Annotated in this window: 48 protein-coding genes and 1 riboswitch (1 of these 49 running past the window's edge); of the genes, 26 read left to right on the top strand and 22 right to left on the bottom strand. The window is 67.6% G+C overall.

Going from position 1 to position 57,671, the window contains the following annotated elements; all coding sequences use genetic code 11:
• On the bottom strand, nucleotides 1-491 hold the 5' portion of the coding sequence (locus tag M8859_RS16730) for a S1 family peptidase (protein ID WP_159923526.1). The gene continues 184 nt to the left of window position 1, outside the view; 491 of the gene's 675 nt are visible here — the first part of the coding sequence; the start codon lies at nucleotides 489-491; the stop codon falls past the left edge of the window.
• A 526-nt stretch (nucleotides 492-1,017) separates the two neighbouring features.
• On the opposite strand from M8859_RS16730, the gene M8859_RS16725 reads away from it, so the two are divergent.
• The 9 genes from M8859_RS16725 to M8859_RS16685 all read left to right on the top strand — a co-directional run bounded on the left by M8859_RS16725 (nucleotide 1,018) and on the right by M8859_RS16685 (nucleotide 10,575).
• Nucleotides 1,018-1,872: an MlaE family ABC transporter permease gene (locus M8859_RS16725; protein WP_159923524.1), complete on the top strand. Its 855-nt coding sequence runs from the start codon at nucleotides 1,018-1,020 to the stop codon at nucleotides 1,870-1,872.
• 4 nt (nucleotides 1,873-1,876) lie between these two features.
• Nucleotides 1,877-2,740, top strand: coding sequence for an ABC transporter permease (locus tag M8859_RS16720; RefSeq protein WP_159923522.1), 864 nt, complete (start codon nucleotides 1,877-1,879; stop codon nucleotides 2,738-2,740).
• Nucleotides 2,741-2,747: 7 nt separating this feature from the next.
• On the top strand, nucleotides 2,748-4,238 hold the full coding sequence (locus M8859_RS16715; protein WP_195069891.1) for an MlaD family protein: 1,491 nt from the start codon (nucleotides 2,748-2,750) through the stop codon (nucleotides 4,236-4,238).
• Nucleotides 4,235-5,278, top strand: a complete 1,044-nt coding sequence (locus M8859_RS16710) for an MCE family protein (protein WP_159923518.1) — start codon at nucleotides 4,235-4,237, stop codon at nucleotides 5,276-5,278. The genes M8859_RS16715 and M8859_RS16710 overlap by 4 nt, the downstream gene beginning before the upstream one ends.
• The gene (locus tag M8859_RS16705; protein WP_195069967.1) at nucleotides 5,278-6,276 is read left to right on the top strand and encodes an MCE family protein; all 999 of its coding nucleotides are present in this window, start codon (nucleotides 5,278-5,280) and stop codon (nucleotides 6,274-6,276) included. Before M8859_RS16710 ends, M8859_RS16705 begins: the two co-directional genes overlap by 1 nt.
• An 8-nt stretch (nucleotides 6,277-6,284) precedes the next feature.
• A complete protein-coding gene (locus M8859_RS16700; RefSeq protein ID WP_223519649.1) occupies nucleotides 6,285-7,382 on the top strand; it encodes an MCE family protein in 1,098 nt (365 codons plus the stop codon).
• A gap of 8 nt (nucleotides 7,383-7,390) precedes the next feature.
• On the top strand, nucleotides 7,391-8,482 hold the full coding sequence (locus M8859_RS16695; protein ID WP_159923514.1) for an MCE family protein: 1,092 nt from the start codon (nucleotides 7,391-7,393) through the stop codon (nucleotides 8,480-8,482).
• The gene (locus tag M8859_RS16690) at nucleotides 8,479-9,657 is read left to right on the top strand and encodes an MlaD family protein (protein ID WP_249644497.1); all 1,179 of its coding nucleotides are present in this window, start codon (nucleotides 8,479-8,481) and stop codon (nucleotides 9,655-9,657) included. The genes M8859_RS16695 and M8859_RS16690 overlap by 4 nt, the downstream gene beginning before the upstream one ends.
• A 132-nt stretch (nucleotides 9,658-9,789) precedes the next feature.
• Nucleotides 9,790-10,575, top strand: coding sequence for a hypothetical protein (locus M8859_RS16685; RefSeq protein ID WP_159923510.1), 786 nt, complete (start codon nucleotides 9,790-9,792; stop codon nucleotides 10,573-10,575).
• Between the two features lie 74 nt (nucleotides 10,576-10,649).
• Here the strand turns inward: M8859_RS16685 and M8859_RS16680 are convergent, their stop codons facing one another.
• The 6 genes from M8859_RS16680 to M8859_RS16655 all read right to left on the bottom strand — a co-directional run bounded on the left by M8859_RS16680 (nucleotide 10,650) and on the right by M8859_RS16655 (nucleotide 16,348).
• Entirely contained in the window at nucleotides 10,650-11,222 is a 573-nt protein-coding gene (locus M8859_RS16680; RefSeq protein ID WP_159923508.1) for a ribonuclease H family protein, read from the bottom strand.
• Between the two features lie 10 nt (nucleotides 11,223-11,232).
• The gene (locus tag M8859_RS16675; RefSeq protein WP_159923506.1) at nucleotides 11,233-11,703 is read right to left on the bottom strand and encodes an SRPBCC family protein; all 471 of its coding nucleotides are present in this window, start codon (nucleotides 11,701-11,703) and stop codon (nucleotides 11,233-11,235) included.
• A gap of 137 nt (nucleotides 11,704-11,840) precedes the next feature.
• On the bottom strand, nucleotides 11,841-13,025 hold the full coding sequence (gene lhgD / locus M8859_RS16670) for an L-2-hydroxyglutarate dehydrogenase (protein WP_195069895.1): 1,185 nt from the start codon (nucleotides 13,023-13,025) through the stop codon (nucleotides 11,841-11,843).
• Between the two features lie 22 nt (nucleotides 13,026-13,047).
• Nucleotides 13,048-13,734 carry a hypothetical protein gene (locus M8859_RS16665; RefSeq protein ID WP_249644496.1) on the bottom strand — a complete coding sequence of 229 codons (687 nt, stop codon included), beginning with the start codon at nucleotides 13,732-13,734 and terminating at the stop codon, nucleotides 13,048-13,050.
• 353 nt (nucleotides 13,735-14,087) lie between these two features.
• Nucleotides 14,088-14,879, bottom strand: coding sequence for a TIGR03084 family metal-binding protein (locus tag M8859_RS16660; RefSeq protein WP_249644495.1), 792 nt, complete (start codon nucleotides 14,877-14,879; stop codon nucleotides 14,088-14,090).
• Nucleotides 14,880-14,992: 113 nt separating this feature from the next.
• The gene (locus M8859_RS16655; protein WP_195069897.1) at nucleotides 14,993-16,348 is read right to left on the bottom strand and encodes a DUF445 domain-containing protein; all 1,356 of its coding nucleotides are present in this window, start codon (nucleotides 16,346-16,348) and stop codon (nucleotides 14,993-14,995) included.
• A gap of 341 nt (nucleotides 16,349-16,689) precedes the next feature.
• Here M8859_RS16655 and lon point away from each other — a divergent pair, with 341 nt between their 5' ends.
• Nucleotides 16,690-19,023 (top strand): endopeptidase La, encoded by a 2,334-nt coding sequence (gene lon / locus M8859_RS16650; RefSeq protein WP_249644508.1) that lies wholly within the window; start codon nucleotides 16,690-16,692, stop codon nucleotides 19,021-19,023.
• 111 nt (nucleotides 19,024-19,134) lie between these two features.
• Here lon and M8859_RS16645 read toward each other — a convergent pair whose 3' ends face one another.
• Both M8859_RS16645 and M8859_RS16640 read right to left on the bottom strand, forming a co-directional pair.
• A complete protein-coding gene (locus M8859_RS16645; protein ID WP_195069898.1) occupies nucleotides 19,135-19,578 on the bottom strand; it encodes a PaaI family thioesterase in 444 nt (147 codons plus the stop codon).
• Nucleotides 19,575-20,159: a TetR/AcrR family transcriptional regulator gene (locus M8859_RS16640; RefSeq protein WP_159923494.1), complete on the bottom strand. Its 585-nt coding sequence runs from the start codon at nucleotides 20,157-20,159 to the stop codon at nucleotides 19,575-19,577. The genes M8859_RS16645 and M8859_RS16640 overlap by 4 nt, the downstream gene beginning before the upstream one ends.
• Nucleotides 20,160-20,429: 270 nt before the next feature.
• Between M8859_RS16640 and M8859_RS16635 the strand changes: the two genes are divergently transcribed.
• The 4 genes from M8859_RS16635 to M8859_RS16620 all read left to right on the top strand — a co-directional run bounded on the left by M8859_RS16635 (nucleotide 20,430) and on the right by M8859_RS16620 (nucleotide 25,105).
• Entirely contained in the window at nucleotides 20,430-21,500 is a 1,071-nt protein-coding gene (locus M8859_RS16635) for a DNA polymerase IV (RefSeq protein WP_223519632.1), read from the top strand.
• 37 nt (nucleotides 21,501-21,537) lie between these two features.
• Nucleotides 21,538-22,533: an oxidoreductase gene (locus M8859_RS16630; RefSeq protein WP_159923490.1), complete on the top strand. Its 996-nt coding sequence runs from the start codon at nucleotides 21,538-21,540 to the stop codon at nucleotides 22,531-22,533.
• A 217-nt stretch (nucleotides 22,534-22,750) separates the two neighbouring features.
• Nucleotides 22,751-23,470 (top strand): TetR/AcrR family transcriptional regulator, encoded by a 720-nt coding sequence (locus M8859_RS16625; protein ID WP_159923488.1) that lies wholly within the window; start codon nucleotides 22,751-22,753, stop codon nucleotides 23,468-23,470.
• A gap of 156 nt (nucleotides 23,471-23,626) precedes the next feature.
• On the top strand, nucleotides 23,627-25,105 hold the full coding sequence (locus tag M8859_RS16620) for an alpha/beta fold hydrolase (protein WP_159923486.1): 1,479 nt from the start codon (nucleotides 23,627-23,629) through the stop codon (nucleotides 25,103-25,105).
• A gap of 13 nt (nucleotides 25,106-25,118) precedes the next feature.
• On the opposite strand, the gene M8859_RS16615 is transcribed toward M8859_RS16620, so the two are convergent.
• Entirely contained in the window at nucleotides 25,119-26,999 is a 1,881-nt protein-coding gene (locus tag M8859_RS16615; RefSeq protein WP_159923484.1) for an ABC transporter ATP-binding protein, read from the bottom strand.
• Nucleotides 27,000-27,369: 370 nt separating this feature from the next.
• Here M8859_RS16615 and M8859_RS16610 point away from each other — a divergent pair, with 370 nt between their 5' ends.
• The 5 genes from M8859_RS16610 (at nucleotide 27,370) to M8859_RS16590 (ending at nucleotide 32,852) form a co-directional block, all read left to right on the top strand.
• Entirely contained in the window at nucleotides 27,370-30,156 is a 2,787-nt protein-coding gene (locus M8859_RS16610; RefSeq protein WP_159923638.1) for an FAD-binding and (Fe-S)-binding domain-containing protein, read from the top strand.
• Nucleotides 30,157-30,513: 357 nt separating this feature from the next.
• Nucleotides 30,514-31,446: a DNA-3-methyladenine glycosylase family protein gene (locus tag M8859_RS16605; protein WP_159923482.1), complete on the top strand. Its 933-nt coding sequence runs from the start codon at nucleotides 30,514-30,516 to the stop codon at nucleotides 31,444-31,446.
• Nucleotides 31,447-31,747: 301 nt separating this feature from the next.
• Nucleotides 31,748-32,143, top strand: a complete 396-nt coding sequence (locus M8859_RS16600) for a DNA-directed RNA polymerase subunit beta (protein ID WP_236565414.1) — start codon at nucleotides 31,748-31,750, stop codon at nucleotides 32,141-32,143.
• 197 nt (nucleotides 32,144-32,340) lie between these two features.
• On the top strand, nucleotides 32,341-32,565 hold the full coding sequence (locus M8859_RS16595; protein ID WP_159923478.1) for a DUF397 domain-containing protein: 225 nt from the start codon (nucleotides 32,341-32,343) through the stop codon (nucleotides 32,563-32,565).
• Between the two features lie 89 nt (nucleotides 32,566-32,654).
• Entirely contained in the window at nucleotides 32,655-32,852 is a 198-nt protein-coding gene (locus M8859_RS16590; protein ID WP_159923476.1) for a hypothetical protein, read from the top strand.
• A gap of 48 nt (nucleotides 32,853-32,900) precedes the next feature.
• Here the strand turns inward: M8859_RS16590 and M8859_RS16585 are convergent, their stop codons facing one another.
• From M8859_RS16585 to M8859_RS16555, 7 genes are all read right to left on the bottom strand, one after another.
• Complete coding sequence (locus M8859_RS16585; protein WP_159923474.1) at nucleotides 32,901-33,647, bottom strand: succinate dehydrogenase/fumarate reductase iron-sulfur subunit; 747 nt, start codon at nucleotides 33,645-33,647, stop codon at nucleotides 32,901-32,903.
• A gap of 2 nt (nucleotides 33,648-33,649) precedes the next feature.
• The gene (locus M8859_RS16580) at nucleotides 33,650-35,590 is read right to left on the bottom strand and encodes a fumarate reductase/succinate dehydrogenase flavoprotein subunit (protein ID WP_159923472.1); all 1,941 of its coding nucleotides are present in this window, start codon (nucleotides 35,588-35,590) and stop codon (nucleotides 33,650-33,652) included.
• 25 nt (nucleotides 35,591-35,615) lie between these two features.
• On the bottom strand, nucleotides 35,616-36,446 hold the full coding sequence (sdhC, locus tag M8859_RS16575; protein ID WP_159923470.1) for a succinate dehydrogenase subunit SdhC: 831 nt from the start codon (nucleotides 36,444-36,446) through the stop codon (nucleotides 35,616-35,618).
• 840 nt (nucleotides 36,447-37,286) lie between these two features.
• Complete coding sequence (locus tag M8859_RS16570) at nucleotides 37,287-37,574, bottom strand: Rv0250c family protein (RefSeq protein ID WP_159923468.1); 288 nt, start codon at nucleotides 37,572-37,574, stop codon at nucleotides 37,287-37,289.
• A 191-nt stretch (nucleotides 37,575-37,765) separates the two neighbouring features.
• Nucleotides 37,766-38,728: an alpha/beta fold hydrolase gene (locus M8859_RS16565; RefSeq protein ID WP_195069901.1), complete on the bottom strand. Its 963-nt coding sequence runs from the start codon at nucleotides 38,726-38,728 to the stop codon at nucleotides 37,766-37,768.
• 347 nt (nucleotides 38,729-39,075) lie between these two features.
• Nucleotides 39,076-41,031, bottom strand: a complete 1,956-nt coding sequence (locus tag M8859_RS16560) for an acyl-CoA dehydrogenase family protein (protein ID WP_195069902.1) — start codon at nucleotides 41,029-41,031, stop codon at nucleotides 39,076-39,078.
• Between the two features lie 158 nt (nucleotides 41,032-41,189).
• Nucleotides 41,190-42,371 carry an ATP-binding protein gene (locus M8859_RS16555; RefSeq protein ID WP_159923462.1) on the bottom strand — a complete coding sequence of 394 codons (1,182 nt, stop codon included), beginning with the start codon at nucleotides 42,369-42,371 and terminating at the stop codon, nucleotides 41,190-41,192.
• Between the two features lie 166 nt (nucleotides 42,372-42,537).
• Between M8859_RS16555 and M8859_RS16550 the strand changes: the two genes are divergently transcribed.
• The 3 genes from M8859_RS16550 to M8859_RS16540 all read left to right on the top strand — a co-directional run bounded on the left by M8859_RS16550 (nucleotide 42,538) and on the right by M8859_RS16540 (nucleotide 44,266).
• The gene (locus M8859_RS16550) at nucleotides 42,538-42,795 is read left to right on the top strand and encodes a hypothetical protein (RefSeq protein WP_159923460.1); all 258 of its coding nucleotides are present in this window, start codon (nucleotides 42,538-42,540) and stop codon (nucleotides 42,793-42,795) included.
• A gap of 221 nt (nucleotides 42,796-43,016) precedes the next feature.
• Nucleotides 43,017-43,186, top strand: a riboswitch (cyclic di-AMP (ydaO/yuaA leader).
• A gap of 78 nt (nucleotides 43,187-43,264) precedes the next feature.
• The gene (locus M8859_RS16545) at nucleotides 43,265-43,858 is read left to right on the top strand and encodes a C40 family peptidase (protein WP_159923458.1); all 594 of its coding nucleotides are present in this window, start codon (nucleotides 43,265-43,267) and stop codon (nucleotides 43,856-43,858) included.
• Nucleotides 43,859-43,861: 3 nt separating this feature from the next.
• Nucleotides 43,862-44,266 carry an RNA-binding S4 domain-containing protein gene (locus tag M8859_RS16540; RefSeq protein WP_223519610.1) on the top strand — a complete coding sequence of 135 codons (405 nt, stop codon included), beginning with the start codon at nucleotides 43,862-43,864 and terminating at the stop codon, nucleotides 44,264-44,266.
• 25 nt (nucleotides 44,267-44,291) lie between these two features.
• Here the strand turns inward: M8859_RS16540 and M8859_RS16535 are convergent, their stop codons facing one another.
• The 3 genes from M8859_RS16535 to M8859_RS16525 are packed head-to-tail and all read right to left on the bottom strand — an operon-like array spanning nucleotide 44,292 to nucleotide 51,525.
• Nucleotides 44,292-46,166 (bottom strand): fatty acyl-AMP ligase, encoded by a 1,875-nt coding sequence (locus tag M8859_RS16535; protein WP_249644494.1) that lies wholly within the window; start codon nucleotides 46,164-46,166, stop codon nucleotides 44,292-44,294.
• Nucleotides 46,163-51,232: a type I polyketide synthase gene (locus M8859_RS16530; RefSeq protein ID WP_195069904.1), complete on the bottom strand. Its 5,070-nt coding sequence runs from the start codon at nucleotides 51,230-51,232 to the stop codon at nucleotides 46,163-46,165. The genes M8859_RS16535 and M8859_RS16530 overlap by 4 nt, the downstream gene beginning before the upstream one ends.
• Nucleotides 51,229-51,525, bottom strand: coding sequence for an acyl carrier protein (locus tag M8859_RS16525; protein WP_195069905.1), 297 nt, complete (start codon nucleotides 51,523-51,525; stop codon nucleotides 51,229-51,231). Before M8859_RS16525 ends, M8859_RS16530 begins: the two co-directional genes overlap by 4 nt.
• A gap of 151 nt (nucleotides 51,526-51,676) precedes the next feature.
• On the opposite strand from M8859_RS16525, the gene M8859_RS16520 reads away from it, so the two are divergent.
• Nucleotides 51,677-52,648, top strand: coding sequence for an MBL fold metallo-hydrolase (locus tag M8859_RS16520; protein ID WP_236565413.1), 972 nt, complete (start codon nucleotides 51,677-51,679; stop codon nucleotides 52,646-52,648).
• A 3-nt stretch (nucleotides 52,649-52,651) separates the two neighbouring features.
• On the opposite strand, the gene M8859_RS16515 is transcribed toward M8859_RS16520, so the two are convergent.
• Entirely contained in the window at nucleotides 52,652-53,629 is a 978-nt protein-coding gene (locus M8859_RS16515; protein WP_195069906.1) for an NAD(P)H-dependent flavin oxidoreductase, read from the bottom strand.
• 342 nt (nucleotides 53,630-53,971) lie between these two features.
• Between M8859_RS16515 and fadD5 the strand changes: the two genes are divergently transcribed.
• A complete protein-coding gene (gene fadD5 / locus M8859_RS16510; protein WP_159923450.1) occupies nucleotides 53,972-55,543 on the top strand; it encodes a fatty-acid--CoA ligase FadD5 in 1,572 nt (523 codons plus the stop codon).
• Nucleotides 55,544-55,610: 67 nt separating this feature from the next.
• Nucleotides 55,611-56,213 carry a cysteine hydrolase family protein gene (locus M8859_RS16505; protein WP_195069907.1) on the top strand — a complete coding sequence of 201 codons (603 nt, stop codon included), beginning with the start codon at nucleotides 55,611-55,613 and terminating at the stop codon, nucleotides 56,211-56,213.
• Nucleotides 56,214-56,302: 89 nt separating this feature from the next.
• Here the strand turns inward: M8859_RS16505 and M8859_RS16500 are convergent, their stop codons facing one another.
• Nucleotides 56,303-56,887, bottom strand: coding sequence for a TetR/AcrR family transcriptional regulator (locus tag M8859_RS16500; RefSeq protein ID WP_249644493.1), 585 nt, complete (start codon nucleotides 56,885-56,887; stop codon nucleotides 56,303-56,305).
• Nucleotides 56,888-56,985: 98 nt separating this feature from the next.
• Here M8859_RS16500 and M8859_RS16495 point away from each other — a divergent pair, with 98 nt between their 5' ends.
• Complete coding sequence (locus tag M8859_RS16495; protein ID WP_159923444.1) at nucleotides 56,986-57,669, top strand: class I SAM-dependent methyltransferase; 684 nt, start codon at nucleotides 56,986-56,988, stop codon at nucleotides 57,667-57,669.
• Nucleotides 57,670-57,671 lie beyond the last annotated feature (2 nt).

The following is a 57,671-nucleotide window of genomic DNA, read 5'->3' as shown; positions in this document are numbered from 1 at the left end:
CTCCAGGTCTCGACATTCGTCCGGAACACGTCGCCCCACGCGATACCGCAGGTGTTACCGGTGGTGCGCCCTTCCTTGCAGACGATCTGCGGGAAGGTGGCCGGTGCGCCGAGTCCGGTGATGGTGACGTTGCCGATCCGGTTCACCGGGGTGATCCTGCCCGGATCGAACTGGATGACGGCGTAGTCGAGGTCGTGGTTGGAGTAGACGAACCGGCCGATCACGCCCGCGCCCCGATCGGCTTCGGCGTAGACCTGTGCGCCCGGGTCGCCGCAGTGGCCCGCGGTCAGTCCGACCAGACGCCCCGCGTTGTCGTGGCCGACAGTCGTGACCGTGCATTCGAATTGGTTGTCGATGATGATGCCGGATCCACCGCCCAACACCGGCGGGCCCGTTTGGGCGTTAGCGGCCCCAGCGCCCGTGCCGAGCAGCGCCGCGCCCAGGGCGACGGCGAAGGCGGCGTTGGCCACCTTGGCGAGTTTGCTGAACATGTCCCTCCAGACGTCGGAAGCCCGCACGATATCAATCTGTCGCACCCATCGTGTCAGTAATCGACCTCGGGCGCGTCACCTACTCCGGGGTTGTCCCCACTGCTCGGCGCTTCAACCCTATTTAATACATTCTAGATCAAACGTATCTTACCTCTTCGATAGCATTCGGCTATCGCATTTGTGAAAATCCCGTGGCCGTTAGTGATTCGGTGATAGTAAGGAGTCGTCGTGTTGGTCTCCGGAAACAAAATTGATTTTCGATGATAAATCTCCAAGTAATTCGTCGATCCGCTCGGCATAGCTGCGGATTCGCGCAGGTGGGCTGTGGCTTGTGCTAGAGGTCGGGCACCTGACTTTGGGCTCGTTCCCAGTGTTTCCAGGCGTCGACCATTGCTTTCCGGCAACAGTGAGCGACATCTATGACTGCGATCACAAGGGGGTGGTGTGTTCCGCACTACTCCGTAGTAAGGTGCGTCAAGCAAACGAGTCGTCGGGGCAGCCAACCGGCGTCGAGGAGGATTAGCCAGTGCAGTCGACCGAGAGTCCACCAACAGGGTCACGGTTCAGTGATGCGGTCGATTGGACGAGGTCTTACTGGCAAGATCATCCGAAGCGTTCGCTGGAGACTTTCGGCAGGCAGATCACCATGGGCTTCGCCGCCGTCGCCGAACTGTTCGTCTCGATTTTCCGCAGGCGCTTTCCCTTCGGCGAGTTCGTCCGGCAATGCGCGTTCATGGCCAGTGTCTCCGCGGCGCCGACGCTGCTGGTCGCCATCCCCATCGGCGTGATCGTCTCCATCCAGGTCGGATCGGTCGCCGGTCAGGTCGGCGCCACCTCGTTCATCGGCGCGGCCAACGGCCTCGGCATTATTCAGCAGGGCGCCCCGCTGGTCACCTCGCTGATGATCGCGGGCGCCGTCGGCTCCGCGGTCTGCGCCGACCTCGGCTCGCGCACCATCCGCGAGGAGATCGACGCCATGAAGGTCATGGGCGTCGACCCGCTGCGCAGGCTGGTGGCTCCGCGCCTGGGCGCCGCGATGCTGGTGAGCGTGCTGCTGTGCGGCTTCGTGGTCTTCGTCGGATTCTTGACCGGCTACATCTTCAATATCTTCGCGCAGAACGGCACGCCCGGCTCCTACGTCGGCACCTTCTCGTCGTTCGCGGTGACCACCGATCTGCTTGTCGCTCTCGGGAAATCGCTGATTTTCGGCCTGCTCGCGGCAATCATCGCCTGCGATACCGGATTGAACACCCGGGGCGGCCCCGGCGGTGTCGCCAACTCGGTGAATTCCGCAGTGGTGAGTTCCGCCATCATGCTGTTCGGGGTGAACCTCATCATCACCCAGGTTTACAACGCACTATTCCCGTCACAGGTGGTCTGAGCCGGTGTCATCAACCTATGTACCGCCGCTGCTGCGGCCTCTCCAGACGATCCGGAAATCCGCGCACGCACCGGTCGATTTGCTCGCCAGGCTCGGCCACCAGGTGTTCTTCCTGTTGCGCTCGATCGGGTCGATTCCGCTGGCGCTCAAGCATTACCCCAAGGAAGTGTGGCGCCTGCTCTCGGACGTCACCTGGGGCAACGGCAATCTCATCGTCGGTGGCGGCACCATCGGCGTCGTCGTCATTCTGAGCGCCTTCGGCGGCATGACCGTGGGCATCCAGGGTTACAACTCGTTGAACCTGCTCGGCCTGAGTCCGATCACCGGTGCGATATCGGCGTTCGCGACCACCCGCGAACTCGGCCCGCTGCTGGCGACACTGGCCTTCGCCGCCCAGGCCGGCTGCCGGTTCACCGCGCAGCTGGGCGCCATGCGCATCTCCGAGGAGATCGACGCGCTGGAATCCATCGCCATCCGGCCGCTGCCCTATCTGATCAGCACCAGGATGTTCGCGGCGATGGTGGCCATCATTCCGCTCTACTGCCTCGGCCTCACCATGGCCTACGTCTCCTGCGCGCTGACCGTGCAGCTGATCGGCGGCACCGCCACCGGCACCTACCAGCACTACTTCTATCAGTTCCTCATCCCGACCGACGTCATCTACTCGCTGATCAAGGCGATCCTGTTCGTAGCGATCACCACGTTCATCCAGTGCTACTACGGCTTCTTCGCCTCCGGTGGCCCCGAGGGCGTCGGCGTGGCCGCGGGCCGTGCGATCAAGATGTGCATCATCGCGGTCGTTTTCGCGAACCTGTTCATGACATTGGCTATCTGGGGTGTCAACCCAGGCATTCGGATCTCGGGGTAAATACCAGATGATCATCGATCCCAGTGGGCGCGGGCCCACGATGCGACAGTTGCTGATCGCAGGCGTGTGCGGTCTGGTCGTCTTCGCGTTGGTGCTCGGCTTCCTGATGTTGCGCTACCAGGGGTATTTCCAGGAGAAGATCAACGTCACGGCGAACCTGACCACCACGGGTGACGGTCTGCCCGAGCAGGCCGACGTCAAGTTCCGCGGCGTGCTCGTCGGCGCGGTGAAGACCGTCGATGTCGCGGCCAAGGGTGAGCTGCAGAAGGTCCGGATCGAGATGAAGCCGGAATTCGCCGGCGACATCCCGGCCAACGTGACCGCCCGCGTGGTGCCGAGCAATCTCTTCGCCGTCACCTCGGTCGAACTCGTCTTCAACGGCCCGGCCGACCAGTACCTGCACGAGGGTTCGGTCATCGAGGAGGACCGCAGCAAGGGAACCATCGCGCTGCAGGACACGCTCACCACGGTGCGCAACATCCTCGACAAGATCGATCCGGTGCAATTCGGCCGGGTCCTCGGCACCCTGTCCCAGGCGTTGGACGGCAGCGGCCGGATGCCCGGCTCCACCGTCGAGCGGCTGGACCGCTGGCTGCTGGCCGTCGATGAGTCCATCCCGGATCTCGGTGTGCTGCTGAGCGACTTCTCCGCTTCGTTCAACGCGCTCAATCAGTCCGCGCCCGAGCTGGTCGACGTGCTCGGCAGCTCGGTGCAGACCGCGCGCACCATCGCAGACCGCCGCAGTGAGCTGGTCTCCCTGATCACCGGCACCGCCGGAACCATCGAGACGGTCAACGACCTGTTCGCCCGCAACCCCAACGTCGGCATCGAGGTCACCGCCGGTACGAACGACATGTTCGGCGCACTCGCCGCGGACCCGGACGCGATCACCAGGAGCCTGTTGAACCTGAGCGAGACGATGCGGCGGATGGACACCACGTTCACCTGGGGTCCGCAGAAGCAGCAGGTCTGGGACGCCGGTCTCACGCTCACCCCGTACCGCCCGTACACCGTGGCCGACTGCCCGCGCTACGGCGAGATGGTCGGCCCGAGCTGCTACACCGCACCCGCCGTCGCCGACGTCGGCGAGCTGCCCGAACAGCTGAAGCCGCGCGCGCTGGACTCGGCCGCCGGGCTCCCGCCGGTGGTGCCCATGCCCGGTCTGCCGCTGATTCCCGGCGTCACCACCCCGGACCCGAACCGCGCCACCGCGGCCGCCCCCACCGGCGGCGTGCCCGCGCCGTTCGCGGGCACCCCGCTCGAAGGTCTGTTCCCGATGCTGCCGCCGGGCTTGCTCCCGCCCGCCGCGGCACCGGCGCCCGCCGCTCCGGCTGCCGCGCCCGAGGGCACGCCGTCGGCGGCGCCGATCTCCTACCGGGGCGACTCGGCGATCACCGCGCTGCTCGGCCGCCAGCCGACCACCGCCGAATATCTGCTGCTGAGCTCGATTCTGAAGGGCGGAACCATGCAGGTGTCCGACAACGGTGCCCGACGATGAGCATTCGCAAACCGCTGATCGGATTCAGCATCTTCGCCATCGTGTCGATCCTGGTGACGGTGGTGGTGTGGAACACGCTGGCGCGCATCGTCAGCGGTGACACCTACACCTATTCCGCGACGTTCTCCGACGTGCTCGGTTTGCACGAAGGCGACGACGTCCGCATGGCGGGCGTGCGGGTCGGCAAGGTCGAGAAGATCGAGCGGGGCCGGGACGCGAACCTGAAGAAATCGGTCGCGAAGGTCACCTTCGTCGTGCAGCGCGACCAGACGATCTACGACGACACCAAGGCGCTGGTCCGTTACCAGAACCTGATCGGCCAGCGGTATGTGGCGCTGGCTCCCGGCAAGGCGCCGAACCCCGCGCCGCTGAGGAACAACGGTTCGATCCCGATCGACCGCACCGAGCCGTCGTTCGACGTGTCGGGTCTGCTCAACGGCTTCCAGCCCCTGTTCCAGGTGTTGCAGCCGGAGCAGGTCAACCGGCTGTCGGAGACGTTCATCCAGGCATTGCAGGGGGACGGCGTCTCATTGAGCGCGTTCATCGTCCAGGCTGCCCAGCTGGCCACCGACTTCCAGCGCAGAGACGCGATCCTGTCCGATGTGATCACCAACCTGTCGGGCGTGATGTCGGGGTTGGCGAAACGAGGAGATGAATTGGAGACCCTGGTAACCCAGACCCGGGCCTTGATCGGCGGGCTGTACGAGCAAGGACAGTCCTTGCTCGCATCCACCGAGCAGATCGCGAGCGCGACCACGTCACTGGTCGGCATGATGGACCAGATCCAGCCGAGCTTGCGCAACGCGCAGAACTCCACCAGCGCGGCGCTGACGCTGTTGCTGGACAACGGCGCCAAACTCGACCAGGCGGCGATCGACCTGCCGAACGTCTTGTCGGCGGCGGGCAGGCACACCTCCGAGGGCGCCTACGCCAACGCCTACCTGTGCGGGCTGGACGTGTCGCTCTACGGCATCCTCTTCCCCCGCGGTCTGTTCTCCCAGATCGGCGGAACCTCGCACTCGGCGGTGTGCCGCCCATGATGACCAGACTCAGGTCCAGGTTCGAAAGCAACCGGTACTTCTGGTTGGGCATCATCGGCGGCGTCCTCATCGTGGTGCTGCTGCTGGTGTCCAGCGTGTACAAGCTCATCGGCGTCGGCGAGCAGTCGATCAAAGCCGAGTTCGTGCAGGCCGCGGGCATCAAGGTCGGCGACAAGGTGAACATCGCGGGCGTGTCCTCCGGCCGGGTCGTCGACGCCGAACTGGAGGGCAGCCACGTGCTGCTCACGCTGAGCGTCAGCGACGACGTGAAGCTCGGCCCGGACGCCCGCGCCTCGATCAAGATGGCCACGCTGCTCGGCGCCAGGTACGTCGACCTGGAGCCGGGCGACGGCTCGGGCCTGAAGGGCAAGCGGATCCCGGTCTCCAACACCGCGGTTCCGTACAACCTGGCCGACGTGGTGCAGGTCGGCACCCCGAAGTTCGAAGCGCTCGACACCAGGAAGCTGGCCGAGTCGCTGAACCTGATCAACGAGCAGATGAACGGCTCGCCTCAGCTCACCGCCCAGGCGCTGGACAGCGTCGGCGCACTGGCCAAAGTGATCGATAGCCGCAAGGCCGAGGTGGACATCCTGCTCAAGGATTTGGACCGCGTCACCCAGATCCTCGGCGACAACCGCAACAGCATTCTGCTGGTGATCACCCAAGGCGAGGCCATCGCGAATCGGGTGATGGAGCGCCAGGCACTGCTGCGCCAGCTGCTGGACAACATCGCCGCCCTGACCAAGCAGCTGGAGGTGATCGGCGCGGAGAACAACGATCAGCTCGGCCCGACCATCCAGCAGCTGAACACCATGGCCGAAGGCTTGCAGAAGAACAAGGACAACCTGGACCGGATGCTGTCGCTCATGCCGCCGACCGTGCGCTACCTGGCGAACTCCTGGGGTGGCAGCGGTCCGTACGGTGACGTCGGCCTGCCGTGGCTGTTCCCGGACAACTGGTTGTGCTTCGCCGAAGTTATCGAGGGGTGCCAGGGATGAGATTCCGCATGGGCTTTCGGCCCGAGACCGTCGCGAAGACGCTGATGATCAGCGCCGCCGCGCTGACGGTCGGCAGTTGCTCGCTGCTGCCGAGCTCGGTGAACGACGCATTGGGTAATACCCTCCAGATCACCGCGGACTTCGACAACATCGCGGGCATCTACGAGGGCAACCCGATCACGGTGCTCGGGCTCGACGTCGGCAAGGTCGACAAGATCGTGCCCAAGGGCACTCTGGTCGAGGTGCACATGTCGATCGACAAGGACGTGAAGGTCCCGAAGGACGCGGTCGCCGCGATCATCTCGCCGTCCATCGTGACCGACCGGCACATCGAGCTCACCCCCGTCTACACCGGCGGCGAGACCTTGTCCGACGGCGCGCACCTGCCCAAGGCCCGTACCAAGACGCCGGTCGAGCTGGACACGATGATCAAGACCATCGACCAGTTCGCGGCCGCGCTGAAGCCGGAGCCGGGCCAGGAGGGCATCGGCCCGCTGTCCGGCCGGGTGCTCTACCCCATGCTCAACGGCAACGGCGAGAAGATTCGCGACACCCTCAACGCGCTGTCGAGTGCGCTGAAGGTCGGTGTGGACAACAAGGACGCGATCTCCAGCATCATCATCAAGCTGAACGATCTCACCACCATGCTGGCCGAGAACGACCAGTCGGTGCGCGACTTCAGCAACCGGGTCACCCAGATGACCGGCCTGCTCGCCGAGCAGGCCCCCGGCCTGCAGGCCACGCTCGACCAACTGCTCGCCTTCCTGCGGAACACCAGCACCACGTTGACCCAGTACGAGGATCAGTTGTCGGGGACCATGACCGGCCTGACCAACGTGACCCAGCAGCTGCGCGACAACGCTTACGGCCTCACCGAAGTCGCCGACCTGGCGCCGATGGTCATGCAGAACATCGACGGGATCGTCAACCGCGAGCACGGGTACGTCCGGCTGCACGCGGTGATCGGCACCGCGCTGTCGGGTGAGATCGTCAGCCTGTTCTGCGAACGCATCCAAATGAAGGCCGACGGCTGCCGCACCGGGAACATGCAGGACTTCGGACCCGACTACGGGCTCACCGCCGCACTGCTCGGACTGACGAAATGACGTACCGAATGACGATCAAGGCACGCAGGGCGCTGGTCGCCGTGGCCGCGGTGGCCGGTGTGGCGGTCACCTCCGGCTGCGGGCTCACCGTGGAGAAGCTGCCGCTGCCGAAACCGGGTCTGGCCGGAGAGACCTACACCATCCACGCGGTCTTCGAGAACGCGCTGAACCTGCCCGATCAGGCGAAGGTGAAGATCGGCGGCTCGGACGTCGGCGTGGTCACCGACATCAAGACGAAGAACTTCCAGGCCATCGTGGACCTGACCATCAGCAAGGACATCGAGTTGCCCAAGGGCAGCACGGCGGAGCTGCGGCAGGCCACCCCCCTCGGCGACGTGTTCGTCGCGGTGTCCAAGCCCAAGACCGAGCCCGGCGCGGAAATGCTGAACGACGGCGACACGCTCACCCTCGACAGCACCTCCGCGGGCGCGACCGTCGAGCAGTTGCTCATCTCGGTCTCCATGCTGTTCAACGGCGGCGGCATCGCCAGCCTGTCCAAGCTGGGCTCCGAGCTGGACTCCATCGTCGGCGGCCGCGGCGAGCAGCTGGCCCACCTGATCACCGAGCTGACCGGCGTGGTGGGCAGCTTGAACGCCAACTCCGCCCGGATCGACAGCGTGCTCGGCGAGTTCAGCACTCTCGCCAACACGCTCGAGGGCAGGCGGGCACAACTGGGCGAAGTGGCCGACACGCTGCCGCAGATGATCGGCGCCGTCGCCGAGAACAACCGGGCCATCGGCGATCTGCTGACCAAGTTGTCGACGGCCAGCGCCGCACTCGGCAATTACGCCGACACCTCCAGCGAACAGCTGACCGGACTGCTGGAGAACACCCGCCAGCTGATGGACGCGATAGCCAAGACCGGTGACGGCTTCGGCGTACTGCTGGACCGGCTGCGGGAGATCCGGCCGAAGGTCGACGCGACCTTCCGCGGCAGCAGCTTCGCGGTGTACGCGACCGCGACCAACCTGGACATCAGCGCGCTCACCGATCCGGAGCACGGCAAGTTCCAGGATCTGCACGACTTGCAGGACTTCGCGGGCAGCCTCATCCAGGTGCTGCAACTGGTGCAGGGCCGGATCGCGGGAGGACAGCGATGAGTTCCCTGCGCAAATTGATCGGACACAAGATATTCCTGTCGAACGTGGGCTTGGTGCTCGTGCTGCTGATCGGCGCGACCTACCTGATGGTGAACGTCATGCGGGTCAACCCGTTGGCGTCCGACTACACGGTGACGGTGAACCTGGACCGCTCCGGCGGTCTACAGCCCGGCAACGACGTGACGCTGCGCGGGTGGCGGATCGGCAAGGTGACCTCGATCGAGCTGACCGATCGCGGTCAGGCCATCGCCGCTACCGCGCAGATCGAGTCCAAGTACAAGATTCCGTTGGACACCCGGATCGCGGTGCAGGCGCTGTCCGGCGCGGGTGAGCAGTACATCGACTTCCGGCCCAACGCCGAGCAGGGGCCGTACCTGGCCAACGGCGCGGTGATCAAGTTCGATCCGGAGAAGATCTACACGCCCACGCCGGTGTGGTCGGTGCTGGACAACTCCAGCGCACTGATCGCGCAGATCAATCCGGACCACTTCCAGGTCATCCTGAACGAGCTGGACATCGCGCTCAGCGGGGGTCCGGATCAGCTGCGCGGCATGATCAACGGGATCAGCCTGGCGATGGCCGGCCTGGACTCATTGCTCCCCCAGACCACGAACCTGATCACCAACCTGCGTACCATCGCCAACACGACGTCCAACGCGCAGCCTGATCTCGCCACTCTGACCAGCAACTCGGCAGTGCTGTTCGAGCAGTTCAACAACGCGAACGCGGAACTGCAACGCGTGCTCGAGCAGGCGCCGGGTCAGCTCACCAGCCTCGGTGCGGTGGTGGACCGGACGGCCGATCCGATCACCAGCCTCGCGACCAACTTCCAGGCGATCACCAAGGCGGCGCAGCTGCGGCTGCCCGCGCTGCGCGCACTGTTCCCCTCGCTCGCACTCGGAGGCGAAGCGCTCGGCGTCCCGGCCCACAACGGCGAATTCCACGCCATGATCGACATCTGGCCGCGGCCGTTCTGCACCTACGACACCCCGAAGATCCGCAACGAGGTCGTGCAGGACGGCACGATCCCGAAGTGGAACTACTGTGAGAACCCTCCGCCGGGTCAGTTGATCCGCGGCGCCGCGAACGCGCCGCGGCCCGACGTGCCGAACAACGGCGCGCACATGCCGCCGGGTGTGGATCCGAACGAGCGGACCCTGCCTCCGGTGCGGTGAGTCGCACCCGGCCCGGCGGCCATCCCGTCGGCCGGGCATACTCGCTGGTGGAACGCCCAAGGTTCGCTCTCGCGAGCCGCTGAAGCCAATCGGGGCGCATCGACGCGCGCCGGGAAAGTGCAGGTTTTATCGATGTCTACCGACGACGCCGAGACCGACAAGGACGCCGAGAGCACGGCCGCCGCCTCCGACAAGGACACCGACGCGGTGACCGGGAAGTCGGAGGATGCCGCTGGCGCGGCGAAGCCCGAGATGTCCAAGGCGGAGAAGGCAGACAAATCCGAGCCGGCCGCGAAGCGTGACTCGCCCAAGGCGGCCGCGCCCTCCGGGAAATCCACGTCGCTCCCGCTGGTGGCCGCGTTCGTGGCCGGTGTGCTCGCGGTCGCGGCGATCACCGCGGTGGTCGTGTTCTTCATGCAGGGCAAGGACCGCGGCGACAAGCTCGACGCGATCCGCGACTCGACCAACGCCGCGTGCACCTTCGGCAAGGACGTCTCGGTCTACGACTATTCGAAGAACCTCGACGACTACTTCACCAAGGTGAAGGCCGGCTCGACGGGCGAGTTCCTCAAGGAGTTCGACGACGCGACCAAGGCGTTGAAGGACGCGATGACGCAGGCGCAGGTCAAGTCGTGGGTCGATGACGTGCAATGCGGCTACCAGTCGGGTGACACGACCTCGGCCAAAGTGCTGGTGACCCTCACGCAGTTCCGGACCAACTTCACCCAGACCAACCCCGAGCGCCAGTTCGTCGTGGTGATCGCCCAGCTGCAGAAATCGGGCGACAAGTGGCTGGTCGAGAAGCTCGATTCGCCGATGCTGAAGGGTGCGGGCACCGGACTGCCGGGCGCTCCCGCGCCGGGCGGAGCTCCGCAGCCCGCACCGTCTGGTCAACCCGCACCGCAGCCGGGCAACTAGCCGAGCGCCTCCGGCGGTGGGCCGAGCCACCACCGCCGGAGGTCATTCGGGCAGCTTTCGGCGATTCGGGCGCATCAGAACAGCGTCAAAGTCTGTGGCGCCGACGGCGCGGCCGCCTTCCCCGCGGCCTTGTCCTTCGGCGCTTCCGGCGCCGTCGACGCTTCCTCCACAGTCACCGCGAGCATTTCCACGGTGTTCGCCTCGGCGACAGCCGCGGTGACCGCGGCCTGCCGAGCCGCTTCTCCGGCCAGTGCGTCGGCCTGCTCGTTGAAGTAGTTACCGACATGTCCCCGAACCCAACGGAACCGGACCGGGCCCGGCCTGCTCGCGATGGCCCGATCGATCTGCCGGACGAGTTCGACATTCTTCACCGCGCCACCGGTGGACGTGCGCCAGCCGTTGACCCGCCACCCTGCCACCCATTCCGAGGCGCACTTGATCGCATAGAGCGAATCGCTCTCGATGAGCAGGGGTTCGGACCCGGGATGGGCGACGATCGCCTCCAGCACCGCGCGCAACTCCGCGACCTGGTTGGTTCCGGACGCGGCTCCTCCGCTCGCCGAGGAGCCCTGATGATTGACCCAAGCCCAGCCGATGGCGCCGCCGGGATTGCGGAGGCAGGATCCGTCGGTGCTCACGATGATCATGGCTGGCACCCTACGCAATCCGACCGACAAGATCGGTACCGTGGAATTCCTCTATCTCCCTCCGTAACCGGGACTCGGTACGCCGTAGCGCCGATTTGACCGCGGCGTCGACAAGGCCGGCGCCGAGTCGCCCGGTGACTCCGCGAGGTGGACTGTACTCCGCCTCGGAGGTCAGCACCGAGCGTCCGTAACCCAACGGGTCGAAACGCAGTCTCAGCGTTCCGGACAATCGCCCCCGCAACGTATACTCGATCACCGCATTGCGGCGGTATTCGGTGATCTCGCAGGCGGAAGTCGGTCGCCACAGCGCGAGGCGTGTGGTGGTGGCGAAAGTCGCGCCGAGTCCGCGGTCCTGATCGCTGGTCGGCACGAAGTCCGCGATGCCGAACATCCAATCCGGTACGAACAGATGGTTGTCCGTGTAGTTGAAAGCGACCTCGACGGGCGCTCCGACGTCACTCGCGTACTTGATGTGGCCCATAGGCCCTCCCTGTCCCACGACTGGCGTTAAAAGTACTACAGCTCTCCTATTTATTCGAGGGCTCTGCGCGATTCGGTGCGCCGTATTGCCGGATTCGACCGAATGGTTGGTTGGGAAGGGTTTGGTCCGGCGCCTGCTCAGAGCTGATCGACGATGTGCTCGGCGATCGGCATGGCCGAAGTCGCCGCAGGTGAGGGGGCATTGAGCAGATGGACCGAGCGCTCGGTGCGCTCGATCATGAAGTCGTGCACCAAAGTTCCGTCTCGCAGAACCGCCTGCGCGCGAATACCCGCTTCCCGCGGGAGCAGATCGGTGAGCGTCAGCTCCGGACAGTAGCGGTGGCACTGCGCGAGATATCCGCGCTTGAACAACGAGTTGCGCAGTTCACGCAGGCCGGTGCGTACGTTCGCCTTGGCGACCCGGTGAAATCCGGGAAACGCGAGAATTTCTCGCGCATCCCTGAGGTCGAGACTGCCTTTGCCGTAGCCCTCCCTGGCGAGCCCGAGCACCGCGTTCGGGCCCACGGTCAGCGCTCCGTCGATCGTCGGGCTCAAATGCACTCCGAGGAACGGCAATTCGGGGTCCGGGATTGGATAGATCAACGTGTTGACCAGTCCGTGCCGCTCCGGCGGCAGCTGGTAGTACTCACCGCGGAAGGGAACGATGCGAAAGTCGGTGCGCAGCCCGGCAGCTCGAGCCATCCGGTCCGCCTGCAGACCAGCGCAGACCACCAGGCGGCGTGCCGTCCACGAGCCGGTCGGGCCTGCGGCGACCACCGCGTCCGAGTTCTCGGTGAGCGCGGTGATTTCGGTGCCGAGCACGAATTCCCCACCCGCGCGACGAACTTCATCGGCGAGCGTTTCGGTCACCCGGCTGAAGTCGACGATGCCGGTGTCGGGAACGAACAGTGCGCCGACCCCGGTGACGCGCGGCTCGCGCCGAGCGAGTTCCGCCGCATCGATCAGCTCGACGGACACGCCATTGGTGATCGATCGTTCGTGGAGCGCGAGCATGCGTCCGTATTCGGCGTCGTCGGTGGCGACCAGGAGTTTGCCGCACACCCGATACGGGATGTCGTGGCGCGCGGCGAAATCCTTGGTCCAGCGCGCACCCCGGCGGCACAGCGTGGCTTTCAGGCTGTCCGGCGGATAGTAGATGCCGGAGTGGATGACGCCGCTGTTGTGCCCGGTTTGGTGGGCGGCCAGATGCTGCGCTTTTTCCAGCAGCACCAGGCTCGCACCGGGGTTGCGCGCCAGAATCCGGTGCGCGGTCGCGACGCCGACTATGCCGCCGCCGATGACGCAGAAGTCGTAGGCGCTCATGCCGAGCAGGGTAAACGGTAGGTCACACCGCCACGGAATTCGCTGTCCCGAGCGCGGGTTCGGCGGGGTGCTGGCGGCGGTCTCCGTCCGGCGATGGGGTTGCGGCGGGCGCGGCGTGACGATCGAGGCGCAGATCGTGCTCGCCGAGCTTCGGATCGGAGAACGCCAGTCGCACTTCACCGCTCCGAGTGTCGACGTCGGTGCGCATAGTGGTGACAGCGGACTCGTCCGGCTGCTGCGGCGCGGGTTCGGAATGGAGGAAATCCGTCAGCATCGTGAAGGCGTTCGTGTCCACGGTGACGGAGACGGTGTCGTGCTGGACTTCCGCGACCTGCGCACCGACATAGGCGTCGCCGAGCCGGACTTTGCCGCCGATAGGTGCGGGCGCGGTCGGCGCGGTCGGCTCTGTCGGCGAAATAATATGCGGGGCAGAGGTTTCCGGCTCGGCGGCACGTGGAGCGGAAACCGCCGCGGGCAAGACGAAGCTGCTGCCGGTCAATGCCGGATAGGGGACGGCTCTGTGTCCCTGGTCGGGCTCGTGCGGGGTCTGCGGGGCTGTCGGCGCGGCGAGCCGGGTATCGGGGCGCTGTGAGTCGGCGATCTGTTGGACGACATAAGCGCCGGCCGCGGCGGTCAGGCTCAAGCTGGCGGCACCGGCGAGCACGACGGCGGCATGCCGCGCGACCTGGGCAGGTCGGTGTGCTGTCACGATGCGTTCCTTTCCCTGCGATGCTGCTCCCACAGGCGACCAGCACCATGGGAAGCTGTACGCTCGTCCAGATTACCTGTGGGATCGGGGAGAGTGCCGCGTCGAAGAGAGCGGGATCACATCGACGCTCGGTCGTAAGGCCGAAAAATCACAGGTCCCCACCATGGACATGGCGTCGATGTTTCCGCGAACGCAGCGGCGGGTAAATATCATTCAGCTGGCGAGCGTCATTCTCGACTGCCACCTCGAGACACCCGGCCAACGGCGTCCGGCCGTCGACATGAACACGGCGCACCCAAGTGTGGCGCTCGCCCGCTCCCGAATCGTCATCGATCGGGTCGGGTGTGGGCGGGTCAGGCGAACTGGCCCGCTGTCCGCCCCGTACCCGTCGGACCTGCGAAAGCCTGCGCGATAGTGAGCCATTCCGCGGCGTCGTCGCCGTGCGCCACGAGCGCCAGGTCGTCCGGATGACGGCGCTGGGTCACCAGTAGGCAGAAGTCGAGCGCAGGCCCGGTCACGCGCTGCTCGGCGGTCTCGGGGCCCCACGACCAGATCGTGCGATCAGGCGCGATCAGCTCGACCCGGAATTCCGCCGCCGGGGCGGTCTTTCCGTGCACGGTGTAGGCGAAGTTCCTGGTGCGGACGCCGATATGGGCCACGGTGCGCAGGCGCTCCGTCGGCCTGCGGTACACGCCGAGCGCGTCGGCCACATCCTGCCCGTGCGCCCAGGTCTCCATGATGCGGGCGGTGATCATCGACGCGGCGCTCATCGGCGGACCGAACCACGGCAGTTTGACCCCCGCGGGCACGGCGCGCAGCGCGGCGGTGAGCGACGCGCGGCCACGCCGCCATCGATCGAGCAGGTCGGCCGGGGGTTCGGTGGCGGCTTTCTCGGCCGCCTCGTCGACGAACGTGAGAGCACGAGGGCCGGCCTCGGCCAGCAGCTTCTGAAAGCCTTCGGCGTCCGCGGCGGCGATCGTCGCGACCTCGTCGGTCCAGGCCAGATGGCCGATCTGATGGGCGATGGTCCAGCCGGCCGCAGGTGTGGCGCGCGCCCACTCCTCGACGGCCAACGGGCCGACGAGTCGTTCCAGGTCCGCGCATTCGTCGGCGAAATCGCCGAGCAGCGCCTCGAGGTCAGCCATCCGTTCCCCTACCGATCCGGGCACACCGCCTCGTGCGCCGCCGCCGTCCAGCATCGCAGCGGGACCAAAAAAAGGCAAGCATGCTTGTTTTATCTTGCCCGCAAAGAGCCTCGCTACCAGCCGAAAGCCACCAGGTGGGCCGCCCCGACGACGAGGCCGAGCACCGCGCCGTGCAGATACAGCAGCCAGGCGTCCTGTTCCACGGACGCGTAGAACATCTCCATGAACTCCCCCGGCGTAAGGTCTCGCAATTTGCGCGCCGCGAATTCATCGATGGTCTTGGCCTGCTCCAGGTTGAATTCTTCGTCCTCGGTCAGGGTCGGAGCCAGACCGACCGCGGCGCCCGCCGCGCCCACCGTGAGGTTGTCGAACTGGCGACGACCCAGAGCCGCCCGCACCAGTGTGGTGGTCGGCCCGAGTTGACGATTGATCTCGTCGGCGATCAACCGTTCCAGCAGTTGCCTGGTCTTGTCCCCGTTCGGGCCCTCCAGCAGTTCCTCAGACAGGTTCGGCAGCGTCAACACCTGGTAGGCCAGGATATGGGCCAGATCGGTCGCCGCCTGCGGCTGTCGTTTCGCCAGCAGCGCCTGCTTCCACAGGTACTTGTACCTCGGTTGCGGGTCGCCGGGCTCGAACACCATCTTCACCGCGATGACGTTGACGATCACACCGATCGCCGCCGAGGCGAGCAGGACGATCACCCAGCCCGGAACCCAGCCGAATACCGGAATGTGCTGGTGTACATGCAGATACAGGGCCAGCAGCACGCCGAAGGGAGCGCCGAGCAAGCCGATGCGCACCATGAAGCGCAGCTCGGGCGCCGCGATGGTGGTGGTCAGGTCCTTCAGGATGGCCGGGTTCTGCTGGAGGTAGCGGATCACGAAGCTCTTGATATCGATGAGCTGGTCGACGTTGTCGCCGAGCGAGGCGAAAGCGCGGCGTGACAGCGCGGGCAGTTCGCGATCCACCCGCTGGTAGATCAGCTGTTTGGCGGCGCGCGGCACCGTGCGCCACAGGTCCGGGTTCTCCCGGTACATCAGCTCGTCGACCAGCGGCCGCACCTGCTGGCGCGCGAGCACCGCGACGTAGTCGGCGATGCCGTCGAGGTCGAGTTCGTGGATGAAGTCCTTCGGGCTCCCGATCCGCATCAGCGCCTTGTCCACGCAGATGCTGGCCATCTTTTCCGCACGCGCCGGTATGAAGCCCTGGAATCCGAGGCGGCGGCCGTCGCCGGAGAAGGTGGGCAACACCTGGACCCGGCGCGGGAAGTAGGGATAGAGCACGTGCAGGCCCGGGATGCGGATGCCGCGGAAGCGGATCGGCCAGAACAGCATCAGCACGCCGGTCCAGTTGGTCAGCCAACCGGCCAGCGCGCTGAAGATCGGGAACGTGATCAGGTCGACCACGAATTTCGGCTGCCCGGTCAATCCTTCCCAGTCGATGAACACGCCAGCGGCGAGCGACGACATGGATAGGACTCCCTAAGCCGATCCGGCGGTACCGCCGGTATGAGATATCAAGGCCCCCACGTTCTCATTGCCTTGGACGGGGTGTCAACGAGGAGTATCCGGCGAATCGGAAGTCGAATGGCGGGGCGAGGATCCGAAGAGGCTCGGTGTCCGCGTCCGTGGCGCGCGTCACAGTTCCGAGTGGGGAATTCGCCGTCGGCGAACGTTCGGTCGTGGACGGAACAAACCCGAACCATCGCGGGTTGAGTAGGCATCGCTCAACTTTTGGAAGGGTCGAAGACGTGACTACACCACAGAACCTGCCGGTGCTGTTCCTGACCGATCCGATCGTGCTGCCGGGCATGGTCGTGCCCATCGAACTGGACGAATCGGCGCAGGCCGCGATCGATGCCGCGCGCGCCGCCGGGACCGACGCCGTGCTGCTCGCGCCGCGCCTGAACGAGGGCTACGCCACCTACGGTGTGGTCGCCACCATCGAACAGGTCGGCCGGATGCGCGGTGGTGCTCCGGCGGCCGTCCTCAAGGCCGAACGGCGCGCAAAGATCGGGCACGGGGTCACCGGCCCCGGCGCGGCCTTGTGGGTCGAGGCGGAGCCGGTCGAGACTTCAGCCCTGGACGGCCGCACCAAGGAACTGGCCGCCGAATACAAGAAGCTGGTCGTCTCGGTGCTGCAGCGCCGCGAGGCGTGGCAGATCATCGATGCGGTCAATCAATTGACCGATCCGTCGGCCATCGCCGACACCGCGGGTTACGCCACGTACCTCACTTCCGAGCAGAAGCGTGAACTGCTCGAGACCCCCGAGGTGGCCAAGCGGCTCGCCACCCTGATCGAGTGGACCAAAGCGCACATCGCCGAGGCCGAGATCAGCGAGAAGATCAGCGAAGACGTGCGCGAGGGCATGGAGAAGAGCCAGCGCGAATTCCTGCTGCGCCAGCAGCTCAACGCCATCCGCAAGGAACTCGGTGAGGACGAGCCGGACGGCGCCGACGATTACCGCACCCGCGTCGAGCAGGCCGATCTACCCGACACGGTTCGCGAAGCGGCGCTGCGCGAGGTCGGCAGGCTGGAGCGAGCCAGCGATCAGAGTCCGGAATCCGGCTGGATCCGGACTTGGCTGGACACGGTGCTCGAGCTGCCGTGGACGGTGAAGACCACCGACAGCACCGATGTGTCGGCCGCCCGCGCGGTCCTGGACGCCGACCACCACGGTCTGGACGAGGTCAAGGACCGCATGGTGGAGTACCTGGCCGTCCGGGCTCGCCGTGCGGCCCGGGGCTTGGAGGTCGTCGGCGGACGCGGCTCCGGCGCGGTGCTGGTGCTGGTCGGGCCGCCCGGCGTCGGCAAGACATCGCTGGGTGAGTCCGTGGCGCGGGCGCTGGGCCGCAAGTTCGTCCGCGTGGCTCTGGGTGGCGTACGCGACGAGGCCGAGATCCGTGGCCACCGCCGGACCTACGTCGGCGCACTGCCCGGTCGCATCGTCCGCGCCATGAAGGAAGCCGGTTCGATGAACCCGGTCGTCCTGCTGGACGAGATCGACAAGGTCGGCTCGGACTTCCGCGGCGACCCGGCGGCCGCCCTGCTCGAGGTGCTGGACCCGGCGCAGAACCATACGTTCCGCGATCACTACCTCGATCTGGACCTGGACCTGTCCGACGTGCTGTTCATCGCCACGGCGAACGTGATGGAGACCATCCCCGGCCCGCTGCTGGACCGGATGGAGCTGATCACCGTCGATGGCTACACCGAGGACGACAAGGTGGCCATCGCCCGCGACTTCCTGGTGCCGCGGCAGCTCGAGCGCAACGCGTTGACCGCCGACGAGGTGACGGTCAGCGAGGAGGCGCTGCGGGAAATCGCGGCCAACTACACCAGGGAGGCCGGGGTCCGGCAGATGGAGCGGCTGATCGCGAAAGCGTTGCGCAAGGCCGCCACTCGGCTGTCGGAGCGCGAGAGTGTTCCCGCTGCGGCGGGTTACGACCCCGAACTGGGCTACGAGGTGCCGGTCGAGGAAGCACTGACGATCGGATTGGACGACTTGAAGGACTACCTGGGTCGTCCGCGCTTCACCCCCGATTCGGTGGAACGCACCGCCGTCCCGGGTGTGGCCACCGGCCTCGCCGTCACCGGCGCGGGCGGCGACGTCCTCTACATCGAGGCGAACGCCGCCGAGGGCGAGCGCTCCCTGACGCTCACCGGCCAGCTCGGCGACGTCATGAAGGAGTCCGCGCAGATCGCGCTGACCTACGTGCGCTCCCACCTGGAGGAAATCGGGATCGAGCCGTCGGTGCTTGATCGCAACATCCACATCCACTTCCCGGCGGGCGCGGTGCCGAAGGACGGGCCGTCCGCGGGCGTCACGATGGTCACCGCTCTGGTGTCGCTGGCGCTGGGTCGTCAGGTGCGATCGGATGTCGGCATGACCGGTGAGGTCACGCTGAACGGCCGGGTGCTGCCGATCGGCGGCGTGAAGCAGAAGCTGCTCGCCGCCCAGCGGGCGGGGTTGAAGACGGTCTTCATCCCGGCGCGCAACGAGCCGGATCTGGACGACGTCCCGGCGGAAGTGCTGGCCGCGCTGGATGTCCGCCCCGTCGCCGACGTGGCCGACATCCTGGCCTACGCCATCGAACCGGTCACCGAATCGGCTTTGGGCCCTGCCTACGCGGCAACCGCCTGACCTGTGCTGGAAGGGCCGGGCACGGAGAATGCTCCGTGCCCGGCCTTTCGTCTGCCGCACGGCGCGCGAGCTGGGCGCACTGGGTCCACGACGATTCGCGCGTGGGGCGAGTCAGGCGGGGTTGGAGTTCGTCAGGTCGCTTTCCGCGAGCCGGGTGGTGCCTTGTGCCACCGCGCACAGGATCGGTTCACGGTCGGCGCTCTCCGCGTAGATCCGGCAGTGGGCAACCGCCTGGCGGCGCGTCGACCCGGTGACGGATGCCTCGGCGCGCAACCGAGTGCCCGCGCCCGGTCGCAGGTAGGTGATGGTGAAACCGCCGGTGAGCACGTTCGCGCCGAGAACCGTCCCCGCGGCGAAGGTGAGGGCGTTGTCGGCGGCGTAGGCGAGCACGCCGCCGTGCACGTAGCCGAACTGCTGGGTCAGTTCGCGGCGCAACGGGATGATCAGGGTGGCGGCTCCGTCGCCGAAGGCGGTGATCTCGGTGCCGACCAGGTCGGCAAAAGGCTGTGCGGCCAGCACTTTCCTGGCGCTGTCGAGGCTCATGGCTGTTGTCATCGGGATACCTCTTGCGCGGCTCGGGTGCGATCGGCGGCGAGGGCGAGCCATGCGGCGTCGGCGAGTTCGCCCGCGACTTCGGCCGGGGCGATGCGCATCTCGCCGCCCAGCCACTGCCGCGTGTATTCCTGCGCGGGGCCCAGCCACAGCGCGTAGACCAGATCGACCGGCAGATCACGCACCACCCCGTATCCGGCGTGCGTGCGCCACCAGCGCGTCACATCGGACAAGAAGCGGCGATTGCTCTCGCTCTCGCGCACTCCTGGCGGACGGGCGGAGGTGAGCACCGTGGCCCGGTACTGGTTCTCGCTCACCCACCGCAAGTGCTCGCGCACGCCGGAGGTGACGCCCGCACGCGCGTCGGTGCTGTCGCCCACTACCGCCCAGAAATGCTTCTGGTAGTCCGTCAGCGCGTTGGCCCACACCTGCCGGTAGAGGTCGGCCTTGTCCGGGAAGTGGTGGTAGAGCGCCCCCACGCTGGCGCCCGCCGCGTCCCGGATCTGCGTCAGCGTCGCGTCGAGCGCACCGTGCTCGGCGAACTGGCGCTCGGCCGCCAGCAGCAACCGATCTCGAATCTTCATATACCGAATTTAATTCTGTTTCTCGGGCAGCGCAATGCGCATGGCGAGACGTGCTTCCTCGACGGCATGGGACTGCCGGGCGAACATCGGCGGATCTGCCTGGCAGCGGCGGGCAGTTCGCACCCTGATGGCGGGTCCGGCACCCTGGGAACGGTCCAGCGAGGTGTCCGCGGGACACACGCACGCTCGCGGCGCGGTGGAAACGCCGGTCGGCCGCCGATTCGCACTGGAATTACGCATGGTGTCGCAGCACTGCGGTAAGAACGGCATGTGGCCAGATGGCTGTTGCACGTCGATCTCGACCAGTTCCAGGCGGCGGTGGAATTCCGCCGTCATCCGGAACTGCGGGGACTGCCGGTCATCGTCGGCGGCCACGGCGATCCCACCGAGGCGCGCAAGGTGGTGACCTGCGCGTCCTATCCGGCGCGCGCGTTCGGCGTGCGGGCCGGGATGCCGTTGCGCAGCGCCCAGCGCAAGTGCCCCGACGGCGTCTTCCTTCCCTTGGACATGACCGCCTACGAGGACGCCTCCGACGAGGTCATGGCGCTGCTGCGGACGTTTCCCGGGCGGGTCGAGGTGTGGGGCTGGGACGAGGCGTTCCTCGCCGCCGACACCGACGACCCTGAGGCCCTCGCGCACCAGGTGCGCGCCGCCATCGCCGGACTGGAACTGACCTGCTCCATCGGCATCGGTGACAACAAGCTCACCGCCAAGCTCGCGACCGGTTTCGCCAAATCGGCGGGCAAGTCCTCGGCCGAGCCCGTGGCCGGCGCGGGCGCCGCCACGGGCGTCTTCCGGCTCACCGCGGCGAACTGGACCGAAGTGATGGCCCATCGCCCGACGAACGCGCTGTGGGGTATCGGCGACCGAATCGCCGCGCGTCTCGCCGACCTCGGCATCCGAACCGTCGGCGACCTGATGGCGGCCGACCGGCATCGTCTCGCCGCGGAGTTCGGGCCGAACACCGGGCCGTATCTCCGGGTGCTCGGCCACGGCAAGGGCGATACGGATGTCACCACCGAACCGCGAATCCCCGTAGGTCGCAGCAAATCCGAGACCTTCCCGCACGATCTGACCGATCCCGGCGAGATCCGCGCCCAAGTCGCGCGACTGGCCACCGAGGTCGCCGAGGAGATGGCCGCGGCAGGCCGGATCGGCACCCGTGTTTCCGTGACGGTGCGCACCAACACCTTCTATACCCGCAGTAAACAGGAGAAACTCCCCGAACCGACCATCGACGTCGCGCGGATCGCCGAGACCGCGCTGCGGATCGTCGACCGGTTCGACCTCGACCGGCCGGTTCGTCTGCTCGGCGTCCGGCTGGAACTCGTGCCGCAGTAGCTCCCGGACCCGTCCGGACACTCGTATGCTCGTCCGCATGGAGTTCTGGGCGATGGTGGCACACGAATCGGATAGCGGGATCGTCCTGACCCGGCAGCAGGTCGGCGAGGATTTCCTCGGGCCGGGCGACGTGACGATCAAAGTGCACTACTCGAGCGCGAACTACAAGGACGCTCTGGCGATCACCAAGGGCGGCGGAGTGGTCCGCAACTACCCGATCGTGCCCGGAATCGATCTCGTGGGCGAAGTGGTCGAGTCCGCCGACGACGATTTCGCCCCGGGTGACCCGGTGATCGCGCACGGATACGACATCGGCGTTGCACACAACGGCGGCTTCGCCGAATACGCCAGGGTGCCCGCCGAATGGGTGGTCAAGCTGGAGGATCTGAGCCTTCGTGACGCCGCCGCGCTCGGCACCGCCGGTTTCACCGCGGCCCTCAGCGTGCAGGCACTGCTCGATCGCGGTCTCACCCCGGACGCGGGCCCGGTGCTGGTCACGGGCGCGACGGGTGGAGTCGGCAGCGTGAGTATCGACATCCTCTCCGGGCTCGGCTTCGAAGTTATCGCTTCCACCGGCAAGACCGATGCGGGCGACCTGCTCAGTGAGATCGGCGCGAACGAGGTGATCGGAAGGCTGCCCGAGGAGCCGAGCGCCAAGCCGCGGCCCCTGACGAAGGCGCGGTGGGCCGCGGCCGTGGACAGTGTCGGCGGCGCCTCGCTCGCCTACGTTCTCAGCGCCATCGGCTACGGCGGCGTGGTCGCGGCCAGCGGCCTCACCGGCGGATCCGAGCTGCCCACCACGGTGATGCCGTTCATCCTGCGCGGCGTCGCCCTGGAGGGCATCGATTCGGTCAACCTCCCGATCGAGCGCCGTCGCGAAGTATGGTCCCAGCTCGGCAAGGACTTGCGCCCTCAGCATCTTTCGACCCTGGCGAACCACGCCCCGATCACCGAGGTGGAGAAGGTGCTGCGCTCCATTCAGAAAGGCAGCCACCGGGGCCGAACCGTTCTCGGCGTCTCGGGCGAATTCTGATCGTCACCTGTGTGCCTGCGCTCGGCGGGCTCGGGTAGCGCTCGCGGAACCCGGACCGGACGCATGCGGCGCGCGCCGTGACGAGGCCCGGCTCGATCCGTTCGAGCCGGATTTCGGTGGTTGACGGGCCGGGGTTCGGTCCCGCATCGGCACCGGCGAGCGTTGTACGCATTCGCGAACACCGTGCGCTACGCTGGAGATGGACGAAAGGAGTGTCATGCCCGCGGAGAAGCAGCCGGTGGGATCGGTGTGGACGCGCCCGCGGCGCGGCCGGGAGCAACCGGCGCTGACCAGGAAACAGATCGTGGCCGAAGCGGTCGCGCTATTGGACGCGGAGGGCATGGAGGCGCTGAGCATGCGTCAGCTCGGCGCTCGCCTGAACGCAGGCGCCACCTCCCTCTACCGCCACGTGGCCAATCGGGACGAGCTGATCGAACTGGTGGTCGACGAGGTCTACGGTGAGATCGACGTCCCACGGATCGATGACCCGGCGCGATGGCGCGCCGCGGCGCAGGAGTGCGCAACGAGCCTGCGCGCGATGATCCTGCGGCATCCGTGGATGGCCTCGACCCTGGGCCAGGTCGGGCTGTCCTATCTGGGCCCGAACGTTATGCGGCTCAACGACCGGATGGTCGGGCTGTTCGAAGCCGGTGGCTTCCCCGCCGAGGAGGCGGGCGACGGCATCGGCGCCGTCATCAGCTACGTGGTCGGTATCGGCATCACCGAGGCGGCGTATCTGAGCATGCTGACTCGCAGCGGGAAGACGGAGAAGGAGTGGCTGGCCGAGCTGCGACCGGCAGTCGAAGCGGCGGCGCGCGAGTTTCCGCGAGTCGCGCAGGAGAACTGGAACCAGGATCCAGAACGGTTGCGCGAGCGGAAGTTCCGCTACGGACTGGACCGGGTGCTGGACGGGCTCGACGCACGCCGGGCCACCTGACGCGCACCTCGCGCGACGCCGCGCGTGGGAAGGGTGCCACCATCGAAGGCTCCGATCCGATACGGTTCTTCCGCATCCACCCACGTGCTCGCTCCGGTCGAGAGGCGAAGTCTGTTGCCCGCGAAGCCGTTCTGGCGTTCGATTTCGATAGCGGCGGTGTCCGTGCTGCTGGCCGTGCCCGCCTACACCCAGGCCGAGCCGGTGGCCGACCCGTACCCGGCCGGCCTGGACCGGTTCTATCGTCAGCTGCCCGAGTGGAAGCCTTGCGGTGTCGAGAATCTGGACAAAGCTGGTGGCGAGTGCGCCGAAGTTCTGGTGCCGCTGGACTACGGGCGGCCTGGCGATCGCACGATCACCGTGGCGATATCCCGGGTGAAGGCGGGCGATCCGGCACGGCGCCGGGGAGTCCTGCTGTCGAATCCCGGCGGTCCTGGCGGGCCGGGCCTGGACAGCGTGGATCTGCTCGGTGACGTGCTGTCGCCGGATGTGCTGGCGAGTTATGACCTGATCGGGATGGACCCGCGCGGGGTCGGCGAATCCAGCCGCAGTCCCCGGTGCGGGTGGCCGGTCGGCGAGATGGTGCGCTCGGCCGGCTTGGAACCGCTGGGTTTTGTGCACGACACCGTGCAGTCCGCGGGCATGGCCGCGAGCTGCGTCATCCGCGATCCGGATTTGGTGCGGCAGTTCACCACTCGCAACACGGCGCGCGACATGGACATCGTCCGGGCCGTCTTGGGCGAGCAGAAGGTCAACTTCTACGGCTTGTCCTACGGCACCTACCTCGGCGCGGTGTTCACGCAGATGTTTCCCGAGCGCACGGATCGAATCGTGCTCGACAGCGCGATCGACCCGGACCGGTACTGGACCGGCTTGGTGCAGGACTGGGGTCCCGCCGACGAGATCGCGCTGGACGACTGGGCCGTGTGGGCCGCCGCCCGGGACGACGAGTTCCGGCTCGGCGCGACTGCGCAGCAGGTGCGGGCGAAGGTCGAGGAACTGGTGCGCATCGCCGCACGGCAACCGATCGTCATCGATGGGTTCGCGATCGATGACCACTGGCTTCCGTTCATCCTGCACGCCTTGCTGACGAACTTCCGGTTGAACGAGCCGTTGGCCGCGACGGTGCGTGAGATCGCCGATGCCGCGGGCGGCCCGCCGACGACCTCGCGTACGCCCCGGTTGCGCGCCATTGTGCAGGCGCTGCGGGACAACGAGAACTCCGTGCTGGCGCAGATCGCCTGCGGCGATGTCGGCGCACCGATCGATCCCACCTGGTACTGGCGCACCATCGAAGAGAACCGGGCCACGCAACCGGTGTTCGGCGCGCTGGCGGGCAACATCCAGCCGTGCGCCTTCTGGCCTCGCCCGGTCGAACCTCCGACGGTGGTCCGGAACGCGGTGCCCGCGCTCATCGTGCAGGCGACGGGAGATCCACGCACCCCTTACGCCCACGGGGTTCGACTGCATCAGCATCTGTCCGAGTCGCGCATGGTCACTCTGCGCGATGTCCGTATCCATATGACGTTCCGGCCCGAATTGAGCAGTTGCGTGAACGACGCGATCAACACCTACTTCGGCGCGGGGGTGCTGCCGGACACCGACACCACCTGCACCGCGGACCAGACTGCGAGCTAGCCGGTAGCCGCGGTCAGGCCGCGGCCGTGACGGGCTCCTCGGCGAACTGGGTGCGGTACAGCTCCGCGTAGCGGCCGTCGGCGGCCAGCAGTTGGGTGTGCGTGCCACGCTCCACGATCCGTCCCTGCTCGAGCACCAAGATCTGGTCGGCGGCGCGGATCGTCGACAGCCGGTGTGCGATCACCAGCGCGGTCCTGCCCTCGAGCGCTTCGGACAGCGCTTCCTGCACGGCGGCTTCCGAGGTCGAGTCCAACGACGCGGTCGCCTCGTCCAGGATCACCACGCGCGGCTGCTTGAGCAGAAGGCGCGCGATGGTCAGACGCTGGCGCTCACCGCCGGAGAGCCGGTAGCCGCGCTCGCCGACCACGGTCTCCAGCCCGTCCGGCAAGGAAGCGACCAGCTCTCGCAGGCGGGCGCGTTCCAGCGCGTCCCAGAGTTCGTCCTCGGTGGCCTCGGGCCGCGCGAGCAGCAGGTTGGCCCGGATGGTGTCGTGGAACAGGTGCCCGTCCTGAGTGACGAGCCCGACCGTTTCGCGGATCGACCGGCTGGTCAGCTCGCGCACGTCGGCGCCGTTCAACCGCACCGCGCCGCCCTCGACGTCGTAGAGCCGCGAGACCAGCTGGGCGATGGTGGATTTGCCCGCGCCGGACGAGCCGACCAGTGCGATCAGCTGACCGGGTTCGGCCCGCAGCGATACCTGGTGCAGCACCTCCACCCCGCCGCGAGTGTCCAGGTTCGCCACGTCCTCCAGCGAGGCCAGCGACACCTTGTCGGCCGACGGGTAGCCGAAGCTCACCGCGTCCAATTCCACCGCGACCGGGCCCTCCGGAACTGATTTCGCGCCCGGCGCGTCCTCGATCAGCGGTTTCAGGTCGAGCACTTCGAAGACGCGCTCGAAGCTCACCAGCGCGGACATGATCTCCATGCGGGCGCTGGCCAGCGCGGTCAGCGGCGAGTAGAGCCTGGTCAACAGCAGCGACAGCGACACGACCGCGCCCGCGTCCAACTGTCCGCGCAACGCGTACCAGCCGCCGAGCCCGTACACCAACGCGATCGCCAGCGCGGAAACCAGCGTGAGCGAGGTGACGAAGACGGTCTGCAACATCGCGGTGCGCACGCCGATGTCGCGCACCCGGCGCGCCCGCAGTGCGAATTCCGAGGACTCCTGCTCCGGACGGCCGAAGAGTTTGACCAGCGTCGCACCCGGCGCGGAGAAACGCTCGGTCATCTGGGTGCTCATCGAGGCGTTCAACCGGGCCGCTTCCCGCTGCATGTCCGCCAGGCGGTTGCCCATCCGGCGCGCGGGGAGCACGAACACCGGGAGCAGCACCAGCGCGAGCACGGTGATCTGCCAGGAGATGCTGACCATCACGGCGAGCGTCAGCGCGAGGGTCACCAAGTTGGCCACCACGCCGGACAGGGTGTCGCTGAACGCGCGCTGGGCGCCGATGACGTCGTTGTTCAGGCGGCTGACCAGCGCACCGGTCCTGGTCCGGGTGAAGAACGCGACCGGCATCTTCTGCACGTGGTCGAACACGGCGGTGCGCAGATCGAGAATGAGCCCTTCACCGATCCGCGCCGACATCCATCGAATCGCCAGCCCGAGCCCGGCGTCGAACACCGCGAGCACGCCGATCATCGCGGCGAGCAGGACGACCACCCGTGGCGCGTCGCCGCCGACGATCGCGTCGACCACCCGGCCCGCCAGCACCGGCGTCGCCACGGCGAGCACCGCGGACACGACGCTGAGCAGGAGGAACGCGCCGATCCTCCGTTGGTGCCGCGCGGCGAACCGGATGATGCGCTTGGCGGTGGCCAGGCGGAACGGCCGCTGTTCCTGCGGCGCGTTCGCCCGTCGGTACATCTGGCTCCACGCCACGGATTCGATGCTCACGTTCTTCTTCCTCTCGCTCCCCGCCCCATCAAAGACCTGGCCACCGACACTAAGACCTCAACAATGGTTTAGTTCAAGTCGATTCCGCCCGCAGGGCGTTTCCGCCGAGGGCGAAACCGAGATCGTTCGAAGGACCGGCACATGGGCGAGGGCCGCGCGAACGGCCGTGCCGACGCCCCGATACGGACGACGCCACACCGCGGCAGAGAGGCAATGAAACCGCGAGTAGCGGCCCGCCCGAACCAGAGGTGCGGATGCCGAACGAGACCATATGGCGGTGGAAACGCCACGGGACCAGCCACGCCGAGCTGAGCTGGGGCGGCGCTGGAAAACCGACACCACCTAGGCTGGCGGAGTGACCGAGAACCGGATGGCGGCACTACGCGGCAGGATCGCGGGTGAGGTCGACACGTCCGAGCGCCGGCGGGCGGAGTACTCCTCGGACGCGTCGAACTACCGGGTTCTCCCCGCCGCGATCGTCTTCCCTCGGACCGATGAGGACATCGCGCTCACGCTGGAATTCGCCCGTGGCCACGGTTTACCGGTGACCGCGCGTGGCGCGGGAACCTCGGTGGCGGGCAACGCGATCGGCTCCGGGTTGGTGCTCGACTTCAGCAAGCACATGAACAGGATCGTGGCGATCGATCCCGTCGAGCATGTCGCCACCGTGCAGCCGGGCGTGGTGCTTTCGCGATTGCAGCGTGCGGCCCGGCCGCACGGCCTGCGCTTCGGACCGGATCCCTCGACGCAGGATCGCTGCACCTTGGGCGGCATGATCGGCAACAATGCCTGTGGCCCGCGCGCCGTCGCGTGGGGGCGCACCTCCGACACCGTGCGCGAGCTGCGCATCCTGGACGGCACCGGCGCCGAACGCAGGCTGGCCGCCGACCTGTCCGCGGTGCCGGGTCTCGCGGAATTCAGCAGGGCGCATCTCGCCGTGCTGCGCACCGATCTCGGACGCTTCGACCGGCAGGCGTCCGGATACGGCTTGGAACACCTGCTGCCCGAACGGGGCGCGTCGGCGGCGAAGGCGTTCGTCGGGAGCGAGGGCACCTGCGGTCTGCTGCTGGAGGCGACAGTCGAGCTGGTCGAGCTGCCCACGGCCACCGTGCTCACGGTGCTCGGCTACCCAGACATCGCCACCGCCGCCGACGACGTCGCCGCCGTGCTGGCCTGCGCGCCGATCGCGGTCGAAGGCATCGATGCGCGGCTGGTCGACGTGGTCCGCGCGCACGGCGGACGGGTTCCCGACCTGCCGCGCGGCGGCGGTTGGCTCTTCGTGGAGACCGTGGGCCGGTCACCGGCCGACGCGCTGGCCGTCGCGCAGCGCCTGTGCCGGACGGCGGGGGCGGTGGACACCCGGATCGTCACCGACCCCGGGGCCGCGGCCGCGCTCTGGCGGATCCGAGCCGACGGCGCGGGGCTCGCGGGTCGCACACCCGACGGGCGACCGGCGTGGCCGGGGTGGGAAGACGCGGCCGTCCCACCCGCGCGGCTGGGCGCCTACCTGCGTGATTTCGCCGCGCTGACCCGCGACCACGGCGTCGATGGGCTGCTGTACGGGCACATCGGCGACGGCTGCATCCACGTCCGCCTCGATCTTCCGATCGCCGACGCGCCGAATCGATTCCGTGCGTTCCTCTTCGACGCGGCGGAGCTGGTGGTCCGGTACGGCGGTTCGCTCTCCGGCGAGCACGGCGACGGCCGGGCTCGCTCGGAGTTGCTCTCGGTGATGTACTCCCCGGCGGTGCTCGACGTCTTCTCCGGCTACAAGGGGCTGTTCGACCCCGAGGACATCCTGAATCCAGGTGTGCTGGTCGCGCCGCGTCCGAACGATGCCGACCTGCGGCTGGCCGGACTTCCGCGCGTCCGGCCGTCGAGCGGTTACGCGTTCGGAGATGACGACGGCGATGTGGGCGTCGCGGTCCATCGCTGTGTCGGTGTCGGAAAATGCCGCGCCGACGGCGGTTTCATGTGCCCGTCCTACCTGGCCACCCGGGACGAGAAGGACAGCACGCGCGGGCGGGCCCGCGTCCTGCAGGAGGTGGTGCGCGGCGCGCTGCCCTGGTCTTCGGAGGCGGTCGCCGAGTCGCTCGATCTCTGCCTGTCGTGCCGGGCGTGCCGATCGGACTGTCCGGCGGGCGTGGACATGGCCACCTACAAGTCGGAGACGCTGCATCGCCGCTACCGCCGTCGGCCGCGCCCCATCGATCACTACGCACTGGGCTGGCTGCCGCGCTGGTTGTCCGCGGCGAGTCGCATGCCGCGCGTCGTCAACGCGCTGGCAGCCCGGGCCGTGCTGCGTCGAGCCGGTTTGCGAGTGGCGGGCATCGACCCGCGCCGTGACGTGCCACGCCTGGCCCAGCGCACGTTCCGCCGGATCTGGCGCGATCTCGACGAGGGCGCCTTGCTGGCCGAGTCGTCGTATGCCCCCCAGGAGCGGGCCGGAAGCGGCTTGGGCGAGGTGATGCTCTGGATCGACTCCTTCACCGACGCGTTCGATCCGGAGATCGCGCTGGCCGCGGCACGGTTGCTGACCACCCTCGGATACCGCGTCCGGATTCCCGAGCGCCGTGTCTGCTGCGGACTCACCTGGATCAGCACGGGGCAGCTCGAGGGCGCACGTGCCCGGTTACGGTCCACGTTGACCGCGCTGGAGGAGCATGTCGAGGCGGGTGGTCTGGTCGTGGGACTGGAACCGTCCTGCACCGCGGTCCTGCGCGCGGACCTGACGGAACTGTTGCCGGAAGACCCGAGATCGGCCCGGACCGCCGCCGCCGTGCGCACCCTCGCGGAGTTCCTCACCGAACAGCCGACTTGGCGGCCGCCGACGCGAACCGGACAGTCGGTGGTGATTCAGCCGCATTGTCACCAGCACGCGATTTTCGGATTCGATGCCGATCGCCGACTTTTAGCCGGTATGGGCCTTCGAGTGACGGAAATCACTGGATGCTGCGGTCTGGCGGGAAACTTCGGAATGCAGGCCGGCCATTACGACATTTCAATGGCGATAGCGGAGAACGGCATGCTGCCCGCCCTGCGCGCCGCGGGCGAGGACGCGATCTTCCTCGCCGACGGCTTCTCCTGTCGTACCCAAGCCGCTGCCCTAGCAGGGCGAAACGCACGCCATATCGCGCAGTTCCTCTGGGGTAAGTGACCATTTCGCGCGCCCGCCGAGAACTCGAGCGGGCGCGCCGCATGGTTCAGCTGCCGAACGGCAGGGTGCCCGGCGGAATCTGGTAACCCGAGCTGCCCGCGAAAAGCCCACCCCAGGCGTTGAGCAACCAGTTGAGCACATTGGTGATCATCAGAGAACCTCCGTCATGGCTACAGCCAGCTATTTGCCGATCGAGATCAATATCGCGGTGAATCCCATACCGTTACATCCGATTCAGGCAACTGTGATTATGCGCAAGCGGTATGAAAAGGCTTATGGTGTGTCTCGGATAATAATCCGTGTCGCCCGGGTGGAGGGGGACGCGGCACCGCGCGCCGCACCGGGCAGAATGATGCGGTGCGCAACCTGACGGTCGAGCCGGGAGCGAGCCGGACCGTGATCACGGATCGGCCGATCGATCTGGCGTCCACCGTCGCTCCACTCGGCCGCGGCACCGGCGATCCGTGCCACCGGGTGACCGGCGACGGCGCGCACTGGCACGCCTCCCGCCTGCCGACCGGGCCGGTAACCTACCGATTGACCCAGTCCGGTCCGTGCACGGTGCAGGCCCGCGCCTGGGGGCCGGGCGCGGCGGAATTCCTCGATGGTCTCGAGCACATGCTCTGTCTGGACGAGGACGTCTCGGCGTTCCTCCCGGATCATCCGAAGCTCGTCGATGCTTGTCACCGCTTCCCCGGCCTGCGCATGTTGCGCACGGGACTGGTGTTCGAAGCCTTGGTGCCCGCCGTGCTGGAACAAAAGGTGCACACCATCTCAGCGCGGGCGTCGTGGCGCAAGCTGGTGCGGCAGTACGGCGAACCCGCGCCGGGTCCCGCTCCGGAAGGAATGCGGCTGCCGCCGGACGCCGATACTTGGCGGCGGATTCCTTCCTGGGTCTACCACCGGGCCAATGTCGGACCGCAGCGCGCACAGACCATCGTGCGTGCGGCTCGGATCGCCGAGTCGTTGGAGCGCGCGGCGCGGGTCGATCCCGCGGAGGCGGCCCGCATGCTGCGCACTGTCCCCGGTATCGGGGTGTGGACTGCCGCGGAGATCGCACAGCGGGCTTTCGGCGACGCGGACGCGTTGTCGGTCGGCGATTACCACCTGGCCGCCGCCGTCGGTTGGACCCTGCTCGGCCGACCGCTCGATGACGACGCGATGGTCGAGTATCTGGAACCACTTCGTCCGCACCGTTATCGGGCGATCCGCCTGCTGGAAATCAGCGGCCACTTTCACAAACCCAAGTTCGGTCCGCGCACCGCGCTGACGGATCACAGCAGGCACTGAGTCCCCATCATTCACATGCGCACCGTGCCACCGCTATTTTTCCCATTTTTGCCCATTCTTTATCAGTCGATCCCGGTCGGCGCGACGCGAAACTAGAGGTAGTCGCGCCACACTCGGTCATCGCCGCATTCTCATCGGTACGCGAGCGGGAGCCACTGTCGGAACGTAGGGGCTCCGGTATGGCGCGCACCTAAATGGCGAACCACACAACTGCAGGGGGTTGTCAGTGGAACAGAGCTCGCTCAGGGATACACCACGGTCCAGATGTCAGTTCTATCGGCGCGAATGTGATCTGCCCGCCGTGGTCGACCCGCCCGAACTAGGGCGGATCGTGATGCGTGCCGGATCGGTATGGGCGTTGACCATGCCGAGCAGCCTCGGACAGGCGGTCAAGGCGCACATGCAGAGCACACGCGTCCGGCTGGGCCCGATCCTGGCGCACCCTCGCTCGAATCGATGGACTTTCCTGATCGCCCCGGACTTGCCCGAGAGCGATACGCGGCTGTTCGCGGAGCTGTTCCGGCTGAACGTGTCGGTATCCCGCACCGGATCGACGATCGCGTTGCCGTCGCCGACCGCGTCGGTCGGCGCGATCCGCTGCTGGATCATCCCGCCGCGAAACAGGTTTCGTCCCTCCGGCCGAGTTGTGGTCGCGGCCATTCGCGCTTGGGCAGGGCCGCCGTCGCGCCGCCGCTGAGCCGGCGGTGCCGCTGAAATCATCGAACGGAATCATCGTTGCCGCTCGACGTACCGGCCGATTCATGCGGCCGGATTTTCGCCCGACAGTGCCGGTCAGCGGCGGTACTATCGGGCGCGCGTGAGTGCGTCCAGCAGGAGTGCTGGGTTCTCGGTCCGTACACGTCTGCCACGGCAGACAGCGAAGGAGTGCAATTCGTGAGCATTCAGGGGAACGCGAACATAGACCTGACCGGCGCCACGTGGCGGAGGGCGGGGGAAGGCGAGGGGAACGACAGCGTGGAGGTGGCGCTGCTCGCCGACGGACACGTGGGTCTACGCAACGGGAAGGACCCCGACGGGCCGGTGCTGATCTTCACGCCCGGGGAGTGGGCCGCGTTCACGGCTGGTGTGCACGACGGTGAGTTCGACCGGCCGCAGTAGGGCACGAAGGCGTCCGAGGATCACGAAACGACACTTTTTCGGCAACGAAAAGGCGTTTGCCGAGGCCGAGCACGGGTATTTCTTTATGCGTGGACCGAGGGCTCAAAAGCTCCCATTCCCGGTACAAGAAATTGCGGCCTGGCGATTGGGTGGAATGGCTGATCGTCGCACTGTTGTTCGCGGTGTCGGCGGTCGGAGTCTTCGTCCTCACCAACTCGTTGCTGTCGGCTCTGTTCGTCGGCTTGCTGGTGTGGATCGTCGCCCTCGGTGTAGTGGCAACTCTGTAAGGGTGCGCCGACCGGCCGGGAATCTCCCGGCCGGTCGTCCTCGGCGGTCTAGCGGCGGAACAGCTTGTTGCCCAGCCACACCAGCGGGTCGTATTTCCGATCGGCCACCCGCTCCTTCATCGGGATCAACGCGTTGTCGGTGATCTTGATGTGTTCCGGGCAGACCTCGGTACAGCACTTGGTGATATTGCACAGGCCGAGACCGTGCTCATCCTGCGCAAGGTCGGTGCGGTCGCCGACGTCCAGCGGATGCATCTCCAATTCGGTGATCCGCATCAGATAGCGCGGTCCCGCGAAGGCTTGCTTGTTCTCCTCGTGGTCCCGCACCACGTGACAGGTGTCCTGGCACAGGAAGCATTCGATGCATTTGCGGAATTCCTGGGAACGCTCCACATCGATCTGCTTCATCCGGTAGTCACCCGGTTTCAGATCGGCGGGCGGCGTGAAAGCCGGTATCTCCCGCGCCTTTTCGTAATTGAACGACACATCCGTCACGAGGTCCTTGATCACGGGGAAGGTACGCATCGGCGTCACCGTGATCACTTCGTCCTGGGTGAAGGTGGACATCCGCGTCATGCACAGCAGACGCGGCCGGCCGTTCACCTCGGCCGAACACGAACCGCACTTGCCCGCCTTACAGTTCCAGCGCACGGCCAGGTCGGGCGCTTGCGTGGCCTGTAGCCGGTGGATGATGTCGAGCACCACCTCGCCCTCGTTCACCAGAACGGTGAAATCGTGCAGTTCTCCGCCGTCGAGATCGCCGCGCCATACGCGGAATTTGGCGTCGTAACCCATTGTTACGCCTCTCGCTCCGTCGAATGCCCGGCCGCGGCCGGGTGCCCGGCGAGTTCATCCGGTGTGTAGTACTTTTCGAGCTCGCCGAGATCGAAAAGGGCGAGCAGGTCCGATCGCATCGGGGGCTGTTCCTTGCGCGTGACGGTGACCTCGGGGATCGGTTCACCGGCCGTGTTCGGTTCCACCGCGCAGACCAGCAACTGGTTGCGCCAGGTCGGATCCATCGACGGGTGGTCGTCCCGGGTGTGCCCGCCACGGCTCTCCGTCCGCAGCAGCGCCGCGTGTGCCACGCATTCGCTGACCAGCAGCATGTTCTGCAGGTCGAGCGCCAGGTGCCAGCCTGGATTGAACTGGCGATGGCCCTCCACGGTCACGTGACGGAACCGGGCGCGCAGCTCGGCGAGCTTGTCGATGGCCTCCCGCACCTCATGCTCCTTGCGGATGATGCCGACCAGGTCGTTCATCGTCTGCTGCAAATCGGTGTGCAATGTGTAGGGGTTCTCACCGTTGCCGTCGGCGGGGGGATCGAACGGCGCTACGGCGGCCTTCGCGGCTTCGGCGACGTCGTCATCCGAGACCGACGGCCGCTCGCCGAGCTGTTCCACATAGGCGGCGGCGCCGAGTCCGGCCCTGCGGCCGAACACCAGCAGGTCGGACAGCGAGTTGCCACCCAGACGATTGGAGCCGTGCATGCCGCCGGAACACTCCCCCGCGGCGAACAGTCCTGGCACCGTGGCCGCACCGGTGTCCGGCTCGACTTCGATCCCGCCCATCACGTAGTGGCAGGTCGGACCGACCTCCATCGGCTCTTTGGTGATGTCCACGTCCGCGAGCTCTTTGAACTGATGGTGCATCGAGGGAAGCCGCCGCACGATCTCCTCGGCGGGCATGCGGGAGGCGATGTCGAGGAACACGCCGCCGTGCTCGGTGCCGCGCCCGGCCTTGACCTCTTCGTTGATGGCGCGCGCGACCTCGTCACGCGGCAGCAGATCCGGCGTGCGGCGCGCGGAGTCGTTGTCGCGCAGCCACTGGTCGGCCTCTTCCTCGGTCTCGGCGTACTGGCCCTTGAAGACCGGCGGAATGTAGTCGAACATGAACCGCTTGCCCTCGGTGTTCTTCAGCACCCCGCCGTCGCCGCGCACGCCCTCGGTGACGAGGATTCCCTTCACGCTGGGCGGCCAGACCATGCCGGTCGGGTGGAACTGGAGGAACTCCATGTTGATCAGGGTCGCGCCCGCGCGCAGCGCCAGCGCGTGCCCGTCGCCGGTGTACTCCCAGGAGTTCGAGGTCACCTTGTACGACTTGCCGATGCCGCCGGTCGCCAGCACCACCGCGGGAGACTCGAACAAGATGAAGCGGCCGGATTCCCGCCAATAGCCGAAGGCGCCGGCGATGCGGTCGCCGTCCTTGAGCAGTTCGGTGATGGTGCATTCGGCGAACACCTTGATGCGCTTTTCGTAGTCACCCGTCTCGGCGAAATCCTCCTGCTGCAGCGAGACGATCTTCTGCTGCATGGTGCGGATGATCTCGAGACCGGTCCGGTCGCCGACGTGCGCGAGGCGCGGGTAGGTGTGGCCACCGAAATTGCGCTGGCTGATGCGACCGTCCGGAGTCCGATCGAACAGGGCCCCATAGGTTTCCAGCTCCCACACCCGATCGGGCGCTTCCTGGGCATGCAATTCGGCCATGCGCCAGTTGTTCAGGAACTTGCCGCCGCGCATCGTGTCCCGGAAATGGACCTGCCAATTGTCTTTCTCGTTGACGTTGCCCATCGCCGCCGCACAGCCGCCTTCGGCCATCACGGTGTGGGCCTTGCCGAACAGTGACTTGCACACCACCGCGACGGACAGCCCGTGCTCCCTGGCTTCGATGACCGCTCGCAATCCGGCGCCGCCCGCTCCGATCACGACGACGTCGTATTTGTGCCGTTCCACTTCTGCCATGCAGAGAAACTCCTCAGTGAGGCGGTCAGTCGATGAACCGCAGGTCCGAAATCGTCTTGCTGGCAACCAACATGACGTAGAAGTCGGTCAGCACGAGCGTGCCGAGGGTGGTCCAGGCCAGCGTCATGTGCCGGGTGTTCAGCTTGGAGACCTGAGTCCAGAACCAGTAGCGCACCGGGTGCGCGGAGAAGTGCTTGAGCCGTCCACCCGCGATGTGCCTGCACGAGTGGCACGACAGCGTGTACCCCCACAACAGGATGACGTTGCCGAGCAGCACGATATTGCCGAGACCGAAACCGAAACCGCCGGACTTGCCGTGGAAAGCGGCGATGGCGTCGTAGGTGTTGATCACCGAAACCAGCACGGCCACATAGAAGAAGTAGCGGTGCGCGTTCTGGACGATCAGCGGCAGCCTGGTCTCGCCGGTGTACTTCGCGTGCGGCTCGGCCACCGCGCAGGCGGGCGGGGAGAACCACACCGACCGGTAGTAGGCCTTGCGGTAGTAGTAGCAGGTCAGGCGGAAGCCGAGCAGGAAGGGCAGCACCACGAAGCCGAGCGGCAGAATCGCGGGCAGCTCACCGAACGGCGTCCCGAAATGACTCGAACCCTCCACGCAGGAGGTGCTCAGGCACGGCGAGTAGAAGGGCGTCAGGTAGTGGTATTCCGGAACCCAATATGCCGTGCGCACATACGATCTGATCAAACCGTAGACAAGGAACGCACCTAGTCCGAGCACCGTGACCAGTGGGGGGATCCACCATCGGTCGGTGCGCAACGTGCGTTCCGAGATTCGGGCCCTTGTTCTGCTGAATACGCCGGTGCCCGCTTCCGGGGCGGCGGTCGGTGCGGCACTCACTGGTGGATGCCTCGCTGATCTTGTGTGCGGGTGGTCATCGTTACCTCCGCAATCGAATGTGATGCTGAGCACCATACGACACGTCCGCTATTGATCGAGCGGGGTCTCCACAAACCCGCCCCGCTGTCAACCGTATGATTTGCGCCACATTCGGGGTGGCTCCTGATTGCTTGCGCCCGGTAGGGAGCTAACCGGACTTTTCGAACTCGGCCCGAGCGGAACGAGTTCGAAGTAGGTCTGATCGGACGAAAGCGGGGTCCGTAGATTGCCATTCCAACAGCCCCGCGGAAGCTGCTTGCCGAGTCGCCAGGAACGAGAAGTGGGCGCGATCGCGGCCCGGTACCAGGGACGACGGTGCAAGCTCGGTTCGGGGTCGGCGTGAAGGGGTAGCGGAACTCGGGCTCGTCCCGGTGGGCTTCCTGACGGCTGGGCCGCAGCCGGATTTGGTTCCGGTGGCGCGGCGCAGGTCTGCGCCGGCGTGCGAAATAGCCGATAGCAGGAGATTCGCTTACCGGTATTCGATCGAACTCAGGAGAAAACTGCTCAGCGGAGGCGGCGGCACAGGCGCCATGAAACTCGAGCCGTGCTCGATGCGAACGGTGCGATGGTCGAGTTCGGACATCCGATCGGGTGCGGCCGGTCCGGCCCACCGTGACGACGTCGCCGGGTGCGTACAGACTCCTGTGGAGACCGTGGCTGCTTCCAGGCATCACCGCAGGCGGCGCGCCTGCGAATACCGGCGGTCCGGCCGCTGGGTTCCTCAGGGAGCGGCCGGTGCGCCGTCACGGCAGACACCGGCCCGAACACATCGCGGATGGGCGGCCCCGCCGCCCATCCCGGTTACTTCGTCCGCGGCCGGGAGTGGAAGCCGAGGCCTTCGTCCTGCGCCCCCATCCAGGCGGCCTCGTCGGACTTGCTGTCCGGCACGTAGATGACGTCCTGAGGGCGGCGGTGCACCTCCGGGGGCGGTGACTGCTCGAGTTCGTCGGCGTCGATGACGAGGCGCTCGAGGTCGTTCTCCAACCGGCGCACCGTGCTGGCGTCACCGTACTGCGTACGCAGCGCGGTGACGGATTGCCGGAGCTGGCCGACCGCGTAGCGTAGTTCCGCGAATTCGCTGCGTGTCATCGATACCTCCTGTATTGACTGGCGGACATACGAACTCGGGGCTGTGATGCGCGGTTTCCGTCTGCCTTGAACCGCACGTCACCGAGTCGTGTGACCCACCACACAACGTGATCTACAACACAGTACCGAAAGAATTCGTTCCTGGCTCGTGCAAGGTCGGAACTCGCTGATAGCCGCTGGGTTGGCGAAGGTCAGCCGGTGGCGGCGTACTCGGTGCAGGAGCGAGCCGCGGCGAAGGCGCGTTCTACGAGTCCCGCGATGGACAGCGCGACCTCTTCGGCCCGCTCGAGCATCACGCTGTGCCCGGCGCCTTCCAGGCGCACCAGCTCGGAACCGGCCAGCTGGGAAGCCAGTGCCACCGAGTGCGCGAACGGGAAGATGATGTCCGTCGAGCCCGCCAGCACCAGCGCGGGGATCGCGCCGAGCCGGTGCAGGGTAGCCGTCTCGTCGAAGGTGATCAGCGAGTGCAGGAAGCCCGCCATGGTCAGCAGCGGCGTGTCGTTCATCATCGCGGTGGCAAGTGCGGCGATCCGGGGGTTCACCTTCCTGGCGCCGAAGTCGGCCTCGCGCATGAGCGGCGCGAACAGGCGGCGGGTCAGGAGCTTCGATGCCTGCAGGACCCTCGGTGCGCGGGTGACGGCCGCTAGCAGCGAGTTCACCGCTCGCCGGTTCAGCAGGCGCGCCAGCCCCACCTCGGTGATCCCGTTGGCCGCGGCCGCGAGCAGGCCCACGCCGACTATGCGCGTGCCGATCGCCTCCGGGTGGAGCCGGGCGTAAGCGAGCAAGACCATCGCGCCCATCGAGTGGCCGACCAGGATCACCGGCCCGGTCGGCGCGACCGTCCGCAACACGGTGTCCAGGTCGTGGCCCAGCTGCTCGATGGTGTAGGTCGAGGGATGCGCCACCCCGGATTCGCCGTGGCCGCGGTGGTCGTAGAACACCATCCTGGTGTCGTCTCCCCACTGTCCGAGCAGCCGGTCGCGCAGGTAGGACCAGGATTCCGCGCGCAAGCAGTGACCATGGACGAAGACGACGGTCGCGGTGGCGGCCTCGGCGCCGAAGACGTGGACCGCGAGGGGGACACCGTCCTGGGCCGACACCGTCACTCGGTGGCCGTTGTAATCGGCGGCGCGGCGGGCGATGGTCGTGGACATGGCACCCTCCTCGACGAGGTACCTGGTCAAGCACTTCCTGCCCAGTTGTCGAACTGGATTTCCGCGCCGTTAGCGCCCCACACCTGCCGTTATGCACACGTTGTCCAATCGAGGCTGCCAGTCCATCGGGCGCTCGCCGCCGTGTGCGTATGAAAATCTAGACACAGATAGCTCTAGAACTAGATTCACTGATATTGCTCTGTCCGCTTCGGGATATATGAGGTGCCGCGATGGCAATATTTGCCTCTCTAGGAAAAATTTAAGAAAGGCGAATATTTTTGTGAGCGAGCAGCCCGTCCCGCACCCGGGGCCGAACATCCGGGTGCGACGACGGGCTCGCTCCTCGATCAGGCCTGTGCGCGGGTTCGCGTAGAGGGCAGGAACGGACGCAAGAGGTTCTCCTCGGTCGACGGACCCATCTGCCACTCCGCGATCCACGGCCCGGTCCCCTCGCTCGGGTCGAGCACGCCGTCCTCCAGCCAGTCGTAACGGCCGTCGAGCACGCCGCGGGTGAGGGTGCGGTCGTCGTCGTCGGTGTTGTCCCACAGCGCGTCGAAGAGTTTGCGCACGCGCAGTCGCGACTGCCTGCAGAAGGTGTCCGCCAGTTCCTCGGCCGCCTTGCCCTCCGGCGCGCCCGCCGCGAGTAATGCCTGGGCGCGACCGCAGGCCGCCGACATGGCGAACAGTTCGGCTCCGATGTCGACGATCCGGCCGAGGAAGTTCTGCCGGTACTCCAGGCCGGCCTGCCAGCGGCCCATCGCGTACATCAGCGACCTCGCCTGTTTGCGCGCACTACGCTCGACGAACCGCAGGTGCCGTGCCAGCACACCGAACTCGGTGTACGCCGCGGGCACCGTACCCGCCCCGACCGCCAGCTGCGGGAACCACTTGGCGTAGAAACCCGTCGCGCCGACCGCCGCCTTCGCCTTGTCTTTGAACTCGGCCTTGCGGTCGACCAGCGCACCCGCGGCCGCCATGTGGGCGTCGGCCATCTCCCGCGCGATCAGCAGCCGCATGATCTCGCTGGAGCCTTCGAAGATGCGGTTGATGCGCAGATCGCGCACCAACTGCTCGGCGGGGACGGCCCGCTCTCCCCGTGCGGCGAGCGAGGCCGCCGTCTCGTAACCGCGGCCGCCGCGAATCTGCACGAGTTCGTCGGCGATCTGACAGCTCATCTCGCTGGCCCACAACTTCGCCAGCGCCGCCTCGATCCGGATGTCGTTGCGTCCCTCGTCGGCCATGGTGGCCGAAAGGTCGAGCGCGGCTTCCAGCGCGAACGTGGTGGCCGCGATGAACGCGATCTTCTGGCCGACGGCGGCGTGCTCCCCGACGGGCCTGCCCCACTGCACGCGCTGGGTGCTCCACTCCCGCGCGATCTTCAGCGACCACTTGGAGGCGGCGGTGCACAGCGCGGGTATGGCGAGCCTGCCCGCGTTCAGTGTGGTCAGCGCGATCTTGAGACCGTCGCCCTCACGCCCGATCAGATTGCGCTTGGGCACCCGGACGTCGTGCATCCGGGTCAGGCCGTTCTCGATGCCGCGCAAGCCCATGAAGGAGTTGCGCCGCTCCACCGTGATGCCCGGCGAGTCGGCCTCGACCACGAACGCCGAGATGCCGCCGCGGTGCCCCTCGCTCTTGGGTACGCGCGCCATCACCACCAGCAGTTCGGCGACCACGCCGTTGGTGGTCCACAGCTTCACGCCGTTGAGCACGTAGGCCTCGCCGTCCTCGGTGGGCGTCGCGGTACTGGCCATTCTGGCCGGGTCGGAGCCGACATCGGGCTCGGTGAGCAGGAACGCGCTGACCGCTCCGGCCGCGCAGCGGGGCAGGAACTCGGCTTTCTGCTCCGGGGTGCCGGCCAGCTTGAGCGGTTCGGGCACCCCGATGGACTGGTGCGCCGAGAGCAGGACGCCGAGGCTCGGGTGCGTCGAACCGACCAGCATCAGAGCTCGGTTGTAGCCCAACTGGGAAAGGCCTTGACCGCCATACGATTGCGGGATCTTCAGGCCGAAGCAGCCGAGTTCGGCCAAGCCTTTGACGTACTCGTCCGGAATCCGTCCCTCCGCCTCGATGACCGCTCCGTCCATGGACTCGCACAACGTCCGCAGCCGGGCCAGGAACGCATCGGTTCGTTCGGCATCCTCGGGGCTGGGTTGCGGATACGGGTGGATGAGGTCCAGACGGAACCGTCCCAGGAACATCTCCTTGGCGAATGACGGCTTGACCCAGCTCGTTTCCCGGGACTCCTCGACCAGTGCGCGGGCCTGTTCTTCGGTGGCGTCGACTTTCGCGGCTTTCGCCATGATGTCCTCCCTCGGACGTGATCAGGATCACATCCGAGTGTAGGAGTGTTTGTTACCCATCGGTAGGCCTGCTGGTCGACATAAATCTACGAATATCTATTGATCTTGTTAGATGAGCAAATGGACAGCGACCAGCCCCGGACGAGGGTCGGGCAGGCTCACACCGAGCGTAGATAGCGGCCGAAGTGCGGCACGGTGAAGCCGATGGTTCCGCGCTCGGCGGAGTAGATGAGGCCCTTCTTGATCAAGCCGTCGCGCGCGGGCGAGAGGGAAGCCGGTTTGCGGCCGAGTTCGTTGGCCACCGCCGCGGTCGCGACCGGGCCGTCGTCGCCGGACAGATCGGCCATGGCGCGCATGTATTCGCGTTCCGCGGGCGTTGCCCGCTCGTAGCGGGAACCGAAGAACCCGACCGCCAACTCCTCCTCGGCGGCAGGCGAGGCCACCTCGACGTCCTCGGCGGTTATCGGGCTCTCCGGCGCTTGATCCCATGTGGCTTTGCCGTACGCCTGCACGAAATATGGGTAACCATCGGCTTTGCGATACAGCGCGTCCAGCGCGGCGTCGGTGAACTTCACGTCTTCGCGCTGGGCGGGCGCGATCAGCGCTTGGTCGGCGGATTCCCGGTCCAAACGGTCGATGCGGTGATAGCTGAACAGCCGCTCCGAGTAGCTCTTCGAGGCGGACAGCACGGCGGGCAGATGCGGCAGCCCCGCCCCGACCACGATCAGCGGGGCGGCGTCCTGGCTCAGTTCGTGGCAGGCGCCGCAGATGGCGGAGATGTCGGCGGGTCCGAGATCCTGCATCTCATCGATGAAGATCGCGATGCCGACGCCGATGTCACCGGCCAGCGCCGCCGCCTCGACCAGCAGTTCCACCAGATCGATCTCGATGTCGCCGGAATCGGCCCGGCCGCTCACCGCGGGCACGTCGATACCGGGTTGCCAGCGTTCCCGCATGCCCTTCTCCGCGGTTGCCCGCAACGCGAAAGCCTTGAGAATGCCGAGGAAATCGTCCACCCGCTCCGGATTGCGGTGCGAGGTGGCGATCGCCCGTGCGGCCATGTGCAGCGCCGAGGACAGCGGGCGGCGCAGTTCCTGGTCCGGCCGCGCTTCGATTTTGCCGGTGCCCCAGCCGCGCGATATCGCGGCGGAGCGAAGTTGGTTGAGCAGCACAGTCTTTCCGACTCCGCGCAGACCGGTGAGCACGACGCTGCGTTCCGGGCGACCGCGCGCGACGCGTTCGAGCACGATGTCGAAAGCCGTGAGTTGCTTGTCGCGCCCGGCCAATTCGGGTGGGCGCTGTCCCGCTCCAGGGGCATACGGATTCCGCACGGGGTCCATGCCCCGACACCGTAGCGCGTTTCGTCCGGATAGTCTGGGCACATCTACGGTGTGTCCTAGAGAGCCCTAGCGGCCGGTATCGCACTATTGCTCTCGCCGTGGGTTCTCTAGGCTGGTGGCGGTTCGCCAGAATGGTCGCGCGCACGGCGCGCGGGAACGGAGGGGCATGTCCGACGAACCGGCTCCCGTCGGCCTCGCTGAAGTGGTGAGATCCTGGAATGTCCCCGTGGGCGCCACGGTGGCCCAGCGCATCCGGTCCAACATCCTCATCGCGATCGAACGCGGCTACGACGATCCCCAACTGGTCGCCGATCTCGCGGTCGGCCCGCTGGTCATGGCGCTCGGCGGACTCGAGGTCGAACTGGCCGAGGCGCGCCGCAGGATCGATGAGCTCGAGCGCGCGGTGCACGGAACGCAGGCTTGAGCGCGGTGCTGGCATAGCGGATGCGTTGTCCGTCGGTGACCTGTCGACGCCCGAGTGAGATCGAATCGTGACCGGACCACAGACCACTGCTTTTCGTCCCGTGCGCCGCGGGCGCGGCAGCTATGGAAAAGATGCAGCTCTGTGCGCTGGACAACAACGCGTCTGCACCGTAATCTTCTCGTGACTTAGTGGAACCAGTCGCTTCGTAAGAGAAACGGCGCCACTAGTTACCGCCTTAACGGCTGTCGGGGCCAACCGGTCTCGGCTGTCGTGCCGGGGACCCACAGGTTCGTCTGGGGTGAATCCTTGCGGCCACTTTCGGCCGCCAGGTAGGGCCGTTCTCCCGGTCCGAACCCGTCAGCTAACCCGGTCGGCGGAAGAGCAGCAAGATCGGAGACGTAGCTCGGTGGGTAAACACAGCTTGCAGCGGGATTCTCGGGTACCGAATTCCGTCAAGGGTGCGATTGTCATGGGTGCGGTGGCCGCGACCGGCGCCATGCCTGCGATTCCGGCCATGGCCGCAACCATCAACGTTCCCGGTGTCGGCAACTTCGACGTTCCGCAGGAATGGGAACAGCCGGTTCAGCAGCTCAATCAGCAGATCCAGCAGGCACTCGCGGCTGTTCCCGCCGCCCCCCAGACGCCGCAGGAAGTCGCTCCCCAGGCTCCCAACTTCGCACCGATGCTCCCGGGCCTGTTCGGCCAGCAGCAGAGCAACACCGCGGGTGAGATCGCCCTCGATGCCGCGAAGACCAAGGTCGGCGCCCAGTACTCCTGGGGCGCAGCTGGGCCCCGCGCCTTCGACTGCTCCGGCCTCGTCCAGTGGGCGTTCCGCCAGGCGGGCGTCGAACTGCCCCGCACCAGCTTCGAGCAGTCGCACGTGGGCGCTCCGGTCGCTTACCACGAACTGCAGCCGGGCGACATCGTCATCACCAACGGCGGCGGTCACGCAGGCATCTACGCCGGCGACAACAAACTGCTGAATGCGGTGCAGTCGGGTACGCCGGTGTCCTACACGCCGCTGCGCCCTGACATGGTGGTCACCGCACGCCGTATCGTCTGACGAGTGGCCCGCGCCGAATCCGGCATCCAGAGCAGCGCGACCCAGGCCCGCGTCGATTCGTGGACCTGGGCGGTGCGTCTGTTCAAAACCAGATCCGCCGCCGCGGAGGCTTGTCGCGGCGGGCACGTCCGGGTAAACGGCGCGACGGCCAAGCCCGCGCAGCCCGTGCGCCCTGGTGACGAGGTACGCATCCGGATCAGCGGTATCGAGCGCATTGTGGTCGTGGAGCGGATCGTCACCAAGCGCGTCGGCGCACCCATCGCCGCCCAATGCCTGATCGATCGAAGTCCACCGCCTCCGCCGCGGGAAATAGTGGCGAGCATGCCCCGACGCGACCGCGGCGCGGGGCGCCCCACCAAGCGGGAGCGTCGCGAGACCGATCGCCTCATGGGCCGACCCGAGCACTGAACGAAAGCCCGCGAGAGCGCGTTCTTCAGATCATCGCCACCGGACTCAGGTGACCCGCCAGATAACGGGCTCTGCACTCGCCGCGGCGGAGCTTCCCGCTGCTGGTCTTGGGAATCCGTCCCGGCTCGACGAGCAGTACCGCACCGGGCATCACCTCATGGGTGGACGCGATCGCGGTGCGGATGCGCCGGGCCAATGTGAACAGTTCGATGGGCTCGCCGCCGCTCGCCGTGACCAGTTCGGCGACCACGACCAGGTCTTCGCGCAGCCCGTCGTCGTGACCGAACGCCGTCACATGACCCGGCCTGATCTCCGCCGCACACGCCTGCACCGTCGCCTCGATGTCGGCGGGATAGTGATTGCGTCCGTCGACCACGATGACGTCCTTGCGGCGGCCGGCGATGTAGAGCTGTCCCTCGTGCTGGAACCCCAGATCGCCGGTGCGCAGCCAGCGCGCAACGCTTCCCGGCAGCGTGGCGCCGAAGACTTCGTCGGTGGCATCCGGCCTGCCGAAATACCCGGCGCACACATTGCTTCCGGACACCCAGATCTCACCGACCCGGCCCGCGGGCAGCACTGTCCCCGCCACCGGGTCGACGATCCGCAGTTCCTGACCCACCGGTGCGCCGCATCCGACCAACGGCACACCCTCCTGGGTTCCCGGCGCGGCATCGGCCAGCACGACCGCGCGACCTTCGGCCAGTGCGGCACGGTCGAAGCGGTGCCACACCGGGACCTCGTTCTGGCCGCAGACCGTGACCGTGAGGGTGGCCTCGGCCAAGCCGAAGCCCGGGGTGTGCGCGTGATGGCGGAAGCCGTAGGGGCCGAAGGTCTCGGTGAATTCGTCGAGCGCGTCGGCGCGGACGGGCTCGGAGCCGTTGAGCAGGAGGTCCAGGCCGGACAGATCCAGCCCGGCCCGTTCCGCGGGCGTGGTGCCCGAAATCGCCAGCTGCAGACCGAAATTGGGGCATCCCGTGGTGCCGGCGCGGTAGTCGGCGATCGCGCGCAGCCAGCGGACGGGGCGCTTGACGAACTCCGCGGGCGCCAGTGTGATGCCGTGCACGCCCAACGACAGCGGCAGTGCCAGGCCGAGGATCAAACCCATGTCGTGAAAGAACGGCAGCCAGGTTACGACGGGCCGATCGGCCGCGGTCGACACGGCGTGCCCGAGCTGCGTCAAGGCCGTGGCGAGGTTCTCGTGTGTGACCTGGACGCCGGCGGGCGACTTGGTCGATCCGGAGGTGTACTGCAGGTACGCCAGCTCGTCGCAAACCGGATCAATGATGGGTGCGACCGCCGCCGGATCCGTCACCCACCCGACCGCCCGGGTGTCCGGTGCGGCCGAACGTGTTCGCAGCGACCCCGCGTGCCGCGCAATCGCGTCAGCGGTACTCGCCGCCATCGGCACAGGATCCACGGTCGAGGCGACTTGCTCCGTCGGTTCCCGTTCGGGTCCGGACAGTTCCGGCGGCAGAGCGACCACGCGACCCAATGCCGGTCCGAGGATCGGTGCGGTGATCTCGTCGTGGGCCGAGAGCAGGCCGATCGTGGGACGGGCATCGGCCAGGACGGCCTGCAGGCGGTCTCGGTTGCGCGCGCCCGCGGCCGGGAACAGCGGCACCGCGACCCTGTTGCTGTACAGACAGGCGAGAAATGCCACCGCGTAGTCGATTCCGTGGGCGCAGAGGATGGCCACGCGATCACCTGGCGCGCTCTCCTGCCGCAGCCGAGCGGCCAGCGCGCCGGCCGCGGCATGCAGTCCGGAATAGGTCAGCGTGACCGGCACGCGTTCCCGCGCCTGGAAGCGCAGTTCGGTGAAGGCGGGTTCATCCGGCCTGGTGGCCGCCCATCTGGCTACCGAAGTCGCGAGACCATTCCCGGTGCTCCGGTCGCCGGTCACGATGTGTCGCCGGTGTTCGCGGTGACCCGCTCCAGCAGGGCGGCGCCGAGGGCGGTGATGGTCGGGTGCTTGAACAACTCGGCGGTGGCGATCCGGACGCGCAACCGGGTTTCCAGGTTCCGTCGCATCTCGATCGCGAGCAGTGAGGTCAGCCCCAGGTCGTTGAAGTCGGCCGCCGGGTCGATGTGCTCGGCGGGCAGATCGAGCGTGCTCGCCAGGACGCGGCGGATGGTCGTGGTCAGCGGTTCGGCGGGCTCCGGTGGCGCGGGCGTGCGGGCGGACGCGTTGTCCCGGGGTGAAGCGGGACTCGAGTCGAGCAGATCCGTCAAGCGCAGAGCTACTGGTGAGGTGTCGGTGGTCGGGGTGTGATTCAGCGCGAGCAGATAGGGTCCGTCATAGCGCAAGACCTGGGCCAGCACGGCGCTTCCGCGCCGCAGGTCGATCGCCCCGACGCCCGCTCGCCGCAGGTGGCTCGCCCCGCCTGCCGCCGCGGCGAGGCCGGAATCCCACAGTCCCCAGCCGATGCTGAGAATCCGTCTGCCCGGGTGACGGTGTGCCAGAGCGTCCATCGCCGCGTTGGCGGCGGCGTAGGCCGCCTGCCCCGGCGCTCCCAGCGCGCCGGTGGCGGAGGAGAACAACAGGACGAAGTCGGTGGCGTCGGTCGCGGTGAGCTCGATCAGGTTGCCCGCGGCGGTGGGCTTGGGCAGGAACATCCTGGCCAGCTGACCCGCGGTGACGGCGTCGAACGCGGCGTCCTCGAGCACGCCCGCCGCGTGCACGACCCCGCGGATCGCCGAGTCGGACGCTCGGATATCGCTGAGCGCGTTGGCCAGATCGTCCCGGTCGGCGGCGTCGCAGCGCACCACGACGATGCGGTCCTCCAAGCCGTCGAGCAGCGCGGGCACCGGGCGGGGGGCACGGGTCAGCACCACCACGTCTCGTGCGCCCGCGTCGAGCAACCAGCGCACGGCGACCGAGCCGAGGACGCCGAGCCCGCCGGTGACGACGTAGGTCCCGCCCGCGTCGATGCCCGCGACCGGCAAGGCTCGCGCTCGCGCGGGTATGAAGCGCCGGACGGCTATGTCGCCCGACCACAGGCGCAGCTCGCCGGGGATCCTCCTGTCGGTATCCGCCACCAGCCGGGTGAGTAGCGGCAAGTTCCCGACGCCGGGATCGGTCCAGACCAGCCGCACCGTACGGCCCGTCTCGAGCTGGAGCGAGCGCACCAGCCCCGCGATCGCCCCAGCCTCGACCGAGGTCTGCGTACCGGGCTCGTCGGGCCGCGAGTGTGATCGGGCCGTCTCCAGGGGCAGGAAGACCGTCACGGACGCGGTGGCGTCATGGGCCGAGAGCAGTTGCAGCAGTTCCAGGACCCGACTGGTCGCGGCGGCGCTGTCGCCGTCGCGTGCGCCGGAGTCGGCGGGCCAGACCACCGCTACGGCGTGGCCGCCGCCGCGACCGGTCAGCACTGCGGTGACGATGGGGCTCGCGTCGTCCGGTTCCCGTGCGATCCGTTCGGTCGGCACCTCGGCGTCCAGTGCGCGGGCGAGCCGCACCGCGAGGTCGGAGGCGCCGACCACCACCGCACGGCGTACGAGGGTTCCGGCCCCGGGCGCGTCGCCGAGCCCGAGCGATTCGGGATCCCGCGGCTCCCAAGCCTCCTGTCGGAATGGCGCGGTCTGGTTGTCGTACTCGGCACGTGCCGAGCGAAGTGCGCCGCGCTCCTCCTCGGCGCCGGGTTCGGCGTAGCGGATGTGCACACCGGAGAAGGCGAGACAGGGCACGCCGTGCTGATCGGTCGCGATGACATCACCGACCAGCCCGGTGTCGCTGCGCTCCCGGATCAGCGCGTGCACCTCGAGCACGTGGCGGTTCGGCTCGTGCGACAACCAGGCCGAGTCCATGCCGATCGGCAGCGGAATCGAAGGCGTGGGCAAGTCGTCGAATACCGCCGCGGCGAGCACTTGCAGGCAGCCGTCCAGCGTTGCGGTGCGATGCAATTCCGCGGCGTCGAACAGGCCCAGTGCCCGTCCGGTGCCCACGGCGATGCCGCGCAGCGCACGGAACCGGGGACCGTACTCCAGCCGCCTGCGGCGCAATTCCTGGTAGAAGGCGCCGGTGGTGATTACCCGCATCTGGTGCCGGGCGGCTCGGTTTGCGTCGACCACCCGCATCCATGCGACGATATCCGCGGGTGTGGGGTCACCGGCGGGCCGGGCCGAAGCCAGCGTCCCGGTGCCCGTGACCTCCGCCCGCACGCTTTGCTCCACACCCGGGCCGCGATAGACCACCTCGGGCAGTGCGCTCGGATCGGTCCGCTCGTGCACGGCGAAATCGGCCAAGGTGGCCGTCGCGGAGGTGTCCCGAGCCAGGTGCAGCAGCCTCCGCAGCCAGAAGACGGCGGGGACGGCGCTGTCGCCGTGTATCACGTGATGGGCGAGATCTTCGGCGGCGAAAGCGGATTCCGGTACGTGCGCGCTCGCGGGCCCAGCCACCAGCAGCGGGAACTCACGCTTGCGCCACTGCCGCGGTGCGGGCGCGGCGAACGGGCCAAGCGCCGACCAGTCGACCGGCCGCCCCTCCAGGTACAACCACGCCACACCCGTGAGAAAGCCGCTCGCCTCGTCATCGCGCAGGGCTACCGAATGCGCGCCGTCGCGGAAGTCCGGATACTCCCGCACCGCCGAGAGCAACACGGGGTGCGGGCCGATTTCGACCACGGTCGAGATCCCGTCTTCGGCCGCGCGCTCCATGGCGGCCGCCAATTCCACTGTGCCCGCCGCATTCTCGGCCCAATAATCGCGGTCCATGGCCGCGGTGGTGAGCTTCGCGCCGCGCCGGGCGGTGGAGTACACCGGCACGCGCGGCGCCAGCGGGGTGATTTCGGTCAACGCCGTGACGAAGGGCGCGAGCACGGTGGCGACCTGAGGGCTGTGCGCGGCGAAGTCGACGGCGAGCTTGCGCGCGAACATGTTCCGGCGCGTGGCCCGGCGCACCAGCGTGTCGACATACCGGGGGGTGCCGGATACGACCACCGACCGTGGGCCGTTGACGGCGGCGATCGCCACCTCCGCGCGCATCGGTTCCACGAGTTTCGCCGCTTCGTCCGGGTCCGCCTCCAGCACCGCCATCGCGCCGCGTCCGTCCAGATGCGCGAGGGTCGCGCTGCGCAGCACCACCACGCGGGCCGCGTCCGTGAGCGAGAGCGCGCCGCTCACCGCCGCCGCCGCGATCTCCCCCAAACTGTGTCCGGCCACGGCGTCGGGACGAATCCCCCATGCCGCCAACAGCTTCACCAGCGCCACCTGGAACGCGAACAACGCCGGTTGCACCAGATCGGTGGCTTGCGCGTCCCCCGCGGAGGTGAAACCGTGGCGCGGCGTCCAGATCCGTGGACCGCCCGCCACCACGATCGCTTCGGTCGTCTCGGCGAGCGCGGCGGCGAAGACCGGGTACCGAGCCGCCAGCGCGCGGCCCATTTGCGGATGTTGACCGCCCTGTCCGGAGAACAGGAACAGCAGGCCGCCGCGGCGGCGGTTCGCCACGGGGCCGAGCGCCGCGTCGGTGTCGCCGTGGGCGAAGGCGCGCAGCCGGTGCACCACGTCACCGTGATCGTGCGCGAGGACCGCGGCCCGGGCCGACTCGGGAAGCAGCCGCGCCGTGGCGGATGCCGGGGCACGCAGCGGTGGCCGCACCGTGTCCAGTTCATCGGCCAGCCGCAGTGCGCGCTCGCGCAATTCCTCGTCGTCGCGGCCCGTGAGCGGCAGCAGCAGCGGGAAGTGTTCGTCGCGCTCGGGCACGGCGGGCGTGACGCCCCGCAGGACGATGTGTGCGATCGTGCCGCCGAACCCGAAGGAACTGACACCCGCCACGCGCTGCGGCGCGGTCACGCGGCTCCAGTCGACCGGCTCGGTCGGCACGCGCAGCCCGCGTTCGGCCAAATGCAGCAGGGGATGCTCGACGTGGACGTTGATCGTCGGCGCGATCACGCCGTGGTGGATGGACAGCGCGGTCTTCACCATCCCGGTGACGCCCGCGGCGGCCTCCAGATGTCCGATATTGGACTTCACCGAACCGATCCAGATCGGATCGTCCGCGCAACCGCCGAGCGCGGCCGCGAGCGCGCCGACTTCCACCGCGTCGCCCAACGGCGTGCCGGTGCCGTGGCATTCGATGTAGCCAGCACTGCTGGGCGGGCATCCGGCCCTCGACCACGCCGCGCGCACCGTCTCCTGCTGGGCGCGGCCGTTCGGGGCGTACAGGCCGTTCGAGCGCCCGTCCGACCCGACGGCGGCGCCGATGATCTCCGCGTACACCCGGTTGCCTTCGCGCATCGCGTCCGCGCTGCGCTGCAGGACCACCACGGCGCAGCCGTCGCCGCGGGTGTAGCCGTCCGCCGTGGCGTCGAACGGCGTCGTGCGTCCGCCTGGCGACAGGAAACCCCCCTCGGCCAGGTAGTTCGTCGTATGTTCCAGCAATACGAGATTGACCCCGCCCACGATGGCGAACGGCACCGTGCCGTCGGCGAGCAGACGCACCGCGAGGTCCACCGCGGCGAGCGAGGACGAGCAGGCGCTGTCGAGCACCAGGCTCGGACCGCGCAGATCGAGCACGTAGGACAGCCGGTTGGCGATGATGCTGAGCGCGGAACCGGTCACCGCGTAGGGGGCGTCGTGGCCGGCCCGGCCGAGCACCGCGATGCCGTGGTCGTATCCTGACGCGCCGAACACGACGGCGGCGCCGGAACCGCGGGCGCGATAACCGATCCCGGCGTCGTCGAGCGCCTCGACGGCGACTTCCAGCGCGAGCCGCTGCTGCGGATCCATGACCGCGGCCTCGCGCTCGGAGATGGCGAACCAGTCGTTGTCGAAGGACTCGACGTCGTCGAGGTACCCGCCGCGCCGGGAGCCAAGCCGTCCTGCGGGCGGGGTGGACGTGGCGTCGCGGCCCTCTACCAACAGCTGCCAGAACTCGGCTACGCTCGCCGCTCCGGGCAATCGGCAGCCGATGCCGATGATGGAGACGGGAGGATGCGAGCCTGCGGAATCAGTAGGCGCGCTGCTCATCGCATCGCGAGATACTCGACAAGCTGTTCGATGTCCGGATGGTCGTAGATCGCGGTCAGCGGAACCTCGACTCCCATAGCGTCTTCGAGATGGGCGGTCAGCCTCGCAAGCTGGGTGGAACTGAGGCCGAGATCGGTGAAGGGCGAGCTGGTCGACACCGTGGCGGCGTCGACGCCTAGTAGATCCGCGACAGCAAGGACGGCGGCGGAAGTGAGCGCGGTGCGTCGGTGGTAGCCGAGCGGACCGTCGTTCTCCTGCGCACGCCTGTGCCCGTCGGGAAGACTGGGCCGCATCGCGTTCTCCCTCCCCGTCTCCCGGCTGCTGTTACCAACGTAAGAACGGTACCCACGCGATTATGCCGGAGAAATCGTCCGGGGCAAGGTCGCGTTTGCGCTGCCAGCCCGCCTCTTTCGCGAACCGGCGGCGATCACATACCGTGGCATCGTGACCGAACCGGACAGCGGTGCCGCCACCCGTGCCGAGCGCACTCCGACTCTGCCCATCCTGCTGCGCTGCTGCGCCGCGCTGGCGGCCACGCCGGGCCGGTTGCTACGGCCCCGCCGCCCCGACACCGCGCTGCTGGCAGGCCTCGAGGTACGGCCGCTGCCCGCAGCGAGCGCCACGGTCCGGCTCACCGTGCTGACCCAGGCCACCATGTCCGCGCCAACCACCATCGTGGCCGAGGGCGTGCGCAGCCTGCGGGAGATGCGGCTGTCGATGGCGGCGTTCCTGGTCGAGCATCCGAAGGCGCGTTTCCTGGTCGATCCCGCCTTGTGCGCGGGCGTGCACGAGCGCGTGCTGCCCGAACTGCCGTTCCCGATTCCGCTGCTCGTGGCGCCGGACAAGCCGGTGCTCGGTCTGTCCGACGCGCTCGCCGCGCACGGCATCGCGGGTGCCGACATAGATTTCGTGGTGCCGACTCACCTGCACTGGGATCACGTCTCGGGCCTGCTGGAATTGCCCGCCTCGGTCGAGGTGCGGTTACCCGCGGCCGAGTACGACTGGGCGATGGGCGGCCCGCACGCACCGGCCGGTGTGGCGCGCGGCCCCCTGCGGGGCCGCGCCTTCGACCGCTTCGAGCTGGACGGACCGCCGGTGCTGACGTTCCCGCGCAGCAAAGACCTCTTCGGCGACGGTTCGGTGCTGCTGGTCGATCTCGCGGGCCATACGCCCGGCAGCATCGGCGTGTTGCTGGCGGTGGACGACGGCACCCGCGTGCTGTTCGCGGGCGACGCCGTCTGGAGCAAGCTGCAGGTAGATCTGCTGCGGGAGAAGGCGCCGATGCCGGGCAAGCTGTTCGACGCCGACCGGGATGCCGCCTTCACCACCATCCACCGCTTACACGCGCTGCCCGACGGCATCGAACTGGTCGCGAGCCACGACTACGCAGCCGTCACCGCCCGCGCGGCGAAATGAGTCTCAGCTCACCACGACGGTTTCGGCGAGGCGGGCTGTGATCAGCTGCTCGGCCTCGGTGACCATCCGGCCGATCAGCTCGGCGCAGGTCGGGATGTCGTGGATCAAGCCCTGGCACAGGCCGACCGACCAGATGCCCGCGTCCAAGTCGCCCTCGTCGAACACTCGACGGCCGCGCGCTCCCGCGACCAGATCCCGCACGTCGTCGAAGGTCCCGCCGGCCTTCTCGATCTCGACGACCTTGCGGCTGACCTCGTTGTCCGCGACACGCGCCGTGTTGCGCATGGTGCGGAAGATGAGCTGGGTGTCGCGCTCGGAATTCGCGACGATCTTCTCCTTGACCTTCTGATCGATCGAGGACTCCTGGGTGCACAGGAATCGGGTGCCCATGTTGACGCCGTCCGCGCCTAGGGCGAGCGCGGCGACCAGCCCGCGGGCGTCGGCGATCCCGCCGGAGGCGATCATCGGAATGCTCAGCTCGCGGGCGGCGGCCGGGATGAGGACGAGGCCGGGGACGTCGTCCTCACCGGGATGGCCCGCGCATTCGAAACCGTCGATGCTCACTCCGTCCACGCCGATCCGCTCCGCCTTCAGCGCGTGCCGCACGCTGGTGCACTTGTGCAGCACCTTGATGCCCGCGTCCTTGTAGTACGGCAGGAACGGCTCCGGGTTGCTACCCGCCGTCTCGACGATCCCGACGCCGCTGTCGATGATCGCCCGCACGTACTCCGCGTACGGCGGCGGGTTGATCGACGGCAAAATGGTGACGTTCACGCCGAAGGGCTTGTCGGTCAGTTCCCTGGTGCGCGCGATCTCGCGGCGCAGGTCGTCCGGGGTCGGCTGGGTCAGGGCGGTGATGAAGCCGAGCCCGCCCGCGTTGGCGACGGCCGCGACGAGCTCGGCCCGCCCGACCCACATCATGCCGCCCTGCACGATCGGGTGTCGCACCCCGAACTTCTCGGTGAACCTGGTCCGCAGCATTGCGCTTCTCCTGTATCTCGCGCGGGCGTGCCGGTTCGCCCGTTGCGGTCGATGGTGACACGGGAATCACCGAGTATTCAACTTATAAGTGAGCCGAGGTTCGCATGTTCGATGATCTTCTCCGGGTCGGTTTCCGCTGCGCCTCCCCTCCATGCGAGATCAAATGGCCTGCTAGAAAGCTCGAATTCGAAGTGGATCACTGGGACGGGCTGATTAACCGCGATTCATACGGCAATCTCTTGCCGCGCGATTATGTTAGTTGTTATTCTGCACGCGATTCAGCCCGTCGCCGCCGTCGGACATCCCGGCGGGCCGATGGCGGTCCGAGAGGAGTTCGTGGCAATGACCACCGGGGCAGTAGTGCTCGACGAGCCGATCAGGTCGCGGCGTAACCACTGGAACAACCAGGTCGCCGTGCACGCGCAGATGCGCCCGGACGCGGTCGCGGTGCGGTTCCGCGGCGTGGACACCACCTGGCGGCAGTTGCACGAGCGGTCGCTGAAGTTCGCCGACGGATTGGCGCGCCGGGGTGTCGGGTTCGGCGACCGGGTGCTGATCCTGGCGCTGAACTACCCGGAGTACCTCGAGGCAGTGTTCGGCATCAACGCGCTGGGCGCGGTCGCGGTCCCGGTGAACTTCCGGCTCACGCCGCCGGAGGTCGCCTACATCGTCAGCGACAGCGGAGCCAAGGCGGTCGTCACCGACACCGTGCTGCAGCCGCTGGCCACCGCGGTGCGGGCGCAGGCGCCCGCGCTGGAGACCTGCGTGGTGATCGGCGGCGCTTCCGGCGACGGCGTGGTCGGTTTCGACGACCTGCTCGCCGAACCGGGTGAGCCGCACCTCCCGCTGGACATTCCCGAGGACACGCCCAGTCTCATCATGTACACCTCGGGCACCACCGGCAGCCCGAAAGGCGCGGTGCTGACCTACGCGAATATGAACGCCCAGGCGCTGACCTGTATCCGGGCGCTGGCGATGCAACCGGAGTCGATCGGGTTGTGCACCTCGCCGCTGTTCCACATCGCCGGACTCGGCAGTCTCGCCCCGGCTTTTCTGCTCGGTTCGAAGACGGTGCTGCACCCGCTGGGTGCCTTCGACGCGGGTGAGTTCTTGGACGCGCTCGAGCAGGAGCAGGCCACCACCGCCTTCTGCGTGCCCGCGCAGTGGCAGCTGGTCTGCGACCATCCGACCGTGAAGGACCGCAAGCTCGCGCTGGAGGTACTCAGCTGGGGCGCCGCGCCCGCCTCGGACACGGTGCTGCGCGCGATGGCCGACTGCTTCCCGAACGCGTTCAACGTCGCGGTGTTCGGGCAGACGGAGATGTCGCCGATCACCTGTGTGCTGGAGGGCAAGGACGCGATCCGCAAGCTCGGCTCGGTCGGCAAGCCCATCCCGACCATCCAGGCGCGCATCGTCGACGACGAGATGAACGACGTCGCCCCCGGCGAGGTGGGTGAGATCGTCTACCGCGGGCCGACTCTCATGCAGGGCTACTGGAACAAGCCGGAGGCGACCGCCGAGGCGTTCGCGGGCGGCTGGTTCCACTCCGGCGATCTGGTCCGTCAGGACGAAGAGGGATTCGTCTACGTAGTGGACCGCAAGAAGGACATGATCATCTCCGGTGGCGAGAACATCTACTGCGCTGAGGTGGAGAACGTCCTGTTCGCGCACCCGAAGATCCGGGAGGCGGCGGTGCTGGGCCGCGCGCACGAGAAGTGGGGTGAAGTGCCGGTCGCGGTGGTCGCGCTGCACAATCCGGACGACGAGCTGACCCTCGCCGAGCTGGAACCGTTCCTCAACGAGAACCTGGCCCGTTACAAGCATCCCAAGGATCTGGTGCTGGTGTCCGAGCTGCCGCGCAACGCCAGCGGCAAGGTGGTGAAAGTGCAATTGCGCAAGGACTATTCGTCCTGAACGTCGGGTGCGTTCGTTTCACGTGAATCGGACGATGCGCGCGGGCGTGGATGCGTAAGGTCGTCGCATGGCGATCCGACGCATCCGCGCCGCCGTGCTGGCGTTGCACTGGCAGGTGAATGTCATTCGGCCCGAGGGCTTTTTCGGTCCCATGCTGGCCGCGCCCGTGGCGGCGAGCGGTGTGGTGGCGCGGGCGGCGGACTTCCACGCCGCCGCGCTCGCGGCGCGAATCCCGGTGACCTTCACCCGGTTCACCATTCCGGTCGGCGAGGGTGAGCTGGTACGCAATACCGGATTCATGCGCTCGGTCGGCGCGGCGCAGACCGAGTTCCGGCCCGATTCGCCCGGCACCGCGATCATTCCGGAGATGGCAGCGCAGCCGACGGAAGTCTTCGACAACCAGAAACTGTCCGGCCTCGCGGGCAGCAAGCTGCCGGAGTGGCTGGCGGACCAAGGCATCGAGACCCTCTTCGTCACGGGCGTCGCGACCAACCTCACCGTCGAGCAGACCGCCCGGCACGGCACCGACCTGGGGTTCATCGTGCACCCGGTGGCCGATTGCGTGGCCGCCGCCACCCCGGAAGCACACGAAGCCGCGCTGGGCAACCTCGAACTCGTCACGGCGGGCAGCGTGAGCGCCGCACAGGCGCTGGAACTGGTCAGCCGCTGACCAGAGTTCTCGCCGCGACGGCGTAGTCCCCAGGGCCGCTCGCCCTGGCCGATTCGTCTTGTCGTGGCTGATCAACGGCGGGATCCGATTCAGTCGCGCGCGCGATCGGTCAATCCGGGACCGATCAGGCCGACCACTCGGTGGTACGCCTCCTCTGCCGAGAGCGGTGGAGTTCCCTCCGCGATCGCCCCGAGCAGGCCGACGACACCCCAGGACAGGAAGGTCACGGTGGTCGTGAACTCGTCCTCCGGCATGTCCAGCCGGTGCTCCAGCCGCTCGGCGAGGATCTGCGCGACCATCACCCTGGTCGTGCGCAGCAGCACGGTCCCGCTCTTGCGGCCGAGTAGTGCGCGGTAGATCTCGGGATTGTCGACCGCCAGCCCGAACAGCGTGCGTACCGGCGCGAGCAGTTCGGTGGATTCCTTTCCCGTTTCCGCCGCGGACATGGCGGCGCGCAGGTAGTCGGTGCTGCTGCGCAGCAGCAGATCGTCTTTGTCCCGATAATGCGCGTAGAACGTCGATCGCCCGACGTCCGCCCGTTCCAGGATGTCGCGGACGGTGATCCGGTCGTAATTGCCTTCGACCATGAGCTCGACCAGCGCCCTGTGCAGCAGCGCCCGAGTGCGCCGGACCCGGCGATCCGCGCCCTCTGCGATGTCCTGCTCTCCCGGCACGGCACCTCCCGAACAAATGTCTCGTATGCGTCCGCTTCCGGGCCTTTTCGGTGACATTGGCCCTGGTCGGCGCGGCGATATCGACCGATCCTGAACTTATGTCCGGAAACGAACTCCAGTCTGCCACCAACTCCCACGACGATATCGGCGTGCTGCTCACCCAGCCGCGCCGCTACCGCGCGCTCAAGGCCGCTTTCCTGCTCGGCCGCGGCGGTCGCCTCGACGCCCGGCTCGCGGAGCTGGCCTGTCCGGCTCCCGGCGCCGAGGTCGCCGACGTCGGCTGCGGCCCCGGTGACTTCGCTCGCGTGCTTGCCCGGCGCGCGGGCCGGGTCACGGGAGTCGACCCGTCGCCGCAGATGATCGACTATGCGACCGCGCGCACCCGTGACCTGGAGAACTGCCGATTCGAGCTCGGTACGGCGCAAGCGCTTCCGCTGCCCGACTCGTCCGTGGACCTGGTGACCTCGACTTTCGCGATGCATCACATTCCGGCGGCACACCGTGGCGACGCCATCGCGCAGATGTTCCGGGTGCTGCGGCCGGGCGGTCGATTGTTGCTCGCCGACACGCATCCGACCGGTCCGTTGCTCACCGCCACGGTGCGCGTCATGGCACGGTTCGCGGCCCACCGCACGCACGACAACACGACCGACCATGGTGATCCAGTGGACGGCATCGACATTCGCCGGTATCGAGACATGCTGTGCTCGAACGGATTCGAGGACGTCGACTTCGTCGCGGTGCGTCCGTCGACCGGTGTTCTGCTGGCTACCAAGCCGTAAGG

This window comes from Nocardia sputi, from assembly GCF_023501985.1.
Note: the sequence above shows the minus strand (reverse complement) of the source record. Positions and strands in the feature narration are given on the sequence as shown.

Excerpts from the sequence above, each read along its gene's own strand:
- lon (WP_249644508.1), top strand. The coding sequence starts at position 16,690 with ATGGTCGTGCCCATCGAACTGGACGAATCGGCGCAGGCCGCGATCGAT.
- M8859_RS16495 (WP_159923444.1), top strand. The coding sequence starts at position 56,986 with ATGTCCGGAAACGAACTCCAGTCTGCCACCAACTCCCACGACGATATC.
- M8859_RS16530 (WP_195069904.1), bottom strand. The coding sequence starts at position 51,232 with ATGAGCAGCGCGCCTACTGATTCCGCAGGCTCGCATCCTCCCGTCTCC.
- M8859_RS16680 (WP_159923508.1), bottom strand. The coding sequence starts at position 11,222 with ATGATCATCGTGAGCACCGACGGATCCTGCCTCCGCAATCCCGGCGGC.
- M8859_RS16645 (WP_195069898.1), bottom strand. The coding sequence starts at position 19,578 with ATGACAACAGCCATGAGCCTCGACAGCGCCAGGAAAGTGCTGGCCGCA.
- M8859_RS16695 (WP_159923514.1), top strand. The coding sequence starts at position 7,391 with ATGACGATCAAGGCACGCAGGGCGCTGGTCGCCGTGGCCGCGGTGGCC.
- M8859_RS16675 (WP_159923506.1), bottom strand. The coding sequence starts at position 11,703 with ATGGGCCACATCAAGTACGCGAGTGACGTCGGAGCGCCCGTCGAGGTC.
- M8859_RS16580 (WP_159923472.1), bottom strand. The coding sequence starts at position 35,590 with ATGGCAGAAGTGGAACGGCACAAATACGACGTCGTCGTGATCGGAGCG.
- M8859_RS16715 (WP_195069891.1), top strand. The coding sequence starts at position 2,748 with ATGATCATCGATCCCAGTGGGCGCGGGCCCACGATGCGACAGTTGCTG.
- M8859_RS16505 (WP_195069907.1), top strand. The coding sequence starts at position 55,611 with ATGGCGATCCGACGCATCCGCGCCGCCGTGCTGGCGTTGCACTGGCAG.
- M8859_RS16700 (WP_223519649.1), top strand. The coding sequence starts at position 6,285 with ATGGGCTTTCGGCCCGAGACCGTCGCGAAGACGCTGATGATCAGCGCC.
- M8859_RS16565 (WP_195069901.1), bottom strand. The coding sequence starts at position 38,728 with ATGTCCACGACCATCGCCCGCCGCGCCGCCGATTACAACGGCCACCGA.
- M8859_RS16630 (WP_159923490.1), top strand. The coding sequence starts at position 21,538 with ATGGAGTTCTGGGCGATGGTGGCACACGAATCGGATAGCGGGATCGTC.
- lhgD (WP_195069895.1), bottom strand. The coding sequence starts at position 13,025 with ATGAGCGCCTACGACTTCTGCGTCATCGGCGGCGGCATAGTCGGCGTC.
- M8859_RS16685 (WP_159923510.1), top strand. The coding sequence starts at position 9,790 with ATGTCTACCGACGACGCCGAGACCGACAAGGACGCCGAGAGCACGGCC.
- M8859_RS16545 (WP_159923458.1), top strand. The coding sequence starts at position 43,265 with ATGGGTGCGGTGGCCGCGACCGGCGCCATGCCTGCGATTCCGGCCATG.
- M8859_RS16655 (WP_195069897.1), bottom strand. The coding sequence starts at position 16,348 with ATGTCGTCGCTCGCCGCTGGCGTGTTCATCGACTGGGAAGGATTGACC.
- M8859_RS16705 (WP_195069967.1), top strand. The coding sequence starts at position 5,278 with ATGACCAGACTCAGGTCCAGGTTCGAAAGCAACCGGTACTTCTGGTTG.
- M8859_RS16555 (WP_159923462.1), bottom strand. The coding sequence starts at position 42,371 with ATGGACCCCGTGCGGAATCCGTATGCCCCTGGAGCGGGACAGCGCCCA.
- M8859_RS16625 (WP_159923488.1), top strand. The coding sequence starts at position 22,751 with ATGCCCGCGGAGAAGCAGCCGGTGGGATCGGTGTGGACGCGCCCGCGG.
- M8859_RS16610 (WP_159923638.1), top strand. The coding sequence starts at position 27,370 with ATGGCGGCACTACGCGGCAGGATCGCGGGTGAGGTCGACACGTCCGAG.
- M8859_RS16690 (WP_249644497.1), top strand. The coding sequence starts at position 8,479 with ATGAGTTCCCTGCGCAAATTGATCGGACACAAGATATTCCTGTCGAAC.
- M8859_RS16515 (WP_195069906.1), bottom strand. The coding sequence starts at position 53,629 with ATGCTGCGGACCAGGTTCACCGAGAAGTTCGGGGTGCGACACCCGATC.
- fadD5 (WP_159923450.1), top strand. The coding sequence starts at position 53,972 with ATGACCACCGGGGCAGTAGTGCTCGACGAGCCGATCAGGTCGCGGCGT.
- M8859_RS16570 (WP_159923468.1), bottom strand. The coding sequence starts at position 37,574 with ATGACACGCAGCGAATTCGCGGAACTACGCTACGCGGTCGGCCAGCTC.
- M8859_RS16710 (WP_159923518.1), top strand. The coding sequence starts at position 4,235 with ATGAGCATTCGCAAACCGCTGATCGGATTCAGCATCTTCGCCATCGTG.
- M8859_RS16585 (WP_159923474.1), bottom strand. The coding sequence starts at position 33,647 with ATGGGTTACGACGCCAAATTCCGCGTATGGCGCGGCGATCTCGACGGC.
- M8859_RS16560 (WP_195069902.1), bottom strand. The coding sequence starts at position 41,031 with ATGGCGAAAGCCGCGAAAGTCGACGCCACCGAAGAACAGGCCCGCGCA.
- M8859_RS16660 (WP_249644495.1), bottom strand. The coding sequence starts at position 14,879 with ATGGCTGACCTCGAGGCGCTGCTCGGCGATTTCGCCGACGAATGCGCG.
- M8859_RS16640 (WP_159923494.1), bottom strand. The coding sequence starts at position 20,159 with ATGAAGATTCGAGATCGGTTGCTGCTGGCGGCCGAGCGCCAGTTCGCC.
- M8859_RS16550 (WP_159923460.1), top strand. The coding sequence starts at position 42,538 with ATGTCCGACGAACCGGCTCCCGTCGGCCTCGCTGAAGTGGTGAGATCC.
- M8859_RS16525 (WP_195069905.1), bottom strand. The coding sequence starts at position 51,525 with ATGCGGCCCAGTCTTCCCGACGGGCACAGGCGTGCGCAGGAGAACGAC.